Here is a 56,707-nt window from a genome sequence, read left to right on the forward strand (position 1 = left end):
ACGCCGGACGCCGAGGGTGACTGGCGGGCGGCGCGCAGGCCGAGGTCCTCGATGGAGACGACACAGCCGAAGCGCTCGGAGAAAAGCTCGGAGAGGATCCGTGGGATCGGCTCGCGCGGGTTCTCGCCGTCGAGCCAGCGCCGCACCCGCGAGGTGTCCGTGGAGATGTGGTTGGCACCCAACTGGCGTGCCCTGCGGTTCACTTGGCGGGCCAGCTCACCCTTGGACCAGCCGCTGCGCACGAACCACGAGCCGAGCAGCTCGTTGGGGTGCTTGTCAGCGTTCGTCCCGCTTCCGCCGTTGCCGCCCACTGGCACGCCCCCATCCCTGAGACCACTTGCCGCCGAGTGCGCCAAGCCCTATCAGAATGCCGGTAAATAGGGCCTCCCGTCCGCCGGTTCTCACCCTTCGAACGAACCGACGGCTTGCCTCCGGCATACCCGCGAAGGCATGTGCCCCCAGGCCTCACACACTCACAGTAATCCCACGATCACCCGTCCAGCCATGGCGAACCCGGAAACGCCACCATTCGCCACCCCTTCGAATGAACTCACGGTCGGCTCGACGCGATTCACTTGACATAGGACGACTGGACGTCGGCGGGGTGATGCACGCGGGGGCGCACAACTCTCCTCGCGCCACCCATGACGCTTCGACGCGCCGCCTCGGCCTCACGGAGCGAGTGGAACCACAGCCGTAGCGTCACGTTCCGCTTCCGTCTCGTTCCGCGTCGTAACCACCGGCGCGCCGGACCCGTTGGAGGGGGCATGGGCTTCACGATCGGCGGCATTCGCGAGATCCGCTCCGGCACGCGCCGGCGCGGCCGTTCGTCGGAGTGCACCACCGTCGCCGAGTTCACCGGTCTGTGGGGCTGGGACGTGGTGCCGGGCGCACGGGCCGCGGCGGGTGTCTGCTCCTGCGGGCACGCCTGCTGCCGGGCACCCGGCGCGCATCCCCTCGGCTTCGCTCCCCCGGTGCCGGCCGGTGCCACGCTCGGCGAGGTGACCCGGGCCTGGGCCGGGTTCCCGGGCGCCTCCGTGATGCTCGCCGTCGGCCGCGCGTTCGACGTCATCGAGGTGGCCGAGCCCGCCGGGCGCCGCGCCCTGGTCCGGCTGGAGCGCATGGGCCTCCCGCTCGGCCCGGTCGCCGCGACCCCCGACGGACGCGCCCACTTCTTCGTCACCCCCGGCGCCGCCGCCGACCTCCCCCAGCTCCTCTACCGCATGGGCTGGGACGACCCGTCGGCGCTGGACCTGCGCGGCCTCGGCCCGGGTACGTTCATCACCGCCCCGCCCTCCGACCGGGGCGGCCTCGGCGCGGTGCGCTGGCTGCGCCCGCCCGCGCTGGACTCGGCGACCCGGCCGCCGGCCGCCCGGCTGCTGCTGGGCACGCTGGCGTACGTGGCCCACCGGTCGCGGGCGCGGGCGGAGGCCTGAGCGTCCTCCGCCGAAGGGTCCTCCGCGCGAGCGCCGTCCACGCGACCGCCCCGCGGTGGTGTGCCGGAAAGGAGGAAGCGCCCGCCCCCGGTGTTCCGGGGCGGGCGCTTCCTCGATCCGGCGGGTGAGCACACCCCGCCGTCAGTCACCGATGAGCGCATCCACGAACGCCTCCGGCTCGAACGGCGCCAGGTCGTCCGCGCCCTCGCCCAGGCCGATGAGCTTGACCGGGACACCCAGCTCGCGCTGGACCGCGACCACGATGCCGCCCTTGGCGGTGCCGTCGAGCTTGGTCAGCACGATGCCGGTGATGTCCACGACCTCGGCGAACACGCGGGCCTGCACCAGACCGTTCTGGCCGGTGGTGGCGTCCAGGACCAGCAGCACCTCGTCCAGCGGCGCGTGCTTCTCGACCACGCGCTTGACCTTGCCCAGCTCGTCCATGAGGCCGGTCTTGGTGTGCAGCCGGCCGGCGGTGTCGATGAGGACCACGTCGACCCCCATCTCCTTGCCCTCCTTCACCGCGTCGAAGGCGACGGAGGCGGGGTCACCGGCCTCGGGGCCGCGCACGGTGTAGGCGCCGACGCGCTCGCCCCAGGTCTGGAGCTGGTCGGCGGCGGCGGCCCGGAAGGTGTCGGCGGCGCCCAGCACGACGGTGCGGCCGTCGGCCACGAGCACCCGGGCGAGCTTGCCGGTGGTGGTGGTCTTGCCGGTGCCGTTGACCCCGACGATCATCACGATGCCGGGCTTGCGGTCCTCGGGCTCGGTCCTGACCGAGCGGTCGACCTCGGTGCCGACAAGCTTGAGCAGTTCCTCGCGCAGCAGGCCGCGCAGCTCCTGCGGGCTGCGGGTGCCCAGCACCTTCACCCGCTCGCGCAGCCGCTCGACCAGCTCCTGGGTGGGCTGCACTCCGACGTCGGCGGTGAGCAGCGTGTCCTCGACCTCCTCCCAGGTGTCCTCGTCGAGGTGCTCGCGGGACAGCAGCGTGAGCAGGCCCTTGCCCAGGGCGTTCTGCGAGCGGGAGAGACGGGTGCGCAGGCGGACCAGCCGCCCCGCGGTGGGCTCCGGGATCTCGATCTCGGGAGCCTCGACGGTGGGCGGCTCCTCGACGACGACCGGGGCGGGGCCGCCGGGAAGATCCACCTCCTCGATCGTCCGGCGCGGTTCGTCGCGCGGCGTCTCGGCCTCTTCGCCGACGTGCGGCTCGGCCGGGGGCGCGGTGATGTCGGGCGTCCTGGGCGGCGGCGGGGGCAGTGGCTTGCGGCGCCGGCTGCCGACGATGAGCCCGCCGAGCGCGCCGAGGACGACCACGGCGATGACTACAGCAAGGATGATGGTTTCCATAACGCGTCCAGTATCGGCCATGGGTGCGCCGCCGCCAGGTTCGTGTCTTCCTCCGAGAGACAAAAGCCACTGGAAGGCATGAGTCGGATCAAAGTACGATGGTATTGGCTCCGTCCACGCGCGTAGAGTCCCCGTCGTCCCCTTCCCCCCACACCGAGGCACCCTCTTTCATGAGCAAGACAGCCGAGGCCGAAGGCGCTCTCGAGACCCGTGGCATCGAGCAGGTACCCGACCACGAGCGGACCGCGAGAACCCGCGAACTGTTCCCGACCTGGGTCGGCGCCAACATCAGCGTGCTGCTGCTCACCATGGGCGCGAGCCTGGTGGTGGCGTACGGCCTGAACATCTGGCAGGCCCTCGTCGTCGCGGCCGCCGCGCCGGTCGTGGCGTACGGGCTGGTCGGCCTGATCGGCATCGCCGGCAAGCGGGGCGGCGCCCCGGGCATGGCGCTGTCGCGCGCGGTGTTCGGCCAGCGCGGCAATCTGCTGCCCGGTTCGCTGATCTGGGTGGCCCGCTGGGGCTGGGAGACGATCAACGCGGTGACCGGCGCCTACGCGATGCTCACCATCCTGGACATCGTGTTCGGCATCCGGGCGAACAGCGTGCTGGACATGGTGACGCTGCTGGTCTTCGTCGTCGCGACCTTCGCGATCTCCGGTCTCGGCATCAACGCCGTGCAGAAGTGCAACACGTACGCGACCTATGTCTTCGGCGTCTTCTCCGTGCTGGTCCTGGGCTACCTGGCCGTGAACACGGACTGGTCGGAGGTGGCGCACCACGGCGCGGGCTCCACGGCCGCCGTGATCACCGGCATCGGGATGATCGCGGCGGGCGGGGTCAGCTGGATCCCGTCCGCGCCGGACTTCACCCGCTACCTGCCGCGTACCGCGTCGTCGAAGGCGATCGTGGGCACGGCGGTGGGCGGCGCCGGGATCGTCGTACTGCCGATGGTGCTGATGGGCGCGGTCATGGCCGTCTCGACGCCCGATCTGGCCTCGGCGGCGGACCCGGTCTCCTTCCTGGGCGAGATCCTGCCGACGTGGCTCGCGGTGCCGTACCTGCTCATCGCGCTGATCGGCATGCTGCTGATCAACTCCATGTCGATGTACTCGGCGGGCTTCACCGCGCAGACGCTGGGCTTCAAGGTGCCGCGCCACTGGGCGGTGTCGGTGAACGCCGTGATCTCGCTCGTCCTCGGCGGGGTGCTGATGCTGGTGGCGACGAGCTTCATGGGCTCGTTCATCGCCTTCCTCTCCCTGCTGGCGGTCGCCTTCTCCGCCTGGGTCGGCGTGTTCGGCGCGGACATGCTGCGGCGCACGGAGTACGACGGCCGGGCCATGGCCGACACCACACGCACCAGCGCCTACTGGTACCGGGGCGGCTTCTCCCCCGCCGCGGTGGCGGCCTGGGCGGTCGGTCTGGCCGCGGGCCTGCTGTTCACCACCTCGGACTGGTTCACCGGCCCGCTGGCGAAGAACAACGTCATCGGCGAGTACGGCCTCGGCTGGGTCGCCACGGTCGTGATCTCCGGGCTGCTGTACACGGCCCTGCCGAAGCCGGCGGTGGTGCGCCCGGCGCGGGCCGGCGGACCCGCCGCCGGATCCGGCGAGCCCGTCGAGGAGCCCGCGACCGCCGGCGTCTGACCGGGCCCGCCCCGCCGGGCCGCGTCGACGGCCGTCCGGTGTATCGCGTCAGTCAGCGTCCCCCTGCACACCCGCCCGGTGAAGGGGGACACTGTCATGCCCGTCACGGCCGTCCGTTTCAACCTGGCCGAGCCCGGTGCCACCCCCGCCTCCCTCTCCGCGCGCTACCGGGCCGCGCTGGAGATGGCCGCGTACGCCGACGAGCAGGGGGTCACCACGGTGCAGACCGAGGAGCACCACGGCGCCGACGACAACTGGCTGCCGTCGCCGTTCACCTTCGCGGGCGCGGTTCTCGGGGCCACCCGCCGGATCGCCGGTGACGGTGGCGGCGGCGATCGGACCGCTGCACGATCCGCTGCGGCCGGCCGAGGAGATCGCCGTGCTGGACCTGCTCAGCGGCGGGCGGCTGATGACGGTGGCCGGCATCGGGTACCGGCCCGAGGAGTACGCCCTGTTCGGCATGGACCGGCGGCGGCGCGGCCGGCTGCAGGACGAGCTGCTGGAGACCCTGCTGAAGGCGTGGACCGGCGAGGAGTTCGGCTACCGCGGCCGTACGGTACGGCTCACCCCGCGCCCGTACACCGAACCGCACCCGCCGCTGCTGGTCGGCGGTGCCTGCCGGGGCCGCCGCCCACCGGGCGGCCCGGCTGAGCCTGCCGTTCCTTCGCAGCGCGCACCTGCCGGAACTGGCGGCCTGTTACGAGGAGCGGCTCACCGAGTACGGCACCGAGGGCTGGACCGTGATGCCCGCCGCGGAGAACCCGGCTGCTGCATTGCGCCGAGGATCCGGACCGGGTCTGGGCCGAGTGCGGCGAGCACTTCCTGCACGGGGCGCGGACGTACGCCTCCTGGCAGTCCGGCGGGAACCGTTCGGCCGTACGGTCGGCGGCCACGACGGTCCGCGAGCTGCGCGCGGAGGGCGTGTACCGGGTTCTCACCCCCGTGCAGTGCGTGAGCCTGTGCCTGGACGGCCTCGTACTGCATCCGCTGGTGGGCGGGATGCCGCCGGCGGAGGGCTGGCGGAGCCTGCGGCTGTTCGCGGAGCGGGTGGTCCCGGCGCTGGACGGCTGATCCCGTCGAGGCCGGCCGTCGGCGGGCCGGCGCGCGGACAGCGAAGAGCCGCCCCCGCCCGGGCAGTGACCGAGCGGGGGCGGCGGGGGTTCGAGGAGAGGGGCAGCGGGGACTTGGTCCTTCTCCTCGGGTCTCGGCGGGGCGGTTACCCCATCTCCTCCAGCGTCTTGCCCTTCGTCTCCTTGACGAACTTCAGGACGAACGGGATGGAGAGCGCGGCGAAGACTGTGTAGATCACGTACGTGCCGGACAGGTTCCAGTCGGCCAGCGACGGGAAGCTCGCGGTGATCGCCCAGTTGGCGAGCCACTGGGCGGCGGCGGCCACGCCCAGCGCGGCGGCACGGATCCGGTTCGGGAACATCTCGCCGAGCATGACCCAGACGACCACGCCCCAGGACAGGGCGAAGAAGAGCACGAACACGTGGGCGGCGACCAGGGCGATCCAGCCCTGGGTGGCGGGCAGCTTGCCGTCGACGAGGTGGTACGAGAACGCCCAGGCCTCCAGCGCCAGACCCACGGCCATACCGACGGAGCCGATGAGGGCGAGCGGCTTGCGGCCGATGCGGTCCACGAAGATCATCGCGATCACGGTGCCGACGATGTTGATGATCGACGTCGTGAAGGAGTAGAAGAACGAGTCCGTCGGGTCGACACCGACCGACTGCCACAGCGTCGAGGAGTAGTAGAACGCGACGTTGATGCCGACGAACTGCTGGAACACCGACAGGCCGATACCGACCCAGACGATCGGCTTGAAGAAGAAGCCACCGCCCAGCAGGTCCTTGAAGGTGGACCTGTCCTCGCTCTTCATCGCGTGCTCGATCTCGGCGACGCGGGCGTCCAGGTCCACGTCCTTGCCCTCGACCTCGGCGAGTATCGCGCGGGCGCGGTCACGCTTGCCGACGGAGAGCAGGAAGCGCGGGGACTCGGGGATCGCGAAGGAGAGCAGACCGTACAGGGCGGCGGGGACGACCATGACGCCGAGCATGACCTGCCAGGCCTCGAGGCCCATCAGCGTGCCGCGCTGGTCGCCGCCGGCGGCGTTCAGCAGACCCCAGTTGACCAGCTGGGAGATGGCGATGCCGACGACGATCGCGGCCTGCTGGAAGGAGCCGAGCCGGCCGCGGTAGGCGGGCGGGGCGACCTCGGCGATGTAGGCCGGGCCGATGACGGAGGCCATGCCGATGGCGAAGCCGCCGACGATGCGCCAGAAGGCGAGGTCCCACAGCGCGAAGGGCAGCGCGGAGCCGACGGCGCTGACCGTGAACAGCGCGGCGGCGATCTGCATACAGCGGATGCGGCCGATCCGGTCGGCTATCCGGCCGGCGGTCGCGGCACCGATGGCACAGCCGATCAGGGCGATGGCGATGACCTGCGCCAGAGCCGCGGAGCCGATCTCGTAGCGGTCCCGGATGGCCTCGACGGCGCCGTTGATCACGGAGCTGTCATAGCCGAACAGGAAACCGCCCATGGCGGCCGCCGCCGCGATGAAGATGACGTGCCCGAGATGATCGGGGTGAGCCGTCCCGGCTCGTGGCTTGGGTGCCTGCGCTGTGCTGGTCACGAATAACTCCTCGGGCCACGGCAACGCTGCCGCGTGGGGGTGAGCCCTTACAGGTATCCCGTGGCGCCGCGTTCACGCCACTTAGACCTGAAGGTAAAAGCAACGTTGCAGAGACTATGCCTTCAAGTTTCGAAGTCAATAGCTGTGTTGCTGTGAGTTTCGAGGTGCACTAAACCACCTCGTGTTCAAAAAGTGAACACTAGGTGAGTTGATCTTCAACCGGGGATCAGCGGAGACGCTGCGAGATGACCTTCGACACGCCGTCCCCCTGCATGGAGACGCCGTAGAGCGCGTCGGCGACCTCCATCGTGCGCTTCTGGTGTGTGATCACGATGAGCTGCGAGCTCTCCTGGAGCTCCTGCATGATCCGGATCAGCCGCTGGAGGTTGGTGTCGTCCAGGGCCGCCTCGACCTCGTCCATGACGTAGAACGGGCTGGGCCGGGCCTTGAAGATCGACACCAGCAGCGCCACGGCGGTCAGCGAGCGCTCGCCGCCCGAGAGCAGGGACAGCCGCTTGACCTTCTTGCCCGGCGGACGCGCCTCGACGTCCACACCGGTGGTGAGCATGTTGTCCGGGTCGGTCAGCACCAGGCGTCCCTCGCCGCCGGGAAAGAGCCGGCCGAACACGCCCTCGAACTCCCGGGCGGTGTCCCGGTAGGCCTCGGTGAAGACCTGCTCGACGCGCTCGTCCACCTCCTTCACCACCTGAAGGAGGTCGGCGCGGGTCTTCTTCAGGTCCTCGAGCTGCTCGCTGAGGAACTTGTGCCGCTCCTCCAGCGCCGCGAACTCCTCCAGCGCCAGCGGGTTGACCTTGCCGAGCTGCTGGTAGGCGCGCTCGGCGGCCTTGAGACGCTTCTCCTGCTCGGCCCGGGCGAACGGCCGGGGCCGGTTGCGCGGGTGCTCCGGATCCTCGGGCAGCTCCTCGCCGGCGGCGGGGAGCGAGGGCGGCACGAGCTGGTGCGGGCCGTACTCCGCGACCAGCCCCGCCGGCTCGACGCCCAGCTCCTCCAGCGCCTTCGTCTCCAGCTGCTCGATCCGCAGCCGCTTCTCGGCGCCGAGCACCTCGCCCCGGTGCACCGAGTCCGTCAGCTTGTCGAGCTCCGACTTCAGTTCCCGGCCCGCGTTCCGGGCGGCGGTCAGCTCCTCCTCCCGCCGGGCCTTCGCGGCCTCGGCGGCGGCCCGCTCCTCCTGCGCCCGCCCGAGGGACACCTCGACATGCGCGAGCAGTTGCCGGGCGCCGGAGGCGACGGCCTCCGCGACGGCTGCCTCGTGCCTGAGCCGGGCCCGCCGCTGCTCGGCACGCGCGCGTGCCTCGCGCTCCGCGCGGGCGGCCCGGTCCAGCGAGTCGGCGCGTCCCGAGAGTCCCTTGACCCGTTCCTCGTGCGTACGGACCTGGAGGCGGGCCTCCATCTCGGTCTGCCGCGCGTTGGCGCCGTCGGCGGCGAGCCGGTCCCGCACCGAGGCGTCCGGCTCCTCCTCGACCGGCATCTCCTCGGCGACGGCGAGCCGTTCGGCCAGCTCCTCGGCCTCCTGTACGGCCCTGTCCAGCGCCTCCTGGGCGCGTGCCGCGGCCGCGGCCGACCGCTCGGCCTCACCCGCCGCGCCCCGCGCCTGTCCCGCGAGCCGCCCGAGCTGCTGGGCCACGGCCGACTTCTCCCGATCGGCGGCCCGGCGCCGCTCCCCCAGCTCCTCCAGGAGCGCGGCGGCCCGGGTGCGCCGCCCGGCCGCCGTGTGCTGGGCCTCGGTCAGCTCCTCGCAGCGGACGGCCAGCACCTCCAGCTCGGCGGCCGCCTCGTCCACGGAGGCCTGCACCTCCAGCAGGCTGGGCGCGCCGGCCGAGCCACCGTGCGCGAAGTGCGCGCCGAGCAGGTCGCCCTCAGCGGTGACGGCGGTCAGCCCGGGGTGCGCCTGCACCAGGTCCTCGGCGTCCTCCAGCGTGCCGACGACCACGATCCGGCGCAGCAGCCGCCGCACGGCGGGCATCAGCTCGGCGGGGCCCCGCACCAGGTCGGCGGCGAGGAGGGCGCCACCGGGAAGCCCGTCGCCGGGGGCGTCCGGGCCGTCGTCGACGACGGCCCGGGTGCCGGTCAGGAGCAGGGCCGCCCGTCCTCCGTCCTGTTTACGCAGGAGCCGGATCGCTTCGGCCGCCGAGGCCGTGGACGTCACGGCGACGGCGTCGGCCGCGGCGCCGAAGGCCGCGGCCAGCGCGACCTCGTGACCGGGGGTCACGGTCAGCAGTTCCGCCGCCGGGCCCAGGACGCCGGTGAGGCGGTCCCGGGCGCCCAGGAGTACGCCGGTGCCGTCCTTGCGCCTCAGGCCCAGCGCCAGTGCCTCGTGCCGGGCCTGGGTCGCGGCGCGCCGACGTTCGGCGGCGGTGGCCGCCTCGCGCGCCTCGGTCAGCGCGGACTCTGCCTCGGCGAGCGCCCGCTTCGCCGTCTCGTGCCGCTCGGCGAGGTCGGCGTCGTCGGCGTCGAGACCGTCGACCTCGGCCTTCAGGGCCTCGTACTCCTCCTGGGCGTGGACCGCGCGCTCCTGCGCCTCGTCGCGGCCGGCTGCCAGCCGGTCGATCTCGGCCTGGGCGGAGGCGGCGCGCGAGCGGGCCGCGTTGACCTGACCGGAGAGGCGGGCGAGTCCCTCGCGGCGGTCGGCGATGGCGCGGGCGACGTCCTTCAGCCGGCGTTCCTCGACACCGAGTTCGCGCTCCAGCTCGGCGCGATGGGCGACGGTGTCGTCCAGGGCCCGCTGGGCGGCCTCCAGAGCCGCCTCCAGCTCGGCCTCCTGCTCACGGATACGGGCGGCCTCGCGCTCCATGTCCTCGGGGTCGCGGCCGCGCCGCTCCTCGGGGGGCGCGGAGGTGGCGCTCTTCACGCGGGCGTCGGCCAGCGAGACGGTGCCGCGGACCCGCTCGGCCAGCTGGGACAGCTCGTACCAGGTCTGCTGGGCGCGCTGGAGGCGCGGTGTGAGCCGCCGTACCTCGTCCTCCAGCAGGGCCTCGCGCTGGAGCGCCTTCCGCAGCTCCCGCTCCGCGGTCTCCTTGCGCTCCTTCAGGGCCGCCTCGTCGGCGATCTCGGACTTCAGTGCCTCGCGCAGACGTACGAGGTCGTCGGCGAGGAGGCGCAGTCGGGCGTCGCGGAGGTCCGCCTGGATGACGGCGGCGCGGCGGGCCACCGCCGCCTGCCGGCCGAGCGGCTTGAGCTGGCGGCGCAGTTCGTCGGTGAGGTCCTGCACGCGCGCGAGGTTGGCCTGCATCGCGTCGAGCTTCCGCAGCGCCTTCTCCTTGCGCTTGCGGTGCTTGAGGACGCCCGCGGCCTCCTCGATGAACGCCCTGCGGCCGGTGGGGTCCGCGTGCAGGACGGAGTCGAGCTGACCCTGGCCGACGATGACGTGCATCTCGCGGCCGATGCCGGAGTCGGAGAGGAGGTCCTGGATGTCCAGCAGCCGGCAGGTGTCGCCGTTGATCTGGTACTCGCTGCCGCCGTTGCGGAACATGATCCGCGTGATGGTGACCTCGGCGTACTCGATGGGCAGGGCGCCGTCGGAGTTGTCGATGGTGAGGGACACCTCGGCGCGGCCCAGCGGTGGGCGGCCGGTGGTGCCGGCGAAGATGACGTCCTCCATCTTGCCGCCACGCAGCGACTTGGCGCCCTGCTCTCCCATGACCCAGCTCAGCGCGTCCACGACATTGGACTTGCCCGAGCCGTTCGGACCGACGACACACGTGATCCCCGGTTCGAACCGGAGCGTGGTCGCCGAGGCGAACGACTTGAACCCGCGGAGAGTCAGGGCCTTGAGGTGCACGCCGCTGGACTCTACCCGGCGCCGCTATCTCACTCCACGGACACTCGCAACCGCACGGTTTCGCCATTGAACACGCAGGGCACACCAAACGTTAAAGAGGGTGAAAGGATGCACGGGGGAAGGAAAGAAGGGACGCCGAAGCGTCCCTTGCAACTCTGGCGACCGGGTCGCGGTTGCCTACAACTAGTGCGGTTGGTACGGGCACCCCAACCGCTGCGGTTGCTGTCGTGGAGCGATGCAGCGATCAGGTGAGCGCAGGCTCCGCCTGGTGTGCGTCGATGCTCTCCATGATCCTGTCCTGAGAAGCGGCAGCCGCCAGCGCGTCGTTCTCCGCCTGGATCCGTACGAGCTCGGACTCCAGGTCCTGTACACGCTGCTGAAGCCGTCGCATCTCGGCGAGGAGTCGAGGGTCGGAGCCGCCGACGTAACCGAGAAGCGCCTTTGCCATGATGGATGGTCCTCCACAATGAGTGACCGACCGATGCGGTGTGGGTCGTGAGGGATTCGCACCCGCGGTGCTTGACACACTCGAGTGTTGCTCTGCGTTCCTACATGCCAAACAGCTAAGGTGCGCGGGGCTTTCAGCGTCTCACCAAAAAGTTTGACGGTCAACACGATCACGCCCCGTATTGGCGGGCGAACCCGGGGCGCGCGGCCACCGGACGGTGGCACTGCGTCTCCTGCGGGGCCCTCGGGGCGTGGCGATCAGCTGTACCAGCGGAGCCTGCCATGCGGCGCCCTCCTTGGCAACCACCAGCCCATTTCTGCTGCGGGCATATGCCAGGGGCATGTCACCGCGGGTGGCCCGGGCGGCTTCACAGAATCGGTTCAGCGGATGGCGAAGCCGTCGTAACCGCCGCGGGGTGTGTCCCAGATCTCGGTGACACCGTCGACGCGTCCGGGCGTGTCGCCGTCCTGGAGCCAGTCCAGCAGACCCTCGCAGCCGTTCCGGGACCCCTCGGCGACGACCTGGACCCGGCCGTCGCCCAAATTGAGAGCAAAACCACTCAGGCCGCCGATCTCCAGCGCCTTGGCCCGCGTGAACCAGCGGAAACCCACACCTTGGACGCGTCCTCGCACCCAGGCGACCAGTCGAACATCCTCGCTCATGGGGGCAACCTAACCGGCCAATGTCACTCGGGACACACCCCGCCCCAGTGGTTTGCGGTACGGTCCGAACCCAATGAATCTCATATGAAACTCACTCGTTCGAGTGAGTGGAGTCGGTCATACGGAGTCGCTCACCACCGTGACGCCGGGTCGGCCGCGAGACGAGGAAGAGGGCAAGGGCATGGGACGCCACCGACGCTCCGCCGCCGGCCGCGCCGCCACCGGCCGGGCCACGGGGGTCACGCAGACGCACCACTCGCCCACGGGCGGCGAGAACCCCCAGGAGCCGTACGCGGGCGACCACGCCCCCATGGGCATCGCGCCGTACCTGCACCCGGAGGCGTACGCCGAGACCACCGCGTGGAGCACCGCCTACCTGTACTCGGTGGGCGACGAGCCCGCGCAGGCGCCCGGCGACGACGGCTTCACCCCGGCCGGCGGCCCGTCCCACGGCAGCCGGCGCAAGAAGAAGGCCGCGACCCCGGTGCGCAACGGGCTGCTCGGCGTCTCCGCCGCCGTCGCCCTCGGCACCCTGGCGGTGGCCACCGGTGCGGTGCCCGGTCTGGAGAACTACCAGCTCGGCGGCGGCACGAACACCACCGGCGGCGACCGGGTGCAGGCGGCGGACTCCCCCAGCAACACCGCGTCCGAGCAGGGCGGCAACTCGGGCAGCGCGGACAGCCGCGACGGCGGCCCGGCCGCCAGCCGCGACAGCGGGCGGGCGGCCTCTCCGGCCCCCACCGGCTCCGCGTCCGCATCCGCGTCCGCCTCGGCCTCCCCCACCCCGACGAAGGCGCCGTCGAAGAAGCACTCGCCCACGGCGAAGGCCCCCGAGCGCAGGAGCACTCCGTCGCACTCGGCGACCAAGGCCCCGAAGCGGACCTCCGCACCGGTGACGGTGTCGACGCAGGCCGCCGTCGAGGCGGAGGTGCTCAAGCTGGTCAACGAGGAGCGGGCCAAGGTCGGGTGCAGCGCGCTCTCCGCGAACTCCTCGCTGACCGCGCTGGCCGAGGCCTTCAGCGACGACATGGCGGCACGGGGCTTCTTCGACCACACCGACCCGGACGGGGCCACCCCCTGGGACCGGGCCGCGAAGGCGGGCATAACCGACCTCGGCGGCGAGAACATAGCCCGCGGCCAGACGGACGCGGCGGCCGTGATGGATGCCTGGATGAACAGCCCCGGCCACCGCGCCAACATACTGAACTGCGACTTCAAGACCCTCGGGGTCGGCGTGCACCTGGGCGCGGGCGGCCCGTGGTGGACGCAGGACTTCGGCTATTGAGATTTCCGCAGGTCAGCGCCCTATGAGGTGCCCTGGGCCGTCTCAGGGCCGTCATCGGTAGCCGAATCGTCGCCGAAGACCGCATCGACGGCGGCCCGCGTCCGGGTCGCGCTGGTCGGCATCAGGTGGGTGTAGGTCCGCAGAGTGAAACCGGGGTCGTAGTGACCCAGATACGCGCTCAGGGGCCTTGATGCTCTCCCCCGCGTCCAGGAGGACCGGCGGGTCCGCAGACTGCCCGACGCGCCGGAAGCTTACGGGGCCATGATCACTCGCGCCAAAGCAGCTCCCGGCCAAAGTCACTACGCCAACCGCGTGCCTCACTGACCGCCGCATGATGAACCGCAGCGCGGCCGAACGATGCCGAACCCCTGGGCACCCACCCGACGCAATAGCCGGATTACTCACCTGCCTGCGTACGCCCCGACAAGCCGAAACGGTCCGACGGCCCCGAACCGCCGGACCGCCGGACCGCTATGAGAGATCAAGATCCGAAGGTGATGATGTACACGGGGCTGTTGGAGCTGCCCTCGTTGTGCACTACCGGACAGGACGTCTTCTGCTCGGTGTCGTTGGTCTTGACCTGAACTCCGCAGAAGGGCGAATCGTCCCAGTCCAGCGTGTTGATGTTGCTGAGTACGGGGATGTTGTCCCCGCCGCCGTTGTCCTGGGGGGCAGCGCTGGCCACCCCGACACCGGCGGAGAGAATCCCGAAGGTGGCCGCGGCCACCGCTGCAATCTTCTGGACGGTCCTCATGTGTTCTCCTCCGCTGCTGTGCCCCGGATCGGGCAGATACCTGGAGAACGATGCGCAAAAAGGATCAGAGCGTAACGTCATTCATCTTCTGATCACTCCTACGGCCGTACAAATCACGAGGTTGCTGGACGAACCGAGCGGGCAATAGGCCTCGTTGCCCGTCGCGCCTGGCGTGACGCGTTCAAGCCCGGGGTTATCCCTGGGGCCGTCCGTGGGCCGTCGGAGGGCGCTCAACGACGACCAACGCTGACAACCGTCGACAGGTAAGCCGCAGGTCGCAGCGCTGATCGATAGCGCGGCCGCAGGTCAGAGACTCGGCCCGTCACTTCTTCGGCTACTGAGATTCCCGGCGAGTCGTCCCCGAAGCCCGGGTCAGGTTCACTGACCGCCCCTGGTCTCGATATGGATCCTGGTCAGCGCGAACAGGATCAGGAGGTCGAGTGTCATCACGGGGATGGCCCACAACGGGTAGTACGGAACGAACATGAACTGGGTGATCAGGCTGATCGCCGCCACCGCTCCACCGGCCCCACGACCCCAGCTCCGGCCTGACAGGACTCCCAAGCCGGCGATGACGAGTGCCACTCCGATCACAAGGTGGATCCAGCCCCAAGCGGTCAGGTCGAACCGGTAGGCATACCGGGACGCGGCGAACAGGGTGTCATGTGCGATTCCGGCGGCGCCCATCAGAACGCTGAGGGGCCCGCTGAGCAGCATCATGATCCCGGCGAACCTGGAGGCGTCGTTGATCGTTTCACCGCCGCGGAGCTCCCGCTGAGCCCTGTTCGGCACCGTTGTCATGGCAGCAGCCCTTCCCGTACGACCCAATCGCTTTCCCCGTTTTCATGATGGATCTTTCCGGGGCGCCTCGCCTCCCGGGCGGCCTGCGCTGCGACGTCCGTAAGAAGCCGGGGTGCTTGGTGTGGTGCTCGTGGCCGGAGCATCACGCGGCGTTGTCGACCCGGCGGCCGAGAGAGCCGCCCGTCGACGCGCCCTCCGGTCCCGCGTCGGACGCGCCGACCGCCTTCCGCCCGCTCAGGCCGCCACGCGGCCGCGGGCCAGGACGCGGGCCGTCTCGGTGACCCGGCGGCCCAGGTGTTCCGCCGTGGCGATGTCCGCCTTGTGCACGGCGTCCGGGCCCTCGTCCACGTTGGTCTGGGCGGCCGCGCCCGCGAAGACGCCGAGGCGGTTGAGGTCGTGCTCGGAGCCCTCGCTGCTGTTCCAGCCCGGGTGCAGCCCGAGGTTGACCCAGTGCATGCCGTGCTGCCCGGCGAGGATCTGGAAGAACTGCAGCGTGTGCAGCTTGTCGCCGCTCTTGGAACCGGAGTTGGTGAAGCCGGCCGCCAGCTTGTCCTTCCAGTCCTGCCCGAACCAGCGCTTGGAGGACGCCTCGGCGAAGACGTGGAAGGCGCCGGAGGCGGTGCCCATGTAGGTGGGCGAGCCGAAGACGATCGCGTCGGAGCGGTCCAGCGTCTCCCACTGCTCGTCGGTGATCTCGTCGACCTTGATCAGGTGCACCTCCGCACCCGCCTCCGCGGCACCGGCGCGGACGGCCTCGGCGAGCACGGCGGTGTGGCCGTAGCCGGAGTGGTAGGCGATGGAGACAACAAGCGTGGTCATGAAGAACTCCTCGGAAATGCCGAAATTGCCGCGACGGGGCAGCTCAATGACGATAACGAAAGGAAAGCACTAACCTCCAGTAAGTGCAACCTGGTGGTGAGCGCTGTGTTCGCGTACGCTTGTGGTATGAGCACAGACCAGCAGCCCGTCATCGAGGACGACCTCGCGTTCAATGTGTTCGCCAAGGCGTGCCCCTCGCGCGGCACGCTCGGGCACGTCACGGGCCGCTGGGGCGGACTGACGCTGGGCGCGCTCCAGGAGGGCCCGCTGCGCTTCAACGAGCTGCGCCGCCGGGTCGACGGCGTGAGCGAGAAGATGCTGTCCCAGACGCTGCACGCGCTGGAGCGCGACGGTCTGGTGCACCGTGAGGCCCAGCCGACCAATCCGCCGCGCGTGGACTACGAACTGACCCCGCTCGGCCACCAGGTCGCGGAGCGGCTGCTCGCCCTCATCCACTGCGTGGAGGGCGCGATGGACGACGTGCTCGCCTCCCGCGCGGCCTACGACGCCCGGCAGCCGTCCTAGACCGTGCCGTCGGCTACTGGCCGCGCGGGGCCCGCTGGCACTTCGGACAGAAGTAGCTGGAGCGGTTCATCCACGGGCGGCGCCGCATGGGCGTGCCGCACCGCTTGCAGGGCAGGCCCTCCCGGCCGTACGCGTCCAGGGACCGGTCGAAGTAGCCCGACTCGCCGTTGACGTTGACGTAGAGGCTGTCGAAGCTGGTGCCGCCGACGGCGAGGGCCGCGTTCATCACGTCCCGGACGTGGCCGAGGAGTTCGGCGGTGCGCGGCCGGGTGAGGCCGGCCGTGGGCCGTTCGTAGTGGAGGCGGGAGCGCCACAGGGCCTCGTCCGCGTAGATGTTGCCGACCCCGCTGATCAGCGACTGGTCCAGCAGGGCCCGCTTGATGGTGGTGCGCTTGCGGCGCAGGGCCAGGTGGAAGGCCTCGTCGTCGAACAGCGGGTCGAGGGGGTCGCGGGCGATGTGCGCGATGACGTCGGGCAGACCGTCCGGGGTGTTGTCGTGCAGCGAGAGTCCGCCGAAGGTCCGCTGGTCGACGAAGCGCAGCTCGGTGCCGAGGGAGTCGGCGAACCGGACCCGGACGCGCAGGTGCTTCTCGTCCGCCGTCTCGTGCGGCTGCACCAGGAGCTGGCCGCTCATGCCGAGGTGGGCGAGGACGGACTGGTTCGTCTCCTCCAGCGGCAGCCACAGGTACTTGCCACGCCGGCTGGGCGTGCCGATGTGGTGGCCCTTGAGCCGGTGCGCGAAGTCGTCGGCGCCCGCGACGTGCCGGCGCACGGCACGCGCGTGCAGTACCTCGACCTCGGCGACCGTGCGGTGGGCGACCCACCGCTCCAGGCCGCGCCGGACGACCTCGACCTCGGGCAACTCGGGCATCGTGACCCCCGTACGAACCGTGGGATGAAGGCGAGCGCCCGCCCCGGCGTGAACGGCGGGGCGGGCGCTCGGTGTTGTTCTCGTCAGGCGGGCGCGGACGACGTGTCGTCGTCCTGGACGGCCTCCTTGGCCGCCTTGGCGCGCTCGTCCGCGGCGGCCCGGATGGCCCGCCAGGCGGACTCGGCGGCCTGCTGCTCCGCCTCCTTCTTGCTGCGGCCGGTGCCGGTGCCGTACGAGACGCCTCCGACGCGGGCGGCAGCAGTGAAGGTCTTCTCGTGATCCGGGCCGGTCTCCGTGACCAGGTACTCGGGGACACCGAGCCCTTCGGTCGCGGTCAGCTCCTGGAGACTGGTCTTCCAGTCCAGGCCGGCACCGAGATTCGAGGACTTCTCGATCAGCGGGTCGAACAGGCGGTGCACCAGTTCGGAGGCCGCGTCGAGGCCCTGGTCGAGATAGACCGCGCCGATCACCGCTTCAAGGGTGTCGGCGAGGATGGACGCCTTGTCCCGGCCGCCCGTGCCCTCTTCACCCCGGCCGAGCCGGATGAAGGAGCCCAGGTCGAGACCGCGGCCCACTTCCGCCAGCGCACGTGAGTTGACCACCGCGGCCCGCAGCTTGGCCAGTTGGCCTTCGGGCAGGTCGGGGTGGGTGCGGTACAGCGTGTCCGTGACGACGAGACCGAGGACGGAGTCCCCGAGGAACTCCAGCCGCTCGTTCGTCGGCAGACCGCCGTTCTCGTACGCGTAGGAACGGTGGGTCAGCGCTCGCACCAGAAGGGCGGACTCGAGCTGGTAGCCGAGCCGCCCTTCCAGAAGCGTGTGGGACGAGGCCTGGTTTTCCGCCGCCTTCTTGGGACTGGACACAGTGCCTCTCACCAGCCCGCTCAGACTTCGAGGACCTGGCGCTTGTTGTAGGTGCCGCAAGACGGGCACGCGATGTGCTGCTGCTTGGGCTCGTGGCAGCGCTCGCACGCAACCAGGGTGGGGACCGCAGCCTTCCACTGCGACCGGCGGTGGCGCGTGTTGCTGCGCGACATCTTCCGCTTCGGAACAGCCACGGCTACTTCTCCTGCTTCTCGTCGACGCCCGCTTCGGCGCCGCTCATCTCGTCCTTCTCGCCGTCCTGCATGGTGCCGGCGAGTCCCTGCAATGCCGCCCAACGAATGTCGACGGCGTCGTGGTGGTGGTCCGGGTCGTCCGCGAGCCGCGCTCCACACTCGGAGCACAGGCCCGGGCAGTCGTCCTGGCACACCGGCTGCATCGGCAGTGCGAGCACCACCGCATCGCGCAGCAGAGGTTCGAGGTCGAAGAGTCCGTCCTCGAGGTAGAACCTGTCCTCGTCGTCCTCGGCGTCGTCGCCCGGTTCCGCGATCACACGGCCCCGGTCGTCGGCGTCAGGGTACGAGAACAGCTCCTGGAAGTCCGCTTCGAGCTCCAGCCCGACCGGCTCCAGACACCTTACGCACTCCCCCTCGGCCTGTGCACGGGCGGTGCCTGTGACGAGCACCCCTTCCATGACCGACTCGAGCCGGAGTTCGAGCTCCACCGGGGCGCCTTCCGGCACTCCGATGACTCCCTGCAGACCGAGGTCCCTGGGGGCGTCGATCGTGCGGGTCAGGCGCTGCAGCGCGCCAGGACGCCGACCCAGCTCGTGCGTATCGAACACGAGGGGGTTTCGGTGGTCCAGCCGTGCGTTGGGTGCCATTCCTGCTTTCGATCTTCGAGCTCGGAGGGCCGCCGCCCGTCGGTGTTCCGGGCAGCGGTGATCGCGGACGTCCACGCGACCGAAGAGCCAGGATACTGGACCTTTCGCTCAGGGCCCAATCCGGTGGTGGCTCCGGGGCAACGGCTACAGGCCGCGCCCCTGTTCGTACGCCCGCAACTGCTCCGCGCTGATCATGCTGGTGTCGAAGAGGCTGGTCTCGTCGAGGGCGTACCCCTGCTGGTCCTGCGCCTGGTGGGGCTGGTGCGACTGGTGCACCTGCTGGGACTGCTGCGGGTCGTAGGCGGCCTGCTGGGGGTCGTACGCGGCCTGCTGGGGGGCGTAGGCGCCCTGATAGGCGTAGGGGTCGGCCTGCTGGTAGCCGTACTGGTCCTGCTGCGCATAGTCGGGCTGCCGCGGGAAGCCCCCGTACGGGTCGGGCTGCTGCTGGTAGCCGTAGGCCGGCTGCGGCTCGTACGACGGCTGCGGCGGCTGGACGGGCCGCGACGGCTGCTGGGCCGGTGCGGGGCGCTCGGCCGGGGCGTCGGCGAGGGCCGCGAGGTCGGCGAGGTAGTCGGCGTCGCTGGAGTGCTGGAAGGTCGTGGTGTCGTCGGCGAGGGCGCCGAGGTCGTCCGTGGCGATCCGGCCGTGCAGCTTCTGCCGGCCGCGGCCCACGGCCTCCAGGGTCTTGGCGAGGACCGCCTCGAAGGCACCGAGCTTGACGTCGACGTAGGCGTCGGCGTTGTGGCGCAGGGTCTCGGGGTCCTGGCTGCGCTCCGGCGCGTCCTCGTCCTCGTAGCCGTTCTCGTCCAGGCCTGGGCCGGTGCCGAGCAGCTTCTCGCGGCCGCGGCCGACCGAGCCGAGCGTCTTGGTGAGGACGACCTCGAAGTTGGCGAGCTTGGAGTCGACGTAGTCGTCGGCCTCGGCGCGGATCTCCTCGGCCTCGGCGCGGGCCTCGGTGAGGATCCGGTCGGCCTCGGCCTGGGAGCGGCGGGCGATCTCGGTGTCGGAGATCAGCGAGCCGCGCTCGGCGTGGGCGTTCTCGATGATCCGCCCGGCCTCGACGCGGGCCTGCTCGACCATCTGCTCACGGTCGCCGATCAGCTCCTGGGCCTGCGCGAGCGAGCCGGGCAGCGCCTGGCGCACCTCGTCGAGGAGCGCGAGCAGCTCGGCGCGGTTGACCACGCACGAGGCCGACATCGGCATGGACCGGGCGCCGGTGACCGCGGCGACGATCTCGTCGAGCTTCTTCTGGACGTCCACCTGTGCTCGCCACTCTCTACAGCTGTGTTGGAGACGGACGGGACGACTGTAGTCCCATCAGCCCTGGCGCAGACGCCCGTTCAGGGCCTCGAGAACCGCGGCCGGCACCAGGTGGGAGACGTCACCGCCCCAGGCCGCGACCTCCTTGACCAGCGAGGAGGAGAGGAAGCTGTAAGTGGGGTTCGTGGGCACGAACAGCGTTTCGACGCCGGTGAGGCCGTTGTTCATCTGGGCCATCTGCAGCTCGTAGTCGAAGTCGCTGACCGCGCGCAGGCCCTTGACGATGGCGGGGATGTCGCGCTGCTTGCAGAAGTCGACGAGGAGGCCGTGGAAGGCCTCGACCCGGACGTTGCCGTACTCGGCGGTGACCTCGCGGATCAGCTCGATCCGCTCCTCGATCTCGAACAGGCCCTTCTTGGACTGATTGATCATCACCGCCACGTAGACCTCGTCGTACAGACGCGAGGCGCGGGCAATGATGTCGAGGTGTCCGTTGGTGATCGGGTCGAACGACCCGGGACAGACGGCGCGGCGCACTGGTGATCCCTCGCTCTCCGGTCCGGTCATCGTGCGTCTTCGCACGTAGAGGCGGCGCGACCGTACCAAAACGTTCCCTCGCCGTAGCGGCGGGACCGGATCGCCTCGAAGCCGTCCGGCCAGTGGAACGGGCCGCCTCTGGTGCTGCGCTCCACGGTGACGAGGGCTTCTTCGGCGAGCCAGCCCTCCGAGCGGAGTGTGATCAGAATCTCCCGGAGATCGTCGTCCGTGACGGCGTACGGGGGATCCAGGAAGGCCAGCTCGTAAGGGGCGGCGGGGGGTGCCGTTCTGATCACTTGTTCCGCTTTGCCCGCTCTCACCTCGGCGCCGGGCAGGCCCAGGTTCCGCACGTTGTCCCGGACGGTCCTCGCCGCGCGGGCGTCCGCCTCGACCAGGAGGGTGTGGCCGGCGCCCCGGGAGAGTGCCTCCAGGCCCACGGCACCGGATCCGGCGTAGAGGTCGAGGACCCGCTCGCCGTCCAGGGGGCCGCCGAGCAGGGACTGCCAGGTGGAGAAGAGACCCTCGCGGGCGCGGTCGGACGTGGGGCGGGTTCCGGTGCCGGGCGGTACTGACAGGCGCCGTCCGCCGGCCCGGCCGGCGATCACGCGGGTCATGTGGGGTCCTTCTCCGTGGGCGGGTGTACGCCTCATTGTGGCCGGTCGCGCCCGCGCGGCGGTAGCCGCGTACGGGGTTCGGCCCCCGTGCCCCTCCGGGCGGTCCCCGTCAGCCCTTCTCCAGGTACTGCTCCCGCTCCTCGTCCAGCAGGGCGTCCAGGGCGGTCCGCAGGCCCGGAAGGCTCTCCAGCTCGGGGTCGGCCGCCACCACCGCCGCGGCCTCCTGTCTGGCCTCGGCGATGAGTTCCTCGTCCTCGATGACCGCGAGGACGCGCAGGCTGGTGCGGGCGCCGGACTGGGCCTGGCCGAGGACGTCGCCCTCGCGGCGCTGCTCCAGGTCGATGCGGGAGAGCTCGAAGCCGTCGAGGGTGGAGGCGACGGCGTTCAGGCGCTGGCGGGCGGCGCTGGCCTCGGGCATCTCGCTGACCAGGAGGCAGAGGCCGGGGGCCGAGCCGCGGCCCACCCGGCCGCGGAGCTGGTGGAGCTGGGAGACGCCGAAGCGGTCCGCGTCCATGATCACCATGGCGGTGGCGTTGGGTACGTTGACGCCGACCTCGATGACCGTGGTGGCGACCAGGACGTCCGCCTCGCCGGCCGCGAAGCGGCGCATGACGGCGTCCTTGTCGTCCGGGTGCATGCGGCCGTGCAGCACCTCGACCCGCAGGCCCTGGAGCGGGCCGCGGGCGAGCTGGTCGGCCACCTCGAGCACCGCGAGCGGCGGGCGTTTCTCTGCCTCGTCCTCGGCGGACTTCTTCGCGCCCTTCCCGCCGGCGTCCTCCTCGTCGCCGATCCGTGGGCAGACGACGTAGGCCTGGTGGCCGTTCTCCACCTCCTCGCGGACCCGCTCCCAGGCGCGGGCGAGGAAGTGCGGCTTGTCGGCGGCGGGGACGACATGGCTGGCGATCGGCGAGCGGCCGGCCGGGAGCTGGTCCAGGACGGAGGTCTCCAGGTCGCCGAAGACGGTCATGGCGACCGTGCGCGGGATGGGGGTGGCCGTCATGACCAGCAGGTGCGGGGGCTGCTTGCCCTTGCCGCGCAGGGCGTCGCGCTGCTCGACGCCGAAGCGGTGCTGTTCGTCCACGACCACCAGGCCGAGGTCGTGGAACTGGACCTTCTCCTCGATCAGGGCGTGGGTGCCGATGACCAGGCCGGCCTCGCCGGTGACCAGGTCGAGCAGGGCCTGGCGGCGGGCGGCCGCGCCCATCGAGCCGGTGAGCAGCACCACCTTGGTGGCGTGCTCGGTCCCGCCCAGCATGCCCCCCTCGGCCAGCTCGCCCATCATCTCGGTGACCGAGCGGTGGTGCTGCTGGGCGAGGACCTCGGTGGGCGCGAGCATCGCGGCCTGGCCGCCCGCGTCGACCACGGCGAGCATGGCGCGCAGTGCGACGAGGGTCTTGCCTGAGCCGACCTCGCCCTGGAGGAGGCGGTGCATCGGGTGCTCGGTGGCGAGGTCGTGGAAGATCTCCTCGGAGACCTTTTGCTGACCCTCGGTGAGGGTGAAGGGCAGCCGGTCGTCGAAGGCCGTCAGGAGACCGTCCGGCTTCGGCCGGCGGGCCACCGCGGGGAGCTGGGCGTCGGCGTGGCGGCGGCGGGCGAGGGCGACCTGGAGGACGAAGGCCTCGTCCCACTTCAGCCGGGCCCGGGCGTCGGCGATGTCGGCCTGGGTGTGCGGGCGGTGGATCTTGAGCAGGGCCTCGGGGAGGGGGACCAGGCCGCGGCCCTCCTGGAGGGAGGGCGGCAGGGGGTCGACGGCTTCCTGGGCGCTGGGCAGCACCGTCTGGACCGCCTTGCCGATCTTCCAGGACTCCAGTTTGGCGGTGGCCGGGTAGAGCGGGATCAGGGCGCCGGCCCAGGTCTCGACGCTCTCCTCGCTGTCGCCGCGCAGCAGTTCGTAGGCCGGATGGGCGAGCTGGAGGCGGCGGTTGAAGACGGAGACCTTGCCGGCGAACATCGCGCGCGTGCCCGGCAGCAGCTCCTTGTGGGGCTTGTGCACGCCGTTGCCGAAGAAGACCAGCTGGAGCCTGCCGCTGCCGTCGGTGATCGTCACCTCGAGGCGCTGCCCCTTGCCGCGCGGGGCCCGGGACGAGGCGAAGGTGTGCAGGCGGGCGTCGGCGACCTGCGCGACCACCGTGACGTGCTCGTCCATCGGCAGCTCGGCGAGCGGGGTGAGCCGGCCGCGCTCCTCGTATCTGCGCGGGTAGTGGTGCAGGAGGTCGCCGACCGAGTGCAGGCCGAGGTGCTCGGCCATCACCTTCGCGGTGGCGGGGCCGAGCACTGACTTCAGTGACTGCTTCAGGGGTTCTTCCAGTGCGGGCACGAGATCCATTGCACACCACCGCACCGACAAAGCCGTAGCGGCCGCCCGGCGGCTTCGGGTCCGCGAGCCGTACCGGTTCGGGAAACCGCTGGTCAGGTGGGCAGTTCCGGCTCTAGGATGGCGCGCTCCGGCCATCCCCCGCGGTCACCGCCCCATCCGGGACCGCCCGACCCCGCGCCGAACGCACGCTCCCCCCGCCGGCGCTGCGACGATGGACTCCCAGACCTCACAGTCATCCCAGGCACCCCAGTCACCCCACACGTTCCAGGTCGACCTGCGCGGTCTGGTGGACCTGCTCTCCCATCACCTCTACTCCAGTCCCAAGGTCTATCTGCGCGAGCTGCTGCAGAACGCGGTGGACGCCATCACGGCCCGGCGGGCCGAGGACCCCGGCGCCCCGGCGCGGGTGCGGCTGCACGCGGCGGACGGGACGCTGCGGGTGGAGGACACCGGCGTCGGGCTCACCGAGTCGGACGTGCACAGCCTGCTGGCGACCATCGGCCGCAGCTCCAAGCGTGCGGACGGCGTGCAGGAGGCCCGGTCCGGCTTCCTCGGGCAGTTCGGCATCGGTCTGCTGGCCTGTTTCGTGGTCGCCGAGCGGATCCGGGTGGTCAGCCGCAGCGCCCGCACACCCGGGGCCCCGCCGGTGGAGTGGACGGCCCGCGACGACGGCTCGTACAGCGTGCGCACACTGCCGGACGCGGAGCGGCCCGAGCCGGGCACCACCGTGCACCTGGTGGCCCGGGCCGGAGCGGCGCAGTGGCTGGCGCCCGAGCGGGTCCGCGCCCTGGCCCGGGACTTCGGCTCACTGCTGCCGTACGACGTCCGGGTGGACGAGGAGGCGGTCACCGACCTGCCGGCGCCCTGGGACCGCCCCTACCCCTCTCCGGCCGCCCGGCGGGTGGCGCTCGCCCGGCACTGCCACGAGCTGTTCGGGTTCACGCCCCTGGACTCGATCGGCCTGGACGTGCCGGTCGCCGGGATCCGCGGGGTGGCGTACGTGCTGCCGTCGGCGGTCAGCCCGGCGCAGCGGGCCACGCACCGGGTGCACCTGAAGGGCATGCTGCTCACCGAGCGGGCCGAACAGCTCCTGCCGGACTGGGCGTTCTTCGTGCGCTGCGTGCTGGACACCGACAGCCTGCGGCCCACGGCCTCGCGCGAGGCGCTGTACGAGGACGAGACGCTGGCGGCCGTGCGGGAGGCCCTGGGCGAGCGGATCAGGTCCTGGCTGACCGGGCTGGCGGCCGGTGACCCGGAGCGGCTGGCGGCGTTCCTCGCCGTGCACCACCTGGGCGCGAAGTCCCTGGCCCGGCACGACGGCGAGATGCTGCGCACGATGCTGCCGTGGCTGCCGTTCGAGACCACCGACGGTCAGCTCTCCCTGGAGGAGTTCGCGCAGCGGCACCCGGTGGTGCACTTCACGCGCACGGTCGAGGAGTACCGGCAGGTCGCGCCGATCGCCTCCGCGCAGGGCGTCGGGGTGGTCAACGGCGGTTACACGTACGACAGCGAGCTGGTGGAGGCGCTGCCCTCGGTGCGGCCGGGCACGGTGGTCGCCGAGCTGGACGCGGACACGGTGACCGCGCACCTGGACGCGCTGGATCCGGCGGATGAGCTGGCGCTGTCCGGATTCCTGGCGGCCGCGCGGGCGAAGCTCGACCCGCTGGGCTGCGATGTCGTCCTGCGCGCGTTCCACCCGCTGTCGGTGCCCGCGCTGCACCTGGACGACCGGGCCGCCCGGCACGAACAGGCCAGGGCCGAGGCCGAGGAGCGGGCCGACGACCTGTGGGCGGGCATCCTGGGCTCGCTGCGCGGCAGCGCACCGCGCGCGCGGCTGGTACTCAACCACCTCAACCCGCTGATCCGGCGGATCGCCTCGGTCCGGGACCCGGAGCTGATCGGCACCGCCACCGAGTCGCTGTACGGGCAGGCGCTGCTGATGGCGCAGCGCCCGCTCCGGCCGGCGGACTCGGCGCTGCTCAACCGGGCGTTCATCGGCCTGCTGGAGTGGGCCACACACGGGGAGAACGGTCACTGATGGGCGAGATCACGGACTTCGACGCGCTGCGCCGGGCGATGGCGGAGAACTCGGAGCGGCCGGAAGGGCCCGCCCGCAACGCGCGCGCGGAGCAGCTGCTCGCCGAGGCCGAGCGGCTGAACGTCCCGCTCGCCGTGATCGAGGCGCTCGGGCACCAGTTGAAGGTCTACAACTACAGCTCCGAGAAGGACAAGATGTTCGTCCCGTTCGCGCGGCTGCTGCGCCTGTGGGACGAACGGCCCGAGGACTTCGACGAGTACGAGACGCATTCCCTGCACTGGGTCTTCAAGTGGATGTCGGCGGGCATGCTGGACCAGCCGCACGTCCCGCTGGCGTCGGTCGAGAAGTGGCTCGGTGAGATGGAGCACCGCTACCGGCTCGCCGGGCACTCCGAACGGGCCGTGCGCGCCGCCGAGTTCAGCGTGGCCGTGCACATCGGTGACCTCGGCCGGGCCGGGCGGGCGTACGCCGCCTGGCTGGCCGCGGACCGGGACCGGATGGCCGACTGCCACGCCTGCGAGCTGCACGGGCAGGGCACCTGGCAGGTCGAGTGCGGGGAGGACGCGGAGGCGCTGCGGCTGTGGCGGCCGGTGCTGGAGGGCGAGTACAGCTGCGCCCACGAGCCGCACACCGTGCTGGCCTCCTCGCTGGCGCCGCTGCTGCGCCTCGGCCGGACGGACGAGGCGCGCGCCCACCATCTGCGCGGCTTCCGCCTGGTGCGTCCCATGGAGAGCATGCGCGGCGCCTACGCCGACCATGTGGAGTTCTGCGCGCTGACCGGCAACGAGGCGCGCGGTCTGGAGCTGCTGGCCGAGCGGCCGGCGTACTTCACGGACCCCGGGCATCCGCGCAGCCGGCTGGAGTTCCTGGCCGTGGTGGCCCTGCTGATGGACCGGCTGACCGTTCTCGGCCTGGGCGGGCAGCGGGTGCCGGGGCCGGCCGGGCGGACCTGGACCGCGGGGGAACTGGCCGGCCACGCGCGCGCGGAGGCACTGGAACTGGCGGCGCGGTTCGACGCGCGCAACGGCACGTCGTACGTCGGCGACCGCGTCCGCGCGCGGATGGCCCAGCAGCCGCTGGTGGAGCGGCTGCCGCTGGGTGTGCGCGCGGTGCGCTCCCACCCGGCGCCGGTGGTCGCGCCGCCCGCGCCCGAGGCGGCCGCGGCTTCCGGCGAGGCCGGCCTGGCCGATCTGCTGGCCGATCTGCTGGCCGAGGCGCGCCGGCTGTCGGACACGCTGCGGCCGCACGCGCTGGAGGCGTGGGCGGCGGTCGCGCGGGCCGCCGAAGGGGCCGAGCTGGAGCCGCGCGACCGGGCGGAGATCGCCGACCACCAGGCGATGGAACGCGGCCCCGAGGGCGCCCCCTTGTTCGAGCGGGCCGCCGCGCTGTACGCGGAGGCGGGAGACCCCGGCGAGGCGCTGGCGGCACGCGCGCGGGGCGCGTACGCGCGGGCACTGGCGGGCGAGGCGGACGCCGCGGTGACGGCGGTCGCCGCGCTCCGCGACGAGGTGCTCGCCCTGTACGCCGCGGAGGGCACCGGCGTACGGCAGACGGCGGCGGTGCTGATGAGCCGGGCGCGGATCCTCGTGCGGCGGCTGCACGAGTACGGCGGGGACGGCGACGGCGGCGTGGGCGGCGACCCGGCGGAGGCGCTCGCGGAGGCCGGACATGCCGTGCGGGAGGTGCTGGCGCTCGTAGGGGGACGCGCGGAGGGAGACGTACGGCTGGCCGCCCGGGCCGCCGAGGCGCGCGGGATGCTCGCCGGTCTCGCCGCGCTCACCGGGGACGCGGAGCAGGCCGCCGAGGGTCACCGGCTGGCCGCCGCCGAGTACGTGGCGGCCGGTCTGCCCTGGTTCGCGGTGGAGCACGAGGTCGAGGCGGCCGGGCTGGCCCACGGGCTCGGTGACCCGGCCGGGACCGAGCGGGCGCTGCGGTCGGCGCTGGAGCACGGCGGCCCGTACGTGGAGCCCGCCGGGCGGGCCCAGCTCCATCTCCAGCTCGCCGAGGTGATCGGCGGCCGGGGCGGGGCCGGGGAGGCCGCGGAGCACGCGCTGGAGGCCGCGCACTGGGCCGACGAGGCGGGCGAGAGCCGCACGCTGGGCGCGTGGGCACGGCACCAGCTCGGCGGATTCCTGCTGCGCGAGGGGCGGTGCGCGGAGGCCGCCGAGGTGCTGGAGTCGGCGCTGCCCGACCTGACCGCCGAGACGCACGGCGAAGGGGCCGTCGTACAGGCGCAGTGGTGGCTCGGGGACTGCCTGAGCGAGCTGGGCGAGCACCGGGCGGCGGCGGAACGGCGGCTGCGGGCCGCCGAGATCGCCCGGCACTGGCCCGAGCAGCAGGACCACGCCACGCTCGCCCATCTCGCCGCGGAGTCGCTGGGGGACGCGGGGCTGCTCGAGGACGCGGACCGTGCCTACGCGCGCGCGGGCGAGCTGTGGCGCGGGCTCGGCAACCCGTACTTCCTGGTGCGCTCGTTGCGTGCCCGTGCCTGGTTGGCGTTGCGCGGCGAGGGAGCGGCGGACGGGGCGCGGGAGCTGATGGAGGAGGCGGTGCGCGAGTGCGAGCACGCCCTGGCGACGGCGGAGCCGGCGGTCCGGGACCGGCTCACGGCGGAACTGGCGAACACGCACCGTCAGTTCGGTGATCTGCTGGCCCGGTCGGCCGGGGGCGCCGAGGACGGGGAGGGGGATGGGGACGGGGACACCGCAGAGACCTTCGAGGCGGCGCTGGCCCGGATGGACCGCGCGGCCGAGCTGTTCGGCACGCTCGGCGCGGAGGGGCTGCACGGCCGCACCGGCGCCGAACTCGCCGCGGGCCGGCTGGAGGCCGGCCTCGGCCGCCCGGCCCGGGCGGCGGCACGCGCGCGCGGTGTCCTCGCGGCCTGCGCGGACCCGGGCGTCCCGGACGACACGGCCCGCTCCCGCCGCGCCGAGGCCGAGGAGCTGCTCGGCGCTCTGCCGGACCACTGAGCGGGCGCCTCACGGCACCTCGGTCACTCCACGCCGATGAGCAGCGGGGATCCCTGGCGGCCGCCTCGGTAGACGAGCGTGTCCACCGCCAGGTAGGACTCGCGGACGTGGGTCTCCAGGTGGGTGGCGACGGACTCGGGGGCCTCGTCCCCGACGACGAGGGTGACCAGTTCGCCGCCCGCCCGGAGCATGCGGTCCAGGAGGGTCTCGGCGGTGGCGGTGAGGTCCGGCCCGATCACCGCCACATCGCCGTCGATCAGGCCCAGCACGTCCCCGGCCTGGCAGATGCCGGCCGACGTCCAGGACTGGCGTTCGGCGACGAGGACCTCGGCGTACCGGGTGGCGCCCGCCGCCGAGGTCATCTGGACGACGTCCTCGTCGAACCGGCGCCCGGGCTCGTGCACGGCGAGCGCGGCGATGCCCTGGACCGCCGAGCGGGTCGGGATCAGGGCGACCCGGATGCCCTCGGTGCGGGCCTGCTCGGCGGCCGCGGCGGCGGTGTGGCGCAGCTCGGCGTCGTTGGGCAGCAGCACCACCTCGCGCGCGTGGGCACGCCGTACGGCCTGCACCAGCTCACCGCTGGCGGGCGGCTCCCCTGGGCGGGCGAGCACGGTGGTCGCGCCGGCCTCGGTGTACAGCCCGGCCAGACCCTCGCCGGGCACGACGGCGACGACCGCCCGCTGGGCGCGCTCGCGCGGCGGCCGCTCGCCGCCGGTGTGCACGTCGTCGGCCCCGAAGTGGGTGATCCGGATCCGGTACGGCCGGCCCGCCTCGACGCCGGCTTCCACGGCGGCCCCCGCGTCGTCGACGTGCACGTGCACGTTCCACAGTCCGTCGCCGCCGACCACGACGAGGGAGTCCCCGAGGGTGTCGAGCCGCGCGCGCAGCCGGGCCACGGCCTCGTCGCCGGCCTCCAGGAGGTAGATCACCTCGTATGCGGGGCCGTCGTCGTCGGTGCCGTCGGCGCAGGTCTCGGTGTCGGAGACGGCCGCGACGCGCGCGTGCGCCTCGGCGACGGCGGCCGCGGTCTCGCGGACGGTCTCCCGCGCCCTGGGGATCTCGTTGACCGTCTCTCCCGTGCACGCCTCGACCAGGGCGCCGAGAACCGTGACCAGCCCCCGGCCGCCCGCGTCGACCACTCCGGCCCGCCGCAGCACGGCGAGCTGCCCCGGGGTCTCGGCCAGTGCCAGACCGGCGCCCTCGTAGGCGGCCCGGGCGACCGCCCCGCAGTCGTCCTGCGCCCCCTCGGCGGCGGCCGCGGCGGCCGCGGCGACGGTGAGCACGGTGCCCTCGACGGGGTGGGCCACGGCCCGGCGGGCGGAGTCGGCGGCGTTCCGCAGGGCCAGGCGCAGTCCGGCGGCGTCGCAGTGGGACGCCTCCCCCGCCTCGCCCCCGGCGAGCACCTGGGCCATGCCCCGCAGAAGCTGGGCGAGGATCGTGCCGGAGTTGCCCCGGGCCCCGATGAGCGCTCCGTGGGCCATCGCGCGCGCGGCGTCCGCGAGGGAGGGCTCCTCGGCCCCGGTCCCGTACCCGGCGAACACGGCCTCGACGGCGGTGGCGGCCGACTCCACGGTCAGGTACAGATTGGTCCCGGTGTCCCCGTCGGCCACGGGATAGACGTTGATCGCGTCGATCTCCTCGCGCGCCCGCCCGAGCGCGCGCAACGCCAGACCGCACCAGGTGCGCACCGCGAGAGCATCCAGTGTCTGCGGCACCTGCGCCACCTGCGCCTCCCTGAGCTGCTTGGACGTGGACGCAGCGTAGACCCCGGAGCGGTGGCCTCCGGAAGAGGGCCGGGAGCGGGCCCCTGAGCTGCCATGGTAGTTTCGCCGTACGGACGCAGTCGTTGTATGCTGCTCCGGTTGCCCGATCCTGATCGGGCCATTCCCCCTGGCAACGCCACTCAAGGTCTCGGATCCTAGGATCTCGATCCCGGCATGCCGGGATCAACCGTAAGTGCATCTGAAGTCTTTGGAGTGACCCGTGGCTGCCAACTGCGACGTCTGCGGCAAGGGGCCGGGCTTCGGCAACAACATCTCGCACTCGCACCGCCGTACGTCCCGCCGCTGGAACCCGAACATCCAGCGTGTGCGTACCGTGGTCGGCGGGACGCCGAAGCGCGTGAACGCCTGCACCTCGTGCATCAAGGCCGGCAAGGTCTCGCGCTGACGCATAGCTGAGCGCGCGGCCACCGTCCGGTCCGCCGCACTGAGCCGGTCCACCTCCGGGTGGGCCGGCTTTTTGCCGTGCCCGGAAACATGCCCGTAGGCGCGGGACGACCCCCGTACGGGATCATCTCCCGTAGCGGCAAGATCACTTCGGTGACCGGAACCGCCACCCGTGGTCCACCGGTCCGATCCCCGCGCCCAGCGGGAACCCGGCGGCGATCGCCCCGGTCACGTACTCCTTGGCCCGGGTCACCGCCTCCGGCACGGTCAGGCCCTTCGCCAGACCCGACGCGACGGCCGAGGCGAGCGTGCAGCCGGTGCCGTGGGTGTGCCGGTTGTCGTGGCGCGGGGCCCGCAGCCAGTGCTCCCGCGAGCCGTCCGTGAGCAGGTCCACGGCGTCGCCGGACAGATGCCCGCCCTTGATCAGCACCCACCGCGGGCCGTACTCCAGCACGGCCGCCGCGGCCCGCCGCAGATCGCCCTCGGAGTCGACCCGCACCCCCGTGAGTTGGGTCACCTCGTCGAGGTTGGGCGTGGCCACGGTCGCCACCGGCAGCAGCCTGCCCCGGACCGAGTCCAGGGCGGAGGCGGCGAGCAGCGGATCGCCGTGCTTGGAGACGCCCACCGGGTCCACCACGGCCGGCACGCCGGTGCTGGAGATCAACTCGGCGACCGCCTCGACCAGTTCGGCCGAGGCGAGCATCCCGGTCTTCACGGCCTGCACGCCGATGTCGTCGACCACGCTGCGGTACTGGGCCCGTACGGCCTCCACCGGCAGTTCCCAGGCGCCCTGCACGCCCAGCGAGTTCTGCGCGGTCACCGCCGTGATCACGCTCATCCCGTGCACACCGAGCGCCAGCATCGTCTTCAGGTCGGCCTGCACGCCCGCGCCGCCGCCCGAATCGGACCCGGCGACCGTGAGCACCCGGGGGATCACGACTCGATGTCCCCGAAGTGGTCCCAGCCGCCCTTGCTGGTCCACGGGGCCCCGTCGACGGTCACCTGGGGCAGCGCCGAGGGGTTGAGGACCTCGCCGATCACCTTCCAGCGGGCCGGGAGCTTGGCGTCCGGCGGGAACGTGGCCACGATCGCGTGGTCCTCTCCCCCGGTCAGTACCCACTGGAGCGGGTCGACGCCGACGGCCTGCCCGATGTCGTTCATCTGGGTCGGGATGTCGATCGCGCCGGACCGGATGTCGATGCGCACCTTGCTGGCCTCGGCGATGTGGCCGAGGTCGGCGATCAGACCGTCGCTGACGTCGCACATCGCGGTGGCGCCGAGCGCGGCGGCGGCCGGGCCCGCGTGGTACGGCGGCTCGGGGCGCCGGTGGGCCTCCACGAACGCGCGCGGCGAGCGGAAGCCGCGGGAGAGCACCGCATAGCCGGCCGCGGACCAGCCCAGCCAGCCCGTGACGGCCACGAGGTCGCCGGGCTGGGCGCCGGCGCGGGTCACCGGCTCCTGGTTGCGCAGATCGCCGAGTGCGGTGATCGACACCATGATGGTGTCCCCGCGCACGACGTCCCCGCCCACCACCGCGGCACCCGCGACCTGGCACTCGTCGCGCAGTCCGTCCATCAGCTCGGTCGGCCAGGTGACCGGGAGTTCGGCCGGGACGACCAGGCCGAGCAGCAGCGCGGTGGGTACGGCGCCCATCGCGGCGATGTCCGCCAGGTTCTGCGCCGCGGCCTTGCGCCCGACGTCGTACGCCGTGGACCAGTCGCGGCGGAAGTGCCGTCCCTCCAGCAGGATGTCGGTGCTCGCCACCACCCTGCGGTCGGGCGCGGCGACCACCGCGGCGTCGTCACCGGGGCCGACCCGGACCACCGGGGTCGTGGTGAGACGGGAGGTCAGCTCCCGGATGAGCCCGAACTCACCCAACTCACCCACTGTGCCCTTCATTGCCTCAAGCCCCTTCTGTGCCTGTGCGTGCCCGGTCGCGCGTCATCAGTCTCCCCGATACCGTCGAGATGACCGTCAACTTCTGTCGTGCCTGCACCCCTGGCGCGCAAGCCCGGCCCCCGCGGGTCTCCCCGCGGGGAGCGGCGACGCGATACCGTGGCGTTCCTTTTCCCCACATGATCCTCGTGGCCGCCCTGGAGGTTCCGTGGTACAGGCGTACATCCTGATCCAGACGGAGGTCGGCAAGGCGTCGACCGTCGCCGAGACGATCGGCAAGATCCCTGGAGTGATCCAGGCCGAGGACGTGACGGGACCGTACGACGTCATCGTGCGCGCCCAGTCCGACACCGTCGACGAACTCGGTCGCATGGTGGTCGCGAAGGTCCAGCAAGTGGACGGCATCACCCGCACCCTGACCTGCCCGGTCGTCCATCTGTAGCCCCCGTCTACGCTTGGCCGGTGAACTTCTTCCGTCCCCGGCCGTTCGGCCTGCTCGCGCCCGCGCTGCTGATCGCGGTCGCGGGCTGCTCCACAGCAGACGACAGCGCCACGGTCGCGGTTCCCACCCCCGACGCGAAGACGGCAAAAGTCTGCCGGGACCTGCACCGGGCACTGCCCGGGAAGCTCGACGGACGGAGCCGTCACGACCCCGAGCCCCGGTCCGCCTACACGGCGGGCTGGGGAAGCCCGGCGATCATACTGCGCTGCGGTGTCGTACGGCCGCCGAAGATGGTCGACCCCGAGGTCGCTCAGGGCGGCGACCCGGACGCCGTCGCGGGCGGGGTGAACGGCGTCGACTGGCTGATGGAGAAGAGCGGCGACGGCACCTGGCGGTTCACCACGGCGAACCGCGTGGCCTATGCGCAGGTGAGCCTGCCGGCGGGGATGTCGGCGCAGGACGAGGGCGCCTCGGTGCTCACGGAACTGGCCGGCGCCGTGAAGAAGGCGATCCCCAAGGGGATCGCCTCCATGCGGTGAGCGCGCGGGGTCAGCGCAGTCCGGTCGGGCGGCGCAGGGCCGCCTGCACCAGCCGGTCCACCAGCTCCGGGTAGCTGATCCCGGTGGCCTGCCACATCTTCGGGTACATCGAGATCGGCGTGAAGCCGGGCATGGTGTTGATCTCGTTGATCACGAACTCGCCGTCCTCGTCGAGGAAGAAGTCGGCGCGGACCAGGCCCTCGCAGGAGGCCGCCTCGAACGCCTCGACCGCGAGCCGCCGCACCTCGGCGGTCTCCTCGTCGGTGAGCGGGGCCGGGACGATGCCGGGCGTGGAGTCGATGTACTTGGCCTCGAAGTCGTAGTAGGCGTGCGCGTCCGGCGGCGGGATCTCGGCCGGCACGGAGGCGCGCGGCCCGTCCTCGAACTCCAGGACGCCGCACTCGATCTCGCGGCCGCGGACGGCGGCCTCGATCAGGATCTTCGGGTCGTGCGACTGGGCCTCGGCGATCGCCTCGTCCAGGCCTGAGAGGTCGTCGACCTTGGTGATGCCGATGGAGGAGCCCGCGCGCGCGGGCTTCACGAACAGCGGCCAGCCGTGCTCGCCGGCGAAGTCGACGATCCGCTTGCGGGCCGCGGACTCGTTCCGCTCCCACTCGCGGGGGCGGATCACCAGGTACGGGCCGACCTTGAGCCCGAAGGAGGTGAACACCCGCTTCATGTACTCCTTGTCCTGGCCGACGGCCGAGGCGAGCACGCCCGAGCCCACATACGGCACTCCGGACAGCTCCAGGAGGCCCTGGAGGGTGCCGTCCTCGCCGTACGGGCCGTGCAGCACCGGGAAGACCACGTCGACCTCGCCGAGGGCCTTGGGCACCGAGCCGGGCTCGCTGTAGACGACCTCGCGGTTCGCGGGGTCGACGGGGAGCACCACGCCGCCCTCGTGCGACTCGGCCAGCTCCGCCACGCTCGGGGTGCGGCGGTCGGTGATGGCCATCCGGTCCGGCTCGTCGGCCGTCAGCGCCCAACGCCCGTCCGCGGTGATGCCGATCGGCAGGACGTCGTACTTCGTCCGGTCGATGGCCTTGAGGACGGCGCCCGCGGTGACCACGGAGATCCCGTGCTCGGAGCTGCGCCCGCCGAACACGACGGCCACGCGCGGCTTGCGGGACGGCTGGTCAGGGCTCTGGGGGAGGTTCTCGGTGCTCATATCGGGTTGAGAGTACCCGTTGGTATCCCCCAAGTCAGCGGCCGCTCCGGCGCGGTCGCTCAGCGTCGCACGGACGGTCGCTCAGCGTCGCGCCGGCGGTGGCCCGGCGCCGCGTGGGGCGGGGTTCAGCGCCGCTCGGGCTTGGCGCTGCGCGACATCAGCTCCTTGACGGCGACGACCGGCGGCTTGCCCTCGTGCACGATGTCCACGACCGTCTCCGTGATGGGCATCTCGACACCGTGCCGGCGGGCCAGATCCGCCACCGACTCGCAGGACTTGACGCCCTCGGCGGTCTGCTTGGTGACCGTGATGGTCTGCTCGAGGGTCATGCCCTTGCCGAGGTTGGTGCCGAAGGTGTGGTTGCGGGACAGCGGCGACGAGCAGGTGGCCACCAGATCGCCGAGGCCCGCGAGTCCGGAGAATGTCAGCGGGTCCGCGCCGAGCGCCATGCCGAGCCGGGTGGTCTCGGCGAGGCCGCGGGTGATGAGCGAGCCCTTCGCGTTGTCGCCGAGGCCCATGCCGTCGGCGATGCCGACCGCGAGGCCGATCACGTTCTTGACCGCGCCGCCGAGTTCGCAGCCGATCACGTCGGTGTTGGTGTACGGCCGGAAGTACGGCGTGTGGCAGGCCGCCTGGAGCCGCCGGGCGACGGCCTCGTCGGTGCAGGCCACGACGGCCGCGGCGGGCATGCGGGCGGCGATCTCGCGGGCCAGGTTGGGTCCGGTGACGACGGCGATGCGGTCGGCGCCGACCTTGGCGACGTCGTCGATCACCTCGCTCATCCGCATGGTGGAGCCCAGCTCGACGCCCTTCATCAGGGAGACGAGCACGGTGCCCGGCGCGAGCAGCGGGGTCCACTCGGCGAGGTTGGCGCGCAGCGTCTGGGAGGGGACGGCGAGGACGGTGAAGTCCGCGTCGCGCAGCGCCTCGGCGGCGTCGGCGGTGGCCCTGAGGTTGCGCGGGAGTTCGACGCCGGGCAGGTAGTCGGGGTTGGTGCGGGTGGAGTTGACCGCCTCGGCCAGCTCCGGACGGCGGGCCCACAGGGTCACCTCGCAGCCCGCGTCGGCGAGAACCATGCCGAAGGCGGTGCCCCACGAGCCGGTGCCCATGACGGCGGCGCGCACGGTCTTGCTCACTTGCCGCTCTCCTCCTCGGTGCCGGTCCGCGAGACTTCCCTGGCGGCCTCCGTGGCCTGCGGGCCGCCGGCGGCCGTGTCGGCGCCTGCGCCCACTCGCGCGGCCTGCGCGGCGGTCCTGCGGCGCTGCTCGATCCGCTCGCGGCGCGGGTCGTAGGGGGTGTCGGGCGCCTTCTCGCCGCGGATCTCCTCGAGCTGGCGGGTGACGGCCGCCATGATGACCTCCGTGGCCTCCCGCAGCACGTCGGCGGTCATCTCCCTGTCGTAGAAACGGGAGAGGTCCACGGGCGGCCCGGCCAGGACCTGGTGCGTCTTGCGCGGCAGGAGATGGGGCTTCTTGGCGTAGGGCGGCAGCAGTTCGTTGCAGCCCCACTGGGCGACCGGGATCACCGGGCACTTGGTCTGCAGGGCCACGCGGGCGGCACCGGTCTTGGCGGTCATGGGCCAGCCGTCGGGGTCGCGGGTGAGGGTGCCCTCGGGGTAGAAGGCGACGCACTCGCCGCGCTCCACGGCGTCGATCGCGGCCCGGAACGCGCTGAGCGCGTCCGTGCTCTCGCGGTAGACGGGGATCTGCCCGGTGCCGCGCATGGCGGCGCCGACGAATCCCTTCTTGAAAAGGCCGCTCTTCGCCAGGAATCGCGGAACCCGTCCGGTGTTGTACTGATAGTGCGCGTACGCGAAGGGGTCCACATGTGAATTGTGGTTCACCGCGGTGATAAATCCGCCCTCGGCCGGAATGTGCTCCATTCCGCGCCAGTCCCGCTTGATCAGGACCACCAGTGGCGGTTTGCAGAGGACCGCGGCGAAGCGGTACCAGAACCCGATTTGGCGGCGGGGCACGCGGACACCTTCCTCTAGGCCTCTAAGGGCTGTCACCTCGGCACCTCGGCCGGGGGGCCGCACAAGTGTCGCCCCAGGCCGCCGGTCTGTCGAGAACACCGTACGCCCGCCTGTCCCCGGCCACCGCCCTGCCGGGACCGTCGCGTCCTCACCGGTACCCCACCCGGCCGGACGCGGCCGGGTGACAATGAGCGCGACAAGAGAGGGACGGTACGCCGGTGCAGTGGACGTTGGTCATCCCCCTGAAGCCTCTGGCGCGGGCCAAGAGCAGGCTCTCGGACACCGCCGCGGACGGGGTGCGCCCCGGGCTGGCACTGGCGTTCGCGCAGGACACGGTGGCCGGGGCGCTGGCCTGCACGGCGGTCGCGGATGTGGTGGTCGTCACGGACGACGCGCTGGCCGACCGGACCTTGGAGGCGCTGGGCGCCCGGATCGTCCCGGACGCTCCGGGCAGCGGGCTGAACGCCGCGCTCGGGCACGGGGCGGCCGTCGTACGGGAATCGCGCCCGGCCGCCGCGGTCGCGGCGCTGAACGCGGATCTCCCGGCGCTGCGCCCAATGGAATTGTCCCGGGTGCTGGATGCCGCGGCCGAATATCCGCGTGCCTTTCTCGCGGACGCCGCCGCGGTGGGCACGACTCTGCTGAGCGCGGCCCCGGGGCAGCCGTTGCGGCCGGCATTCGGCCTCGATTCCCGGGCCCGGCACCGGGCGTCGGGAGCAGCGGAACTCGGGCTCGCGGACGTGAATTCGGTACGGCAGGACGTGGACACCGGTGATGATCTGCGGGCGGCGCTGGCGCTGGGGGTCGGGCCGTACACCGCCGCGGTGTCCGCGGGGTTGCTGATTCCGGGGTCGTGACGAACGCCCCGAAGGGCCGCGGGGAACCGCGCGATCAGCCACCACGGGCCGGCATCCGGCGGCGTACCGCGCCCCGACGGCGGGGGACCGCAGGCACTACGCTGGCCGTCATGCACGCCACCGCATACACCTACGACCCCGGCACCCGCAGCGGGCAGGTGCTGCTCGACGACGGGACCCCTCTGCCCTTCGAGGCGGCGGCGTTCGACGCGGGCGGGCTGCGGTTGCTGCGGCCCGGGCAGCGGGTGCGGATCGAGACGGAGCGCGAGGGCGCGGCCGTACGGATCACCCTGGTGACTCTGCAGACGTTCTAGGGGTGTTGATCAAGGCCGCACACACGCCGCGGGCCGGGCTCCCGAGGGGAGTCCGGCCCGGCGCGTGAGTGCCCGTGAGTGCCTTGGTGACGTCAGGAGGCCTTGCGGGCGGTGGCCTTCTTGGCGGTGGTCTTGCGGGCCGTCGACTTCTTGGCCGGGGCCTTCTTGGCGGTGACCTTCTTGGCCGGGGCCTTCTTGGCCGTCGCCTTCTTCGCGGTGGTCTTCTTCGCCGCGGCGGTCTTGGCGGTCGCCGTGGTCTTCTTGGCGGTGGTCTTCTTCGCCGTGGCCTTCTTCGCGGCGGCGGTGGTCTTCTTCGCCGGTGCCGCCTTCTTGGCGGTGGTCTTCTTCGCCGCGGCCGCCTTGGTCGTCTTCTTCGCGGCGGCCTTCTTGACCGTGGCGGAAGCGCCGCCGGTCAGGCTGCCCTTGGGCGCCTTCTTCACCGAGACCTCGCCGCCCCGCGGAAGCTTCTTCGAGCCGCTCACCAGGTCCTTGAAGCCCTGGCCCGCGCGGAAGCGCGGCACGGAGGTCTTCTTGACGCGAACCCGCTCGCCCGTCTGGGGGTTACGGGCGTAGCGAGCGGGACGGTCCACCTTCTCGAAGGACCCGAAGCCGGTGACCGAGACCCGCTCGCCCGCGACGACCGAGCGGACGATGGCGTCCAGGACATGATCGACAGCCTCGGCGGCCTGCTGGCGGCCGCCCATCTTGTCGGCAATCGCTTCTACGAGCTGCGCCTTGTTCACGTCTTCCCCTTCGGAGACATCGCCAGAACGATAGTGTTCAAGCTTTTTCGCACGTTAGGCAGATATATACCGCAAATCAAACACGAAACGGGCTTATCACCCTTGTGCCGCAGCGAAATCGGCTGTCCCGGACCGCTCAGTCGTCCTCTTCGGGGATCCGTCCCACGTCGAGGTCCGCGTTGAACCGCTCCAGTCGCCTTGCCGCAGCGGCGAGATCATGCTTGGCCGCGGCCGTAATGACCAGCAGCTTCCGGGTCAGCGCCATCCGTACGCCCTCCGGGACTTGCAGTGCGCGCACCCTTGAGTGCGCTTCCTTGAGTTGGTCCGCGACCGCCGCATAGAGCTCGAGTTGGCCGTCGTGGTCCATGCACAGATTGTGCCATCTGGGGCGAGTTGTCGCCTGCGCAGGGTGCAACTGCCGCGCCGGACAGTCCTGTCGGCGCTCGCGCGGACCTTGGTCCCGCGGAACGCCTACCCGGCCAACCACCCCTCTAACGTGGGAAGTTGTGTGCTTCGGCGGGCCGGCGCGGGACCGTTCGGGGGCAGACATGGCTGTACCCCCGATCGTGGCGATCGGGGGTACAGCCGGTGTGTTGGGGTGGCCGAAAGTCGACCTGCCGGGGCCGCCGGGTCAGACCTGGAGCGTGCGCGGCTTGTGGGCGGGCCGCTTGCCCTCGTAGTCGGCGATGTCGGTCTCGTCCCGCAGCGTGATGGAGATGTCGTCCAGCCCGTTCAGCAGCCGCCAGCGGGAGTTCTCGTCCAGCTCGAAGGAGGCGGTGATGCCCTCGGCGCGCACCTCACGGGTCTGCAGGTCGACGGTGATCTCGGTCTGCGGGTCCGCCTCGGTCAGCTTCCACAGCGCGTCCACGACCTCCTGGTCGAGCACCACCGTGAGCAGGCCGTTCTTCAGCGAGTTGCCCCTGAAGATGTCCGCGAAGCGGGAGGAGATCACGGTCTTGAAGCCGTAGTTCTGCAGCGCCCAGACGGCGTGCTCCCGGGAGGAGCCGGTGCCGAAGTCGGGACCGGCGACCAGGACGGTCGCGCCCTGCCGCTCGGGACGGTTGAGCACGAACTCCGGGTCCTTGCGCCAGGCCTCGAACAGCCCGTCCTCGAAGCCGTCCCGGGTCACCTTCTTGAGCCAGTGGGCGGGGATGATCTGGTCGGTGTCGACGTTGCTGCGGCGCAGCGGGACGGCCCGGCCGGTGTGGGTGGTGAAGGCTTCCATGGTTATCGGACTCCAGCGGGCGTGCGGTCGTCGGTCAGGTCGGCGGGCGAGGCCAGGTGGCCGAGGACCGCGGTGGCCGCCGCGACCTGCGGCGACACCAGGTGGGTCCGGCCGCCCTTGCCCTGCCGGCCCTCGAAGTTGCGGTTGGAGGTGGACGCGGAGCGCTCGCCCGGGGCCAGCTGGTCGGGGTTCATGCCGAGGCACATCGAGCAGCCCGCGTGCCGCCACTCGGCGCCGGCCTCCTTGAAGACCACGTCCAGACCCTCGGAGACGGCCTGCAGACCGACCCGGACGGAGCCCGGGACGACCAGCATCCGTACGCCGTCGGCGACTTTGCGGCCGCGCAGCAGATCGGCGGCGGCGCGCAGGTCCTCGATACGGCCGTTGGTGCAGGAGCCTACGAAGACGGTGTCCACGTCGATGGAGCGCAGCGGCTGGCCGGCCGCCAACCCCATGTACTCCAGGGCCTTTTCGGCGGCGAGGCGCTCCGAAGCGTCTTCGTACGAAGCCGGGTCGGGGACGGATGCCGAAAGCGGCGCGCCCTGGCCGGGGTTGGTACCCCAGGTGACGAACGGCGACAGCTCGTCCGCGGTGATGACGACCTCGGCGTCGAAGACCGCGTCCTCGTCGGTGCGCAGGGTCTTCCAGTACTCGACCGCGGCGTCCCAGTCGGCACCCTCGGGGGCGTGCGGGCGGCCCTTGAGGTACTCGAAGGTGGTCTCGTCCGGGGCGATCATGCCGGCGCGGGCACCGGCCTCGATCGACATGTTGCAGATGGTCATCCGGGCTTCCATCGAGAGCTTCTCGATGGCGGAGCCGCGGTACTCCAGGACGTAGCCCTGGCCGCCTCCGGTGCCGATCCTCGCGATGATCGCCAGGATCAGGTCCTTGGCGGTGACGCCATCGGGCAGCTCGCCGTCGACGGTGATGGCCATGGTCTTCGGGCGGGCCATCGGCAGCGTCTGGGTGGCCAGCACGTGCTCCACCTGGGAGGTGCCGATGCCGAACGCCAGCGCGCCGAACGCGCCGTGCGTCGAGGTGTGGGAGTCGCCGCAGACCACGGTGGTGCCGGGCTGCGTCAGGCCCAGCTGGGGGCCGACGACGTGCACGACGCCCTGCTCGACGTCGCCCAGCGGGTGCAGCCGGACCCCGAACTCGGCGCAGTTCTTGCGCAGCGTCTCCAGCTGGGCGCGGGAGACCGGGTCGGCGATGGGCTTGTCGATGTCGAGGGTCGGGGTGTTGTGGTCCTCGGTCGCGATGGTGAGGTCGAGACGGCGCACCTGGCGACCACTCTTGCGCAGCCCGTCGAAGGCCTGCGGGCTGGTCACCTCGTGCAGGAGGTGCAGATCGATGTAGAGGAGGTCGGGCTCGCCCTCGGCGCGCCGGACGACGTGGTCGTCCCAGACCTTCTCCGCGAGTGTCCTACCCATCGCTTTCCCTCCGGCCGGCGAGCGTCCACCGGCCCAACTCGAGATCTTGGGGAGACGGCGCCCGCGCCCCGGTGTTCTCGGACGCCCGCCGCCGGGCCCTGTGGTGCGCGGGCCGCTGTGTGATTCCAGGGTGGCGCGTTCCACGGAAAATTGAACTTGCGTTTCACAGAGTGAGACGCGAGTATCGTTGCATGGACAACAGTAGCGGCGTCGGCGTTCTGGACAAGGCGGCCCTCGTCCTGAGCGCTCTGGAGTCCGGTCCGGCCACCCTCGCGGGTCTGGTCGGCGCCACCGGACTGGCACGACCCACGGCCCACCGCCTGGCCGTGGCCCTGGAACACCACCGCATGGTGGCACGCGACATGCAGGGCCGGTTCATCCTCGGCCCGCGCCTCGCGGAACTGGCGGCGGCGGCCGGCGAGGACCGCCTGCTCGCCACGGCCGGCCCCGTGCTCACCCACCTCCGGGATGTCACCGGCGAGAGCGCGCAGCTCTACCGGCGCCAGGGTGACATGCGGATCTGCGTGGCCGCGGCCGAGCGTCTGTCCGGCCTGCGGGACACGGTCCCGGTCGGCTCCACACTGACCATGAAGGCCGGTTCCTCCGCCCAGATCCTGATGGCCTGGGAGGAGCCGGAGCGGCTGCACCGCGGCCTGCAGGGCGCCCGTTTCACGGCGACGGCCCTGTCCGGCGTACGGCGGCGCGGCTGGGCACAGTCCATCGGCGAGCGCGAGCCGGGCGTGGCCTCCGTCTCCGCGCCCGTGCGCGGCCCCTCCAACCGTGTGGTGGCCGCGGTGTCCGTCTCCGGCCCGATCGAGCGCCTGACCCGCCATCCGGGCCGTATGCACGCCCAGGCCGTCATCGACGCGGCGGCCCGCCTCTCCGAGGCGCTGCGCCGCTCGGGCTGAGCACTGACACCCCGGGAACGTCACCGGGGAGAGCCCGCCCCAACGCCGCGGCCAGCCCTCCCCGGTCCCCCGATCCCCCCGTCAGACGGCCTTCCCGGACTCCGGCGCCCGCCGCGAGCGGTACGCGAACCGGTCCTTGGCGTACCGCCCCCGCTTCTCCAGCGGCACCTGCCCGTGCGCGGCGGCCAGCCCGAACGCCGGCATGTCGCCGTAGACCGACTCGTAGGAGCCCTCCGGGACGACGTACGTCTCGTGCCAGATGCCCACGTGTCCGCGCACCTTCCCGGCCCGCTCCCTGCGGTTGATCAGCGCCCAGACCCGGTGATGGAAGGCGTCGGGCGCGGTCGCGTACGCGTAGAGCCGCTCCCTGGACTCCCAGTACTGCACCACGTAGTACGTCCGCGGCGAGGCCGTGAGCAGGACGCGGCCCAGCAGCCCCCGGTCCTTGTCCCGGGCAAGCTCCCCCAGCATGCGGAACATCGCCAGCATGACCGGGAGCCACTGGTGCACCGCCCGGAAGCGGTTGATGCGCATGCCGATCAGGAGGACCACCACATCGCCCTCCGCCGCCGCGGTGGTGCGGCCGAGTACCGGTCTGGCGAACATCACGACCCCCGTTTCGATTGATCGGATAGCACCACTATCCATCGAGTGATGCTTGGATAGTGACACTCCCCAAGGAGAGGCGCAAGAGATGCGGCTGGCCGAACTGAGCGAGCGCAGCGGTGTGTCCACCGCGACGATCAAGTACTACCTGCGCGAGGGGCTGTTGGCCCCGGGCCGGCAGATCAACCCCACCACGGCGGAGTACGACGAGGAGCACCTGCGGCGGCTGCGGCTGGTGCGCGCGATGATCCAGGTCGGCCGGATCCCGGTGGCGACGGTCCGCGAGGTGCTGGGCCATGTCGACGATGACTCGCTGGGCCGCACCATCCGGCTGGGCGCGGCCCTGTGGGCGCTGCCGCAGGTGCCGGAGCCGGACGAGGAGGACGAGTGGATCCGGGCCGCGCACGAGGGGGTGGACGAGCTGCTGGAGACGCTGGGCTGGTCCAACGCCAAGCTGCTGGTCACCATCTCGCCCGCGTACCGCTCCCTGGTGGTGGCGGTGGCCGCGTTCCGTCGGCTCGGCTACGACTGGAACCTCGAACTGCTCGTCTCCTACGCGAAGTTGATGCACCAGGCGGCGGTCCTCGACCTGGACTTCGTGGAGACGCATCCCTCGGAGGCGGAGAAGGTGGAGACCGCGGTGCTGGGCGCGGTCCTCGTGGAGCCGATGCTGCAGGCGCTGCACCGGCTGGCACAGGAGGAGGAGTCGGCGCGGCGATACGGCTTCGAGTAGCCGCCGGGAACGGCGAAGGCCCTCCGCCGAAGCGAAGGGCCTTCCTTTTGTACCCCCGACCGGATTCGAACCGGCGCTACCGCCTTGAGAGGGCGGCGTGCTAGGCCGCTACACAACGGGGGCATGGACACTGCGTTTCCGCAGGCCCGAGCTGGTCTACCTGGACTCGAACCAAGACTAACTGAACCAGAATCAGTCGTGCTGCCAATTACACCATAGACCAATGATGGTTTAGACCAGTCAGTACCCCCGACCGGATTCGAACCGGCGCTACCGCCTTGAGAGGGCGGCGTGCTAGGCCGCTACACAACGGGGGCCCTAGCGATCTCGAGTTGCCCGAGATCAGTACCCCCGACCGGATTCGAACCGGCGCTACTGCCTTGAGAGGGCAGCGTGCTAGGCCGCTACACAACGGGGGCTTGCGGATGTGATCCGCGGCGCAGATAAGCTCTGCGAGCTGGCCTACCTGGACTCGAACCAAGACTAACTGAACCAGAATCAGTCGTGCTGCCAATTACACCATAGGCCACTGGAACTCAAGCCCCGCAGGGGTTCTCGTTCTAGTTCGCTCCCCCGGTTCTGGGCCTCTCGGCCCGCTCCCCGGCGGCGCAGGAAGAACATTACCCGAAGGTGGACGGGGCTCCAAAACGACTATCCGCGCCGAGGAGCCCGGGGAGTTCGGAGAGGGACGCGATGCGGTGCGGTCCGGTGGGCGGATCCAGGGTCGCGTAGGCGCCGCCGCGGTCGATCCAGACCGACAGCAGCCCGGCGTCGGCGGCGCCCCGTCCGTCGATCTCCGGGTGGTCGCCGACGTACGCGACCTCGTGCGGGGCGAGCGCCAGGGCGTCGCAGGCGGCCAGGAAGGCGCCGGCCAGGGGCTTGGCGACGCCCAGCTCGGCGGCGCACAGCAGGGCCTCGAAGCGGCCGCGCACACCGAGCAGGCGCAGCTTGCGGTCCTGGACGGTCAGGCTGGAGTTGGACAGCACCGCGTGCCGGTGGCTGGCGGCCAGGGCGTCGAGCACCGGCAGGACGTCCGGGAACAGGGACCAGGCGGCCTCGTAGTGCCGCACGTACCGCTGGAACCAGTCGTCGGCCTCGGTGTCCGTCAGCCCCGGCCGGTCCAGGAAGACCCGGGCGCGGTCGCGCCGCTGTGTGACGAAGTCGACCTCGCCGGCGGCGTAGCGGGCCCATTGCAGATCGGTGATCTCGCGCCAGCGCGCGAGCGCCTCGTCCGGCGACCCGTACCCGGCGAGGAGCCCTTCGGCCACCAGGTGGGCGCGCATGCCCTCGCGATCGGCGGTGGTGTAGTCGAAGAGGGTGTCGTCCACGTCCCAGACCACGGCGCGAATGCTCATGCCCCGACCGTAACCGGCGAGCGGCCACCGTGTCCGGGGACGGCCACCCGCCCGGTGTACGGACCTGGGAGGGGTACGGCGGAGGGCGGCACCCGGGTCTCCCGGGTGCCGCCCTCCGCGTGTGGCGTTCGTTACGCCGCGAGCCTCGCCAGTGCCGCGTCGATACGGGCCAGCGTCTTCTCCTTGCCCAGGACCTCGAGGGACTCGAAGAGGGGCAGGCCGACCGTGCGGCCGGTGACGGCGACGCGGACCGGGGCCTGGGCCTTGCCGAGCTTGAGGCCGTGCGCCTCGCCGGCGGCCAGGACCGCCTCCTTCAGGGACTCGGCCGAGGTCCAGTCGGCCGCCTCCAGCTTCTCGCGGGCCGTGCGCAGCAGGGCGTCGGAGCCCTCCTTCATGGCCTTCGTCCAGGACGCCTCGTCGAAGACCGGCTCGGCCAGGAACAGGAAGTCGACGTTGTCGGTGATCTCGGACAGGACCTTCAGACGGGTCTGCGCGTACGGCGCGATCGCCTGCCACTTGGCCTCGTCGAAGTCCTCCGGCGCCCAGGGGGCGGCCGGGGCCTTCAGCCACGGGCGGCAGCGCTCGGTGAAGTCCTTGACCTCCAGCATCCGGATGTGGTCGGCGTTGACCGCCTCGCACTTCTTCAGGTCGAAGCGCGCCGGGTTGGGGTTCACGTCCGCGATGTCGAAGGCCGCGACCATCTCCTCGACCGAGAAGATGTCCTGGTCCGCACTGAGCGACCAGCCCAGCAGGGAGAGGTAGTTGAGCAGGCCCTCGGGCAGGAAGCCACGCTCGCGGTAGAGGTTGAGCGAGGACTGCGGGTCGCGCTTGGAGAGCTTCTTGTTGCCCTCGCCCATGACGTACGGCAGGTGGCCGAAGGCCGGGGTCCCCTTGGCGATGCCCAGCTCGGTCAGCGCCTTGTACAGGGCGATCTGGCGCGGGGTGGAGGAGAGCAGGTCCTCGCCGCGCAGGACGTGGGTGATGTCCATCAGGGCGTCGTCGACCGGGTTCACCAGCGTGTACAGCGGGGCGCCGTTGGCGCGCACGATGCCGTAGTCCGGCACGTTCTCCGGGAGGTAGGTGATCTCGCCGCGGACCAGGTCGGTGAAGGTGATCGCCTCGTCGGGCATGCGGAAGCGGACGATCGGGGAGCGGCCCTGGGCCTTGTACTCCTCGACCTCCGCCTCGCTCAGGTCGCGGCAGTGGCCGTCGTAGCCGGACGGCCGGCCCGCGGCGCGCGCGGCCTCACGGCGGGTGTCCAGCTCCTCCTGGGAGCAGTAGCAGTAGTAGGCGTGGCCGGCGTCCAAAAGCTTCTGGGCGACGTCCTTGTAGAGGTCCATGCGCTGCGACTGGCGGTACGGCGCGTGCGGGCCGCCGACCTCGGGGCCCTCGTCCCAGTCGAAGCCGAGCCAGCGCATCGCGTCGAGGAGCTGGTTGTAGGACTCCTCGGAGTCGCGGGCCGCGTCGGTGTCCTCGATGCGGAAGACCAGGGTGCCCTGGTGGTGCCGGGCGAACGCCCAGTTGAACAGGGCGGTGCGGACCAGGCCCACGTGGGGGTTACCGGTGGGCGAGGGGCAGAAACGGACGCGTACGGGTGAGCCGGATGCGCTAGCCACGCTTGACAACCTTGTTGGTGAGAGTGCCGATGCCTTCGATGGTGACGGCGACCTCGTCGCCGACGTTCAGGGGGCCGACCCCCGCGGGGGTGCCGGTGAGGATGACGTCGCCGGGGAGCAGGGTCATGGCCTCGGAGATGTTGACGACCAGGTCCTCGATGGGGTGGATCATCTCGCTCGTGCGGCCGAGCTGGCGCTGTTCGCCGTTGACGGTGAGCTGGACGGTGAGGTCGTTCGCGCGCTCCAGGTCCAGGTCGGTCTCCACCCAGGGGCCGAGCGGGCAGGAGGAGTCGAAGCCCTTCGCCCGCGCCCACTGCTTCTCGCGTCTCTGCACGTCGCGGGCGGTGACGTCGTTGGCGCAGGTGTAGCCGAGGATCACGTCCTTGACGCGCTCGCGCGGGACCTCGCGGCACATGCGCCCGATGACGACGGCCAGCTCGGCCTCGTGGTGCAGTTCCTGCGAGAAGGACGGGTACCGGATCTCGTCGCCGGGGCCGATCACCGAGGTGGAGGGCTTGAAGAAGGCGAAGGGGGCGTCGGGCACCTCGTTGCCCAGCTCGCGCGCGTGCTCGGCGTAGTTGCGGCCGAACGCCACCACCTTGTTGGGGAGCACCGGCGGGAGCAGCCTGACCTTGCTGAGCGGCACCTTCGTACCGGACAGCTCGTGGTCCGCGAACGGGATGCCCTTGATGATGTCGAGGACGAGTTCGTCCTCCTTGTCGCCCTCGACCGCGCCGAAGGCTACGTTCCCGTCGATGGAGAACCTGGCGATGCGCACGGGATCCTGCGCCCCTCAACTAGAACCGGCGTACTGACGCCCAAGGTTAACCGGTCGGGCCGGGCGGTGTTCGGGCAGTGCGGCGTGGCGGGCTTTTCCGGGTCGTGGATCGACGTGCGGCGATCCCGAATTCCGCGGGATTGCCCGGACGGCGCATTCGCGCATTACCCGCGCATTCACGGCGGCGCCCGCGACGGCGGCGGGGGCGTGCGGCGCCCGGGCCGGGGGCGTGCCGGGAGGGCGCACCGCCGGGCCGGCGGGGCCGGCGCCCTCGGGTACCGGCCCCGTCCCACGGGCGGAGAATTCGCCGCGGACGACGTGCCGGCGTATCGGTTCGGTGGTGGTGCCATGGATTCCTGCGGGGGGAGAAAAAGGGGCCGGAGAGCGAATCCCGGTGAAAAATGAGCGCGGCCCGGAGATCGTGTGATCTCCGGGCCGCGCTCGGTGCTTCCGGTGCCGGGCTCGGCTACTCGCCGGCCGCGACGGCGCCGACCGGGACCTCCATGAGGACGGTGCGACGCGGGTTGGCCGTCTGGGCCGGGAGGTCGACGGAGTGCTCCGGCAGCTCCGGGGTCTGCAGTTCGTCGGCGTCCTCGAGGTGCGCCAGCGTCGTGCGCCGCGGGTTGGCTATGTTGCGGAACATCATCGTCGTCTTCACCGTTGTCATCCTGTGGCCGAGGGTGGGTTGACAGAGCATCTCATCCTGTAAAGCGCAAGGCTAAACATCGGATTCCCCGTCATGGACGCGAACTCCACAGGATCTCCATGTGAGTTTCCTCACGACCCCATGGGCAAATCGGTCAATTCCGACTCTCGTCTTCCGTCGGGAAAACGGACATTGACCCCCTGAAGCCCGCATTCCGCTCCTGATCATGGCGACTGGGACACGGGACGATAGGCCGCGAGTCGCAGCGGTACGCCCGTTTTGTAGCGAATCGACTTACACGGGCCGTAGCCCAAGCCTCACAGTCCGTCACGTAGGTCACAGCTCGGCTCATGGCCCTTGTTGGAGATCCGGCACTGTGCTGGAATTCCACGGACCGCCGCGGGATCGAGCCGGCACGCAGGGGGCGCAACGCAGCGCCGAGTGGCGGCGAGAAGGGGGAACCAGCGCCGGGTCACTCAAGACCACCGGGGGGCGTATTCAGGGCGCTCTCCAAGACGCCGACACCGTGTCCTTCCGTTCGCGCGGGGGGGCGCCTGGTCCAGAGGTTGCGACGCTAGTGCAGGGACGTTTCAAGAGGGATGGCAGCGCTTCGGCGGAGCCGGAGGCGCACGGCGGGACCGACCGCGGTTCCTCCCCCCAGCACGCCCAGAACCCGGGCCCGGCCCAGCCCGGCGACAGCGGTGAGCGCTCCGGGCGCCCCGGCACGTCGTCCACGGCGGGTCCGGCCGGTTCGGCGAAGGCCCAGAATCCCACTCCGGCCGCGAAGCCGGCCGGCAGGAGCCCGAGCGGCCCCGGCTCGCGCGTGGCCCTGCGCAACTGGCGCATCTCCACGCGCCTGGTGTCGCTGCTGGCTCTTCCCGTCGTCGCGGCGACCTCGCTGGGCGCGCTGCGCATCGGCGACTCGATGGACGACATCCAGCAGCTCGACAACATGAAGCTGCTGACGGACATGACCAAGCAGGCGACCGAGCTGGCCATGGCGCTCCAGGACGAGCGCGACCAGTCCGCCGGCCCGCTGGCGCACGGCCTGAAGCCCACCGACTACACGGTCAAGGGCTACCAGGACAAGACCGACCGGGCCCGGGAGAACTTCCTCGACTCCTCCGAGCAGATCGACGAGGCGAGCAAGAACGGCAACCTCCAGGGTGTCCGCGACACCCTGGTCAGCCTCGCCAACCAGCTCGACGGCCTCGCCAAGATCCGCCAGGACGCCTACAAGTCGAAGAACAACTCGACGCAGACGGTCGAGGCGTACCACCGGCTGATCACCCAGCTGATCGACCTCTCCCAGTCCATGGCCGAGGCGTCCAGCAACCCGGAGATGATCTCGCGCACCCGCGCCCTGGCGGCCTTCTCCAGCGCCAAGGAGTACGCCTCGGTGCAGCGTGCCGTCATCGCGGCGGCCCTGACCTCCAGCAACACCTCCAAGGGTGAGCTGTCCAAGAACGACCAGCTCTACGGCGAGTCGGCGTACTCGAGCGAGAAGTCGCAGATCGCGATCTTCCGCAAGATCTACAGCAGCCAGAACCCGGACGAGCTGCTCAAGCCGATCGAGGACAGCAACCCGACGATCCAGGCGGCGGACCTGTACGCCAAGCGGGTTCTGGAGTCCCCCGGCGGCCTCAACGACCTGCCGGCGCGCTCCTACCGCGACTGGGTCGACGACAGCTCCACCAAGATCCAGCAGATGAAGAACATCGAGCACACGCTGCTCGAGGACATGGAGCAGAAGGCCCGCGAGCTGAAGTCGTCCTCCGAGCAGGAGGCGATCCTCTCCGGTGCGCTGATCCTCATCGTGCTCGGCGTCTCACTGGTCGGCGCCTTCGTCGTGGCCCGGTCCATGATCCGCTCGCTGCGCCGGCTGCAGGACACGGCCACCAAGGTCGCCCAGGACCGGCTGCCCGAGCTGGTCAAGCAGCTCTCCGAGTCCGACCCGCAGGACGTGGACACGTCCGTGGAGTCGGTCGGTGTGCACTCCCGGGACGAGATCGGCCAGGTGGCCGCGGCCTTCGACGACGTGCACCGCGAGGCGGTCCGCCTCGCCGCCGAGCAGGCCCTGCTGCGGGGCAACGTCAACGCGATGTTCACCAACCTCTCGCGCCGCTCCCAGGGTCTGATCCAGCGTCAGCTCTCGCTGATCTCCGAACTGGAGTCCCGCGAGGCCGACCCGGACCAGCTCTCCTCGCTGTTCAAGCTCGACCACCTCGCCACCCGTATGCGCCGTAACGGTGAGAACCTCCTCGTCCTCGCGGGTGAGGAGCCCGGCCGCCGGTGGACCCGCCCGGTCCCGCTGGTCGATGTGCTCCGCGCCGCCGCGTCCGAGGTGGAGCAGTACGAGCGCATCGAGCTGGCCGCCGTGCCGACCACCGAGGTCGCCGGCCGCGTCGTCAACGACCTCGTGCACCTCCTCGCCGAGCTGCTCGAGAACGCCACCTCCTTCTCCTCGCCGCAGACCAAGGTCAAGGTCACCGGTCACGCGCTGCCCGACGGCCGCGTTCTGATCGAGATCCACGACACCGGTATCGGCCTCTCCCCCGAGGACCTCGCGGCGATCAACGAGCGGCTCGCCGCGCCGCCCACCGTGGACGTGTCGGTGTCCCGCCGCATGGGTCTGTTCGTGGTCGGCCGTCTGTCGCAGCGGCACGGCATCCGCATCCAGCTCCGCCCGTCCGACTCCGGTGGCACGACCGCGCTGGTCATGCTGCCCGTCGACGTCGCCCAGGGCGGCAAGAAGCCCGCTCCGGGCAAGCCCGGCGCGCCCGCTGCGACCGGTGGCCCCGCCGCCGCGCAGGCCGCGGCCGGTGTCGCCGCCGCCCGCCGCGGCAACGGCGGCGGTCAGGGTGGCGCCCTCGGCGGCGCGCCGTCCGCCGGACGCCTCGGCGCCGGACAGAGCCCGCGCGGTCAGGTCGGCTCCGCCCAGGGTCCGCGGGCCGCGCTGCCCGGCACGGGCCAGGGCGGCCGTCCCGGTGCGCCGGGCGGAGCGCGCGGTCCGCAGGGTCCGGGTGGCCCGCAGCAGGGCCGGCCGGCTCCGGCCGGGGCCGGCGCGGGCGGCTTCGGCGGTCAGCCGGGCGCCGGGCAGGGCCAGCGGGCCGCCGGCGGTCCGCAGCAGGACATGTTCGGCGGTCGCGGTCCGGCGGCGCAGCGCGGTGGCGCGGGCGGCTCCGACCAGGGTCGTCAGCCCCAGCTTCCGCCGCGCGGCGGCCCCCGGGCCGAACTGCCCGGCGGCAACCCGCAGTCGGACCCCGCGGACTGGCGCGGCAACGCCCAGGCTCCGCTGTCGCGTGCCTCGCTGGACGCCCCGCGCGGCCACGACGAGCAGGACCCGGCGCAGACCTCGGGCATGCCGCGCTTCGACGGCCGGCAGGGCCCGGGCTCGACGGCGGAGATGCCGCGGATCGACGCTCAGGGTCCGGCCTCGACGGGCGAGTTCCCCCGCCCGGACTTCGGGATGAACGGCTCCACCGGCCAGTTCGCGCGTCCCGGCGCCGAGAACCCGCAGCAGACCGGCCAGTTCCAGCGTCCGGCCGCCCCGGCCGCTCCGCAGGACTACGGCCAGTACGGCCAGCAGGGCGGCAACGGCCAGTTCGTCCGCTCCGACGTCTTCGGCACGTCGGCGTCCGGGCAGCAGGACCCGCAGAGCACCGGTCAGTTCGCGGCCCCGCAGGCGTACGACGGCGGCTCCACCGGACAGCACGCGCTGCCCGGCCGCCAGGCCCCGGCCGACACCGGCCAGTTCGAGCGTCCGCAGCCCGCTGCCCGCGCCGAATTCGGCGCGCCGCGGCCGCCGGCCCCGCAGCAGCAGCCGCCGCAGCAGCAGCGTCCCGCCCGCCGCGAGCCGGAGGCGCTGCCGCCGGCCTCCGGTCCGGGCGACGGCCGCACCCCGCTGTACGACACGCTGGAGACCAACTGGTTCCACGGTCATCAGCAGGAGCGGCAGCCGGAGAACACCCCGGCCGCGGCGCCGCAGCAGCAGGCGCCCGCGCCGGCCCAGCAACGTCCCGCCGCCACCGGTTCCTGGCGCACCTCGCCGAACGACGAACTCGTCCGGCAGGCGGAGCGCGTACGGCAGCCCGCGGCGGGCGGCGTCACCACCTCCGGCCTGCCGCGCCGGGTGCCCAGGGCGAACCTCGTCCCGGGCACGGCTCAGCAGCAACAGCACCAAGCCGGTCCGCAGGTCTCGCGTGCGCCTGACGACGTACGCGGCCGGCTGACCAATCTCCGTCGGGGCATCGCGCAGGGCCGTCAGGCCGGCAACGGCCAGACCGGCAGCTTCCAGAGCCCCACTCACCAGCAGGAGCGTTAGTTGAGTCCGATGAGCCAGGCGGCACAGAACCTGAACTGGTTGATCACCAACTTCGTGGACAACACCCCTGGGGTGTCGCACACGGTGGTGGTCTCCGCCGACGGCCTTCTGCTGGCCATGTCCGAAGGTTTTCCGCGTGACCGCGCCGACCAGCTGGCGGCCGTCGCGTCCGGGCTGACCTCGCTGACCGCCGGGGCGTCCCGGATCTTCGAGGGTGGCAGCGTGGCGCAGACGGTCGTCGAGATGGAGCGCGGGTTCCTCTTCCTCATGTCCGTCTCGGACGGGTCTTCCCTCGCGGTCCTGGCCCACCCCGAGTGCGACATCGGCCTGGTCGGCTACGAGATGGCACTGCTGGTCGACCGCGCAGGGGCGGTGCTCACCCCGGATCTGCGCGCCGAACTCCAAGGCAGTCTGCTTCACTGACCGGCCCCGGCACCACCCACCTCACAAAAACACCGTCCGGCCGCCACAATCCCCCCACCGGCCCCTTCCGACGGCTTGACTGACCGACTTGCTGTCCCGCCCGGAGGATTCATGACCCCGCCCACCGCCTCTCATGATCCGTACGCGGAGCCGTACGGGGACGAGGGCGACCAGCCGCTGGTACGTCCGTACGCGATGACCGGTGGCCGGACCCGGCCGCGCTATCAGCTCGCCATCGAGGCGCTGATCAGCACCACGGCCGACCCGGCAGCGCTCATGGGACTGCTCCCGGAACACCAGCGCATCTGCCACCTCTGCCGTGAGGTCAAGTCGGTCGCGGAGGTGTCGGCGCTGCTGGCCATGCCGCTCGGCGTGGCCCGGATCCTGGTCGCCGACCTCGCAGAGGCCGGCATGGTCGCCATCCACCAGCCGGGTGGCGACGAGAACAACGGCGGCGCTCCGGACGTGACGCTGCTCGAAAGGGTGCTCAGTGGACTTCGCAAGCTCTGACGCGGGCCGGGCCACCACCTCCGCGAAGATCGTGGTGGCGGGCGGCTTCGGCGTGGGCAAGACCACGTTCGTCGGCGCCGTCTCGGAGATCAACCCGCTGCGCACAGAGGCCGTCATGACGTCCGCTTCGGCCGGCATCGACGACCTCACGCACACCGGTGACAAGACCACCACCACGGTGGCCATGGACTTCGGCCGCATCACCCTGGACCAGGACCTGATCCTGTACCTCTTCGGTACGCCCGGTCAGGACCGCTTCTGGTTCATGTGGGACGACCTGGTGCGCGGCGCGATCGGCGCGGTGGTCCTCGTGGACACCCGCCGTCTCGCCGACTGCTTCCCGGCGGTCGACTACTTCGAGAACAGCGGCCTGCCCTTCGTCATCGCCCTCAACGGCTTCGACGGACAGCAGCCCTACACCCCCGAGGAAGTACGGGAAGCCCTGCAGATCGGTCCGGACGCCCCGATCATCACGACGGACGCCCGGCACCGCGCGGACGCCAAGAGTGCGCTGATCACGCTGGTGGAGCACGCGCTCATGGCCCGTCTGCGGTAACACCCAATTGGGACGCGCCGTACGGCAGTTGCCGTAGGGCAAGCGGAGCCGGCTGTGGCCTTTGACACGGTCGGCTCCAGTGTTCATAACAGTTCGGCAGAGGAATCTCCGTTCTTCACCACGCGACGCGTTCGGACGGTGTCGCTGCGCGCACGACTGCCCCGCCTTTTGGCGGGGCTCGCTCTTTATGCCCGTTTTATCCAGGGCCCACATCACTCGGAACCTCAGGTTCCGAGTGTTTGGAAGAGCGGATGCCGACGTGCTGAAATGCCTGAACTGCCTAATAGTCAAAGACGTACTGAGTGGTCGATGACGAACCGGGCTCTGAGAGACTGCGGCACGACGAAGGTGCCGACCGCCGAGAGGTTGTTGGTCGAGTGAGGCGAAGCAAGAACGGTCCCGAGCCGTCGGCGCGGGGCAACTTCACCCCGCCGCCGCGCGCTGCGGTGCCCACCCCTGTGCCGGGTGCCGAGCCCTCGGCCACTCCCCCGGCCGGCGGTGGCCGTTTCTCACCGCGCAACTGGCGGGTGCCGACCCGGCTGAACGCGATCCTGCTCATACCCGTGGCGGTCGGCCTCATCATGGGCGGCTTCCAGGTGAAGAGCTCGATCGACACCTGGAACGAGGCCCGGGACGCGGAGAACACCGCCCGTCTGGTGCGCGCCTCCCTCGGCTACGCCGACGCGCTCGAGAACGAGCGTGACGTCACCGCGGCCCCGCTGCTGCTGGGCAACCAGAAGGACGTCGTCACGACGGCCCGCAAGCAGACGGACCAGGCGGCCGCCGTCTTCCACCAGGCCGCGCAGAACGTGCCGGACAAGCCCGGCATCAAGCGCCGCCTGGATCTCTTCCGCAAGGCGGAGCCCAAGCTGCAGAAGCTGCGCCAGGCCGCGTACACCAAGAAGACCCCCGGCGTGAAGACGGAAGAGGGCTACGTCGAGGTCTCGCACCCCCTGATGGAGTTCGCCAACGAACTCGGTCTGGGCACCGGCAACATCACCTCCTACGGCCGTACCGTCTATGCCATGTCGCTCACCAAGGCGGCGCTGTCGCTGGAGCGGTCGATCGGCATGCACCTGCTGGTCAAGCCCGGTCCGGACGACCCCAACCTGGCGACGCAGCGGGTCTCCCTGTCCTCGTACGCCTACCTGGAGCGCATCGCGCTGGAGGAGTACCTCGGCGGTGGCACCGACGAGGACGCGCAGAAGCTGATCGACGCGCAGGCGAAGATCAAGACGGACGGCGCCGCGCTGGTCACGCAGGAGAAGCAGAAGGACCCGAAGTACGTCGCGCCGCCGGCCAAGCCGAACGCGATGGTCTCGGCGCTGGCGACGATGAAGGACACCACCCCGCTCACCCGCCAGCAGATGGCGGCGGGCGGCGTGACGGCCCAGAACTGGTGGGCGGTCAACACCCTCAAGTACAAGGCCTACCGCCAGATCGAGTCGGACCTCGCCGACAAGGCCGTGAACGAGGCGTCCGGCATCGCCGACGACGCCAAGACCTCGGCCATCACCACCGGTGCCGTGGTCGTCGTGGCCCTGCTCCTCGCCTTCATCCTGGCCGGTGCCGTGGCCCGCCAGATGAGCCGCTCGATGCGCCAGCTCCGCAACGCCGCGTTCGGCATCGCCGAGCAGCGTCTGCCGATGCTGGTCGACCAGCTCTCCCGCACCGACCCGGGCCGGGTCGACACCCGGGTCGCCCCGATCCCGATCCACACCAAGGACGAGATCGGCGAGGTCGCCCGCGCCTTCGACCAGGTCCACCGCGAGGCGGTCCGGCTCGCCTCCGAGCAGGCGCTGCTGCGGGGCAACATCAACGCGATCTTCACCAACCTCTCCCGCCGCAACCAGTCGCTGATCGAGGGCCAGCTGACCCTGATCACCGACCTGGAGAACAACGAGGCGGACCCGGACCAGCTCGAGAACCTCTTCAAGCTGGACCACCTGGCCACCCGCATGCGCCGCAACGGCGAGAACCTCCTGGTCCTCGCCGGCGAGGAGCCCGGCCGCCGCTGGGACCAGCCGGTCCCGCTGGTCGACGTGCTGCGCGCCGCCTCCTCCGAGGTGGAGCAGTACGAGCGCATCGAGCTGTCCGGCGTGCCGGAGGCCGAGATCCACGGCCGTGCCGTGACCGACCTCGTGCACCTGCTGGCCGAGCTGCTGGAGAACGCCACCACGTTCTCCTCGCCCCAGACCAAGGTGCGCGTCACCGCGACCCGTCTGCCCGACGGCCGCGTCATGGTCGAGATCCACGACAAGGGCATCGGCCTCACCGCCGAGGACTTCGCGGACATCAACCACAAGCTGGCCAACCCGCCGACCGTGGACGCCGCGATCTCCCAGCGCATGGGCCTGTTCGTGGTCGGCCGGCTGTCCGACCGGCACGGCATCCGCGTCCAGCTGCGCCCCTCGGGCGAGCAGGCCGGCACCACCTCGCTGGTCATGCTGCCGGACGCGATCACGCACGGCGGTGGCGGTGAAGGCCCGCTGGACCGCGAGGAGTTCACGGTCTCCCAGATCATCCCGGAGCAGCAGTTCCGCGGTGAGGACTTCGCCCAGGTGCAGCATCAGCCGATGCGCACCGCCGCCGAACTCGGCTTCGACGACAGCCGCTACTCGGAGGTCCCCGACGACCTCCGCGACCTGGACCCCGTGGGCCGCTCCCTGATGCGCGAGGAGCGCCGTGCCGCGCTGGAGGCCCAGTCGCACGACGAGCCGCAGCAGGAGGCCGACGGGCAGCGCGGGTACGCGGACGAGTTCGACGCCCGGCAGGCCGGTTACGACGGCGCCGCCGGCTTCGGCGAGCAGCCCGCCCAGCCCGCCGCCTACGACGGCCAGCAGGCCTACGGCGACCAGCAGCAGGCGTACGAGGAGCACCGGAACGCCGGGTACGAACCGTCGTACGACGACCAGTACTACGCGCCGAACGGTGGCGTGCCGCGCGACGACGGCTTCGCCCCGAACGGCGGCGGCTACCCCGAGCCCGCGTATGCGGAACCGGCTCAGGAGGAGCAGGCGCCCGCGCACGGCTC

General features: G+C 71.5%; 50 protein-coding genes, 5 tRNA genes and 1 pseudogene (2 of these 56 cut by a window edge). 19 read left to right on the forward strand and 37 right to left on the reverse strand.

What is annotated here, in order from left to right:
• Nucleotides 1-311: the beginning of a hypothetical protein gene (locus AB0924_RS18070; protein WP_358936896.1), read on the reverse strand. It extends 1,168 nt beyond the left edge of the window; 311 of the gene's 1,479 nt are visible here — the first part of the coding sequence; the start codon lies at nt 309-311; the stop codon falls past the left edge of the window.
• Nucleotides 312-767: 456 nt separating this feature from the next.
• On the opposite strand from AB0924_RS18070, the gene AB0924_RS18075 reads away from it, so the two are divergent.
• A complete protein-coding gene (locus AB0924_RS18075; RefSeq protein ID WP_358936811.1) occupies nt 768-1,436 on the forward strand; it encodes a bifunctional DNA primase/polymerase in 669 nt (222 codons plus the stop codon).
• Between the two features lie 141 nt (nt 1,437-1,577).
• On the opposite strand, the gene ftsY is transcribed toward AB0924_RS18075, so the two are convergent.
• Nucleotides 1,578-2,780 (reverse strand): signal recognition particle-docking protein FtsY, encoded by a 1,203-nt coding sequence (ftsY, locus tag AB0924_RS18080; RefSeq protein WP_358936813.1) that lies wholly within the window; start codon nt 2,778-2,780, stop codon nt 1,578-1,580.
• 170 nt (nt 2,781-2,950) lie between these two features.
• Here ftsY and AB0924_RS18085 point away from each other — a divergent pair, with 170 nt between their 5' ends.
• Both AB0924_RS18085 and AB0924_RS18090 read left to right on the forward strand, forming a co-directional pair.
• On the forward strand, nt 2,951-4,423 hold the full coding sequence (locus tag AB0924_RS18085; protein ID WP_366911902.1) for a cytosine permease: 1,473 nt from the start codon (nt 2,951-2,953) through the stop codon (nt 4,421-4,423).
• A 96-nt stretch (nt 4,424-4,519) separates the two neighbouring features.
• Nucleotides 4,520-5,494 (forward strand): annotated as a pseudogene (locus AB0924_RS18090) (LLM class flavin-dependent oxidoreductase).
• Nucleotides 5,495-5,639: 145 nt separating this feature from the next.
• Here the strand turns inward: AB0924_RS18090 and AB0924_RS18095 are convergent.
• The 4 genes from AB0924_RS18095 to AB0924_RS18110 all read right to left on the reverse strand — a co-directional run bounded on the left by AB0924_RS18095 (nt 5,640) and on the right by AB0924_RS18110 (nt 11,967).
• A complete protein-coding gene (locus tag AB0924_RS18095) occupies nt 5,640-7,058 on the reverse strand; it encodes a sugar porter family MFS transporter (RefSeq protein ID WP_366911903.1) in 1,419 nt (472 codons plus the stop codon).
• 226 nt (nt 7,059-7,284) lie between these two features.
• Nucleotides 7,285-10,857 (reverse strand): chromosome segregation protein SMC, encoded by a 3,573-nt coding sequence (smc, locus tag AB0924_RS18100; RefSeq protein WP_358936819.1) that lies wholly within the window; start codon nt 10,855-10,857, stop codon nt 7,285-7,287.
• A gap of 244 nt (nt 10,858-11,101) precedes the next feature.
• A complete protein-coding gene (locus AB0924_RS18105) occupies nt 11,102-11,305 on the reverse strand; it encodes a hypothetical protein (protein ID WP_018544743.1) in 204 nt (67 codons plus the stop codon).
• Between the two features lie 380 nt (nt 11,306-11,685).
• Nucleotides 11,686-11,967 carry an acylphosphatase gene (locus AB0924_RS18110; RefSeq protein ID WP_199212165.1) on the reverse strand — a complete coding sequence of 94 codons (282 nt, stop codon included), beginning with the start codon at nt 11,965-11,967 and terminating at the stop codon, nt 11,686-11,688.
• Between the two features lie 181 nt (nt 11,968-12,148).
• On the opposite strand from AB0924_RS18110, the gene AB0924_RS18115 reads away from it, so the two are divergent.
• Nucleotides 12,149-13,252 carry a CAP domain-containing protein gene (locus tag AB0924_RS18115; RefSeq protein WP_366911904.1) on the forward strand — a complete coding sequence of 368 codons (1,104 nt, stop codon included), beginning with the start codon at nt 12,149-12,151 and terminating at the stop codon, nt 13,250-13,252.
• Between the two features lie 481 nt (nt 13,253-13,733).
• Here AB0924_RS18115 and AB0924_RS18120 read toward each other — a convergent pair whose 3' ends face one another.
• The 3 genes from AB0924_RS18120 to AB0924_RS18130 all read right to left on the reverse strand — a co-directional run bounded on the left by AB0924_RS18120 (nt 13,734) and on the right by AB0924_RS18130 (nt 15,626).
• The gene (locus tag AB0924_RS18120) at nt 13,734-14,006 is read right to left on the reverse strand and encodes a hypothetical protein (RefSeq protein ID WP_366911905.1); all 273 of its coding nucleotides are present in this window, start codon (nt 14,004-14,006) and stop codon (nt 13,734-13,736) included.
• A 378-nt stretch (nt 14,007-14,384) separates the two neighbouring features.
• Nucleotides 14,385-14,726, reverse strand: coding sequence for a hypothetical protein (locus AB0924_RS18125; RefSeq protein WP_366911906.1), 342 nt, complete (start codon nt 14,724-14,726; stop codon nt 14,385-14,387).
• 315 nt (nt 14,727-15,041) lie between these two features.
• The gene (locus AB0924_RS18130) at nt 15,042-15,626 is read right to left on the reverse strand and encodes a flavodoxin family protein (RefSeq protein WP_366911907.1); all 585 of its coding nucleotides are present in this window, start codon (nt 15,624-15,626) and stop codon (nt 15,042-15,044) included.
• Nucleotides 15,627-15,752: 126 nt separating this feature from the next.
• Between AB0924_RS18130 and AB0924_RS18135 the strand changes: the two genes are divergently transcribed.
• On the forward strand, nt 15,753-16,151 hold the full coding sequence (locus tag AB0924_RS18135; RefSeq protein ID WP_366911908.1) for a helix-turn-helix domain-containing protein: 399 nt from the start codon (nt 15,753-15,755) through the stop codon (nt 16,149-16,151).
• A 13-nt stretch (nt 16,152-16,164) separates the two neighbouring features.
• On the opposite strand, the gene mutM is transcribed toward AB0924_RS18135, so the two are convergent.
• From mutM to recG, 8 genes are all read right to left on the reverse strand, one after another.
• Nucleotides 16,165-17,022: a bifunctional DNA-formamidopyrimidine glycosylase/DNA-(apurinic or apyrimidinic site) lyase gene (gene mutM, locus AB0924_RS18140; RefSeq protein WP_358936833.1), complete on the reverse strand. Its 858-nt coding sequence runs from the start codon at nt 17,020-17,022 to the stop codon at nt 16,165-16,167.
• 83 nt (nt 17,023-17,105) lie between these two features.
• A complete protein-coding gene (rnc, locus tag AB0924_RS18145; RefSeq protein ID WP_358936835.1) occupies nt 17,106-17,885 on the reverse strand; it encodes a ribonuclease III in 780 nt (259 codons plus the stop codon).
• Between the two features lie 20 nt (nt 17,886-17,905).
• Complete coding sequence (gene rpmF, locus AB0924_RS18150; protein ID WP_003951102.1) at nt 17,906-18,079, reverse strand: 50S ribosomal protein L32; 174 nt, start codon at nt 18,077-18,079, stop codon at nt 17,906-17,908.
• 2 nt (nt 18,080-18,081) lie between these two features.
• Nucleotides 18,082-18,726 (reverse strand): YceD family protein, encoded by a 645-nt coding sequence (locus tag AB0924_RS18155; protein WP_358936837.1) that lies wholly within the window; start codon nt 18,724-18,726, stop codon nt 18,082-18,084.
• Between the two features lie 144 nt (nt 18,727-18,870).
• Entirely contained in the window at nt 18,871-19,986 is a 1,116-nt protein-coding gene (locus AB0924_RS18160) for a cell division initiation protein (protein WP_358936839.1), read from the reverse strand.
• 57 nt (nt 19,987-20,043) lie between these two features.
• Nucleotides 20,044-20,523, reverse strand: a complete 480-nt coding sequence (gene coaD, locus AB0924_RS18165; RefSeq protein WP_358936898.1) for a pantetheine-phosphate adenylyltransferase — start codon at nt 20,521-20,523, stop codon at nt 20,044-20,046.
• Between the two features lie 26 nt (nt 20,524-20,549).
• Nucleotides 20,550-21,137, reverse strand: a complete 588-nt coding sequence (rsmD, locus tag AB0924_RS18170; protein ID WP_358936841.1) for a 16S rRNA (guanine(966)-N(2))-methyltransferase RsmD — start codon at nt 21,135-21,137, stop codon at nt 20,550-20,552.
• Between the two features lie 109 nt (nt 21,138-21,246).
• Nucleotides 21,247-23,463, reverse strand: a complete 2,217-nt coding sequence (gene recG, locus AB0924_RS18175) for an ATP-dependent DNA helicase RecG (RefSeq protein WP_358936843.1) — start codon at nt 23,461-23,463, stop codon at nt 21,247-21,249.
• A 202-nt stretch (nt 23,464-23,665) separates the two neighbouring features.
• Here recG and AB0924_RS18180 point away from each other — a divergent pair, with 202 nt between their 5' ends.
• Nucleotides 23,666-25,492, forward strand: a complete 1,827-nt coding sequence (locus AB0924_RS18180) for an HSP90 family protein (protein ID WP_366911910.1) — start codon at nt 23,666-23,668, stop codon at nt 25,490-25,492.
• A complete protein-coding gene (locus tag AB0924_RS18185) occupies nt 25,492-28,461 on the forward strand; it encodes a tetratricopeptide repeat protein (RefSeq protein ID WP_366911911.1) in 2,970 nt (989 codons plus the stop codon). Before AB0924_RS18180 ends, AB0924_RS18185 begins: the two co-directional genes overlap by 1 nt.
• A gap of 23 nt (nt 28,462-28,484) precedes the next feature.
• Here AB0924_RS18185 and AB0924_RS18190 read toward each other — a convergent pair whose 3' ends face one another.
• Nucleotides 28,485-30,185: a DAK2 domain-containing protein gene (locus AB0924_RS18190; RefSeq protein ID WP_366911912.1), complete on the reverse strand. Its 1,701-nt coding sequence runs from the start codon at nt 30,183-30,185 to the stop codon at nt 28,485-28,487.
• Between the two features lie 259 nt (nt 30,186-30,444).
• Here AB0924_RS18190 and rpmB point away from each other — a divergent pair, with 259 nt between their 5' ends.
• On the forward strand, nt 30,445-30,630 hold the full coding sequence (rpmB, locus tag AB0924_RS18195; protein ID WP_003993230.1) for a 50S ribosomal protein L28: 186 nt from the start codon (nt 30,445-30,447) through the stop codon (nt 30,628-30,630).
• Nucleotides 30,631-30,774: 144 nt separating this feature from the next.
• Here the strand turns inward: rpmB and thiD are convergent, their stop codons facing one another.
• Together thiD and AB0924_RS18205 are read right to left on the reverse strand one after the other, a co-directional pair.
• Nucleotides 30,775-31,566 (reverse strand): bifunctional hydroxymethylpyrimidine kinase/phosphomethylpyrimidine kinase, encoded by a 792-nt coding sequence (thiD, locus tag AB0924_RS18200; RefSeq protein ID WP_366911913.1) that lies wholly within the window; start codon nt 31,564-31,566, stop codon nt 30,775-30,777.
• Complete coding sequence (locus AB0924_RS18205) at nt 31,563-32,528, reverse strand: thiamine-phosphate kinase (RefSeq protein WP_199212156.1); 966 nt, start codon at nt 32,526-32,528, stop codon at nt 31,563-31,565. The genes thiD and AB0924_RS18205 overlap by 4 nt, the downstream gene beginning before the upstream one ends.
• Before the next feature lie 205 nt (nt 32,529-32,733).
• Between AB0924_RS18205 and AB0924_RS18210 the strand changes: the two genes are divergently transcribed.
• Both AB0924_RS18210 and AB0924_RS18215 read left to right on the forward strand, forming a co-directional pair.
• Nucleotides 32,734-32,967, forward strand: coding sequence for an Lrp/AsnC ligand binding domain-containing protein (locus AB0924_RS18210; protein WP_143635949.1), 234 nt, complete (start codon nt 32,734-32,736; stop codon nt 32,965-32,967).
• Nucleotides 32,968-32,987: 20 nt separating this feature from the next.
• Nucleotides 32,988-33,506, forward strand: coding sequence for a DUF3515 domain-containing protein (locus tag AB0924_RS18215; protein WP_358936856.1), 519 nt, complete (start codon nt 32,988-32,990; stop codon nt 33,504-33,506).
• 10 nt (nt 33,507-33,516) lie between these two features.
• On the opposite strand, the gene AB0924_RS18220 is transcribed toward AB0924_RS18215, so the two are convergent.
• The 3 genes from AB0924_RS18220 to AB0924_RS18230 form a co-directional block, all read right to left on the reverse strand.
• A complete protein-coding gene (locus AB0924_RS18220; RefSeq protein WP_366911915.1) occupies nt 33,517-34,674 on the reverse strand; it encodes a D-alanine--D-alanine ligase family protein in 1,158 nt (385 codons plus the stop codon).
• Nucleotides 34,675-34,799: 125 nt separating this feature from the next.
• The gene (locus AB0924_RS18225) at nt 34,800-35,810 is read right to left on the reverse strand and encodes an NAD(P)H-dependent glycerol-3-phosphate dehydrogenase (RefSeq protein ID WP_358936860.1); all 1,011 of its coding nucleotides are present in this window, start codon (nt 35,808-35,810) and stop codon (nt 34,800-34,802) included.
• Entirely contained in the window at nt 35,807-36,649 is an 843-nt protein-coding gene (locus AB0924_RS18230) for a lysophospholipid acyltransferase family protein (RefSeq protein ID WP_366911916.1), read from the reverse strand. Before AB0924_RS18230 ends, AB0924_RS18225 begins: the two co-directional genes overlap by 4 nt.
• A gap of 218 nt (nt 36,650-36,867) precedes the next feature.
• On the opposite strand from AB0924_RS18230, the gene cofC reads away from it, so the two are divergent.
• On the forward strand, nt 36,868-37,506 hold the full coding sequence (cofC, locus tag AB0924_RS18235) for a 2-phospho-L-lactate guanylyltransferase (RefSeq protein WP_366911917.1): 639 nt from the start codon (nt 36,868-36,870) through the stop codon (nt 37,504-37,506).
• 110 nt (nt 37,507-37,616) lie between these two features.
• Nucleotides 37,617-37,820: a hypothetical protein gene (locus AB0924_RS18240; protein ID WP_366911918.1), complete on the forward strand. Its 204-nt coding sequence runs from the start codon at nt 37,617-37,619 to the stop codon at nt 37,818-37,820.
• 92 nt (nt 37,821-37,912) lie between these two features.
• On the opposite strand, the gene AB0924_RS18245 is transcribed toward AB0924_RS18240, so the two are convergent.
• The 4 genes from AB0924_RS18245 to leuC form a co-directional block, all read right to left on the reverse strand.
• Nucleotides 37,913-38,563 carry an HU family DNA-binding protein gene (locus AB0924_RS18245; RefSeq protein WP_358936868.1) on the reverse strand — a complete coding sequence of 217 codons (651 nt, stop codon included), beginning with the start codon at nt 38,561-38,563 and terminating at the stop codon, nt 37,913-37,915.
• A 136-nt stretch (nt 38,564-38,699) separates the two neighbouring features.
• Nucleotides 38,700-38,930 (reverse strand): hypothetical protein, encoded by a 231-nt coding sequence (locus AB0924_RS18250; protein ID WP_366911920.1) that lies wholly within the window; start codon nt 38,928-38,930, stop codon nt 38,700-38,702.
• A 264-nt stretch (nt 38,931-39,194) separates the two neighbouring features.
• Complete coding sequence (gene leuD, locus AB0924_RS18255) at nt 39,195-39,788, reverse strand: 3-isopropylmalate dehydratase small subunit (RefSeq protein WP_358936872.1); 594 nt, start codon at nt 39,786-39,788, stop codon at nt 39,195-39,197.
• Between the two features lie 2 nt (nt 39,789-39,790).
• A complete protein-coding gene (leuC, locus tag AB0924_RS18260; RefSeq protein ID WP_366911921.1) occupies nt 39,791-41,218 on the reverse strand; it encodes a 3-isopropylmalate dehydratase large subunit in 1,428 nt (475 codons plus the stop codon).
• A 191-nt stretch (nt 41,219-41,409) separates the two neighbouring features.
• Between leuC and ndgR the strand changes: the two genes are divergently transcribed.
• On the forward strand, nt 41,410-42,126 hold the full coding sequence (ndgR, locus tag AB0924_RS18265) for an IclR family transcriptional regulator NdgR (RefSeq protein ID WP_009320373.1): 717 nt from the start codon (nt 41,410-41,412) through the stop codon (nt 42,124-42,126).
• A gap of 81 nt (nt 42,127-42,207) precedes the next feature.
• Here ndgR and AB0924_RS18270 read toward each other — a convergent pair whose 3' ends face one another.
• The gene (locus AB0924_RS18270) at nt 42,208-42,732 is read right to left on the reverse strand and encodes a DUF4188 domain-containing protein (protein WP_358936877.1); all 525 of its coding nucleotides are present in this window, start codon (nt 42,730-42,732) and stop codon (nt 42,208-42,210) included.
• A gap of 88 nt (nt 42,733-42,820) precedes the next feature.
• On the opposite strand from AB0924_RS18270, the gene AB0924_RS18275 reads away from it, so the two are divergent.
• Nucleotides 42,821-43,465, forward strand: a complete 645-nt coding sequence (locus tag AB0924_RS18275) for a MerR family transcriptional regulator (RefSeq protein WP_358936879.1) — start codon at nt 42,821-42,823, stop codon at nt 43,463-43,465.
• 50 nt (nt 43,466-43,515) lie between these two features.
• On the opposite strand, the gene AB0924_RS18280 is transcribed toward AB0924_RS18275, so the two are convergent.
• From AB0924_RS18280 to AB0924_RS18320, 9 genes are all read right to left on the reverse strand, one after another.
• Nucleotides 43,516-43,588 (reverse strand) — tRNA-Glu (locus tag AB0924_RS18280).
• 28 nt (nt 43,589-43,616) lie between these two features.
• A tRNA-Gln gene (locus tag AB0924_RS18285) sits at nt 43,617-43,688 on the reverse strand.
• Between the two features lie 21 nt (nt 43,689-43,709).
• Nucleotides 43,710-43,782 (reverse strand) — tRNA-Glu (locus AB0924_RS18290).
• A gap of 29 nt (nt 43,783-43,811) precedes the next feature.
• Nucleotides 43,812-43,884: transfer RNA gene (locus AB0924_RS18295), tRNA-Glu, on the reverse strand.
• Between the two features lie 38 nt (nt 43,885-43,922).
• Nucleotides 43,923-43,994: transfer RNA gene (locus AB0924_RS18300), tRNA-Gln, on the reverse strand.
• A 91-nt stretch (nt 43,995-44,085) separates the two neighbouring features.
• On the reverse strand, nt 44,086-44,820 hold the full coding sequence (locus tag AB0924_RS18305; protein ID WP_358936881.1) for an HAD family hydrolase: 735 nt from the start codon (nt 44,818-44,820) through the stop codon (nt 44,086-44,088).
• A 131-nt stretch (nt 44,821-44,951) separates the two neighbouring features.
• Nucleotides 44,952-46,436 carry a glutamate--tRNA ligase gene (gltX, locus tag AB0924_RS18310; protein WP_358936883.1) on the reverse strand — a complete coding sequence of 495 codons (1,485 nt, stop codon included), beginning with the start codon at nt 46,434-46,436 and terminating at the stop codon, nt 44,952-44,954.
• On the reverse strand, nt 46,429-47,214 hold the full coding sequence (locus AB0924_RS18315) for a fumarylacetoacetate hydrolase family protein (protein WP_351664406.1): 786 nt from the start codon (nt 47,212-47,214) through the stop codon (nt 46,429-46,431). Before AB0924_RS18315 ends, gltX begins: the two co-directional genes overlap by 8 nt.
• A 466-nt stretch (nt 47,215-47,680) precedes the next feature.
• Nucleotides 47,681-47,872, reverse strand: coding sequence for a hypothetical protein (locus AB0924_RS18320; RefSeq protein WP_358936900.1), 192 nt, complete (start codon nt 47,870-47,872; stop codon nt 47,681-47,683).
• A gap of 565 nt (nt 47,873-48,437) precedes the next feature.
• Here AB0924_RS18320 and AB0924_RS18325 point away from each other — a divergent pair.
• From AB0924_RS18325 to AB0924_RS18345, 5 genes are all read left to right on the forward strand, one after another.
• Nucleotides 48,438-52,184 carry a nitrate- and nitrite sensing domain-containing protein gene (locus AB0924_RS18325; protein ID WP_366911922.1) on the forward strand — a complete coding sequence of 1,249 codons (3,747 nt, stop codon included), beginning with the start codon at nt 48,438-48,440 and terminating at the stop codon, nt 52,182-52,184.
• Between the two features lie 9 nt (nt 52,185-52,193).
• On the forward strand, nt 52,194-52,607 hold the full coding sequence (locus tag AB0924_RS18330) for a roadblock/LC7 domain-containing protein (RefSeq protein ID WP_003993189.1): 414 nt from the start codon (nt 52,194-52,196) through the stop codon (nt 52,605-52,607).
• Between the two features lie 111 nt (nt 52,608-52,718).
• Entirely contained in the window at nt 52,719-53,117 is a 399-nt protein-coding gene (locus AB0924_RS18335) for a DUF742 domain-containing protein (RefSeq protein ID WP_143635912.1), read from the forward strand.
• Nucleotides 53,098-53,673 carry an ATP/GTP-binding protein gene (locus AB0924_RS18340; protein WP_351664410.1) on the forward strand — a complete coding sequence of 192 codons (576 nt, stop codon included), beginning with the start codon at nt 53,098-53,100 and terminating at the stop codon, nt 53,671-53,673. Before AB0924_RS18335 ends, AB0924_RS18340 begins: the two co-directional genes overlap by 20 nt.
• Nucleotides 53,674-54,050: 377 nt before the next feature.
• Nucleotides 54,051-56,707, forward strand: the 5' portion of a protein-coding gene (locus AB0924_RS18345; RefSeq protein WP_366911923.1) for a nitrate- and nitrite sensing domain-containing protein. 619 nt of this gene lie beyond the right edge of the window; the window shows 2,657 of its 3,276 coding nt (coding positions 1-2,657); it begins with the start codon at nt 54,051-54,053; its stop codon lies beyond the right edge, outside the window.

It is taken from the genome of Streptomyces sp. NPDC047869 (genome assembly GCF_040704065.1).
Lineage (GTDB): Bacteria > Actinomycetota > Actinomycetes > Streptomycetales > Streptomycetaceae > Streptomyces.

Bases quoted from the DNA above. Each gene is read 5' to 3' on its own strand.
- mutM (WP_358936833.1), bottom strand. From the start codon at position 17,022: ATGCCCGAGTTGCCCGAGGTCGAGGTCGTCCGGCGCGGCCTGGAGCGG.
- AB0924_RS18085 (WP_366911902.1), top strand. From the start codon at position 2,951: ATGAGCAAGACAGCCGAGGCCGAAGGCGCTCTCGAGACCCGTGGCATC.
- AB0924_RS18115 (WP_366911904.1), top strand. From the start codon at position 12,149: ATGGGACGCCACCGACGCTCCGCCGCCGGCCGCGCCGCCACCGGCCGG.
- AB0924_RS18110 (WP_199212165.1), bottom strand. From the start codon at position 11,967: ATGAGCGAGGATGTTCGACTGGTCGCCTGGGTGCGAGGACGCGTCCAA.
- rsmD (WP_358936841.1), bottom strand. From the start codon at position 21,137: ATGACCCGCGTGATCGCCGGCCGGGCCGGCGGACGGCGCCTGTCAGTA.
- ftsY (WP_358936813.1), bottom strand. From the start codon at position 2,780: ATGGAAACCATCATCCTTGCTGTAGTCATCGCCGTGGTCGTCCTCGGC.
- AB0924_RS18125 (WP_366911906.1), bottom strand. From the start codon at position 14,726: ATGATGCTGCTCAGCGGGCCCCTCAGCGTTCTGATGGGCGCCGCCGGA.
- AB0924_RS18075 (WP_358936811.1), top strand. From the start codon at position 768: ATGGGCTTCACGATCGGCGGCATTCGCGAGATCCGCTCCGGCACGCGC.
- AB0924_RS18155 (WP_358936837.1), bottom strand. From the start codon at position 18,726: ATGGCACCCAACGCACGGCTGGACCACCGAAACCCCCTCGTGTTCGAT.
- AB0924_RS18130 (WP_366911907.1), bottom strand. From the start codon at position 15,626: ATGACCACGCTTGTTGTCTCCATCGCCTACCACTCCGGCTACGGCCAC.
- AB0924_RS18185 (WP_366911911.1), top strand. From the start codon at position 25,492: ATGGGCGAGATCACGGACTTCGACGCGCTGCGCCGGGCGATGGCGGAG.
- ndgR (WP_009320373.1), top strand. From the start codon at position 41,410: ATGGACAACAGTAGCGGCGTCGGCGTTCTGGACAAGGCGGCCCTCGTC.
- AB0924_RS18220 (WP_366911915.1), bottom strand. From the start codon at position 34,674: ATGAGCACCGAGAACCTCCCCCAGAGCCCTGACCAGCCGTCCCGCAAG.
- AB0924_RS18205 (WP_199212156.1), bottom strand. From the start codon at position 32,528: ATGAAGGGCACAGTGGGTGAGTTGGGTGAGTTCGGGCTCATCCGGGAG.
- AB0924_RS18180 (WP_366911910.1), top strand. From the start codon at position 23,666: ATGGACTCCCAGACCTCACAGTCATCCCAGGCACCCCAGTCACCCCAC.
- AB0924_RS18270 (WP_358936877.1), bottom strand. From the start codon at position 42,732: ATGTTCGCCAGACCGGTACTCGGCCGCACCACCGCGGCGGCGGAGGGC.
- AB0924_RS18250 (WP_366911920.1), bottom strand. From the start codon at position 38,930: ATGGACCACGACGGCCAACTCGAGCTCTATGCGGCGGTCGCGGACCAA.
- AB0924_RS18240 (WP_366911918.1), top strand. From the start codon at position 37,617: ATGCACGCCACCGCATACACCTACGACCCCGGCACCCGCAGCGGGCAG.
- recG (WP_358936843.1), bottom strand. From the start codon at position 23,463: ATGGATCTCGTGCCCGCACTGGAAGAACCCCTGAAGCAGTCACTGAAG.
- AB0924_RS18135 (WP_366911908.1), top strand. From the start codon at position 15,753: ATGAGCACAGACCAGCAGCCCGTCATCGAGGACGACCTCGCGTTCAAT.
- leuC (WP_366911921.1), bottom strand. From the start codon at position 41,218: ATGGGTAGGACACTCGCGGAGAAGGTCTGGGACGACCACGTCGTCCGG.
- AB0924_RS18275 (WP_358936879.1), top strand. From the start codon at position 42,821: ATGCGGCTGGCCGAACTGAGCGAGCGCAGCGGTGTGTCCACCGCGACG.
- AB0924_RS18305 (WP_358936881.1), bottom strand. From the start codon at position 44,820: ATGAGCATTCGCGCCGTGGTCTGGGACGTGGACGACACCCTCTTCGAC.
- AB0924_RS18335 (WP_143635912.1), top strand. From the start codon at position 52,719: ATGACCCCGCCCACCGCCTCTCATGATCCGTACGCGGAGCCGTACGGG.
- AB0924_RS18330 (WP_003993189.1), top strand. From the start codon at position 52,194: ATGAGCCAGGCGGCACAGAACCTGAACTGGTTGATCACCAACTTCGTG.
- leuD (WP_358936872.1), bottom strand. From the start codon at position 39,788: ATGGAAGCCTTCACCACCCACACCGGCCGGGCCGTCCCGCTGCGCCGC.
- AB0924_RS18105 (WP_018544743.1), bottom strand. From the start codon at position 11,305: ATGGCAAAGGCGCTTCTCGGTTACGTCGGCGGCTCCGACCCTCGACTC.
- AB0924_RS18120 (WP_366911905.1), bottom strand. From the start codon at position 14,006: ATGAGGACCGTCCAGAAGATTGCAGCGGTGGCCGCGGCCACCTTCGGG.